Here is a 56,723-nt window from a genome sequence, read left to right on the forward strand (position 1 = left end):
CGGAGGGCGGTCGAGCGATACAGCGCCGCGCTCGTCGAGAAGTCGAACCAACTGTACGACGAACTGATGGCCGACCAGGTCATCCCCGAAATCGAACGGGAGAGCCCGGACGCGCTCTCGGTCCAAGAACTCGAACAGGTCGCCGCACGACTCGAAGAAAAGATCGAGGCCATCGACGAGGAAATCGCCTCGACGACCGACGTCGCCGAACGGAAACGATTGCGTGCGGAACGGAAAGTGCCCCGTCGTCTCCACAAACAGGCCGCCGACTTCGCCGCCCGGAAACGCCGATACGAGGAGCACATGGCCATCTTCGGCACACGGAACAGTTACTCGAAGACCGACAGGGACGCGACGTTCATGCGGATGAAAGAAGATCACATGAAGAACGGCCAACTGAAGCCCGGCTACAACGTCCAGATCGCAACCGAAGGTCAGTACACGCTCGCCTATGACGTCTATCCGAACCCGACCGACATGAAGACGTTGATCCCGTTCCTCGACGAGGTCGAAACGTTCCTCGACCTGCCCGCCCATATCGTCGCCGACGCGGGATACGGGAGCCAGCCGAACTACACAGACATCCTCGAGCGCCGGGGGCGCCTGCCCTTGATCCCGCACACGATGTACCGGAAGGAACAGAAGAAGAAATGGCGCGAGGACCCGTTCAACATCGCGAACTGGGCGTACGATGGCGAGACCGACACGTTCACGTGCCCGGACGTGAGACGGCTCCCGTTCAGCCATGAGTCCCAAAGGACCGACCGGGACGGCTTCACCCGCGACTTCCGTGTGTACGAGTGCGAGAGCTGCGACGGCTGCCCGTTCCGAGAGCTGTGCACGAAGGCCGAACCGGGGAGACACCGCCAGGTCAGCGTGAACGGGGCCTGGGAAGAACAAAAGCATATGATGAGAACGCTGCTTTCGGATGAGAAAACCGGTGCCCTCTACGCCCGACGCAAGACGGACGTGGAACCAGTTTTTGGATATCTGAAGGCCAATTTGGGTTTCACCCGCTTCTCCGTCAGGGGAAAACAGCGCGTGAAACGCGAGCTCGGCTTCGCCCTCATGGCGGTGAACCTACGGAAGTTCATCGCCAAAGGCATCGGGGGAAGTGCAAAGAAGGGGTCCGGCCACCGAAAATCGGTGACCGGACCCCTCTTTTTATTAAAAAGCTCTAAAGCCGGCTAGTTATGTCCCAGCCTCTTTGTTTTTGTGAATGTATGGCATCCTTGGACACATTCTTGTAAAATGTAAGGTACGAATCAGTAATAAGATAGGAGAAAGGATGGTCATCATGGACTTGACATCCATTCAAGACCCGTCATTCCTGAAGCGAATGTCGGTACCCGAGATGGAAGCGCTTGGCGCTGACATTCGACGGTTCTTGATTGAAAAATTGGCAGAAACGGGAGGGCATTTGGCGCCGAACTTAGGCGTCGTCGAATTGACGCTCGCCCTGCACCGTGTATTCGACAGTCCGAAAGACCAGCTCGTATGGGACGTAGGTCACCAAGCCTACGTGCATAAAATCTTGACGGGACGGACGAAACAGTTCGACACACTCCGTCAGTACAACGGTTTATGCGGGTTCCCGAAACGTTGTGAGAGCGACCATGACGTCTGGGAGACCGGTCACAGCTCGACTTCGCTTTCGGCGGCCATGGGGATTGCCATCGCCAACGAATTGAAGGGGCGATCGGAAGACCGTGCCATCGCCATCATCGGGGACGGGGCACTCACCGGCGGAATGGCGCTTGAGGCGCTCAACCACATCGGTGCCGAGAAACAAAACGTGATCGTCATCTTGAACGACAACGAGATGTCAATCGCCCCGAACGTCGGGGCGATGCATAACATGCTCGGTCGGATGCGCGCTTCGCGTAAACTTAAGCATGCGCGGGAAGAAGTCGAGGCGCTCATCAAGCACATCCCGATTGTCGGGGGACCGCTTGAACGGAGTGGTGAACGGGTCAAAGATATGTTGAAATCAGCGCTCATTCCAGGGACGTTCTTTGAAGAGCTCGGGTTCACCTACTTTGGACCGGCTGACGGACACGACTTGAAAGACTTGCTCGAGACGCTCGAGTATGCGAAAAAAATCGACGGTCCTGTCATCGTCCACGTCATCACGAAAAAAGGGAAGGGCTACCGTCCGGCAGAGCTTGACGGCGTCGGTACGTGGCACGGGCTCGGGCCGTATAAAATCGAGTCCGGCGAAGTGATTAAAGGCAAAGTGAAAGGACCGAGCTATTCGAAAGTCGTCGCGGAAACGGTGACGAAAGTCGCGGAGACGGACGAACGCGTGACGTTAATCACGCCGGCGATGAGTGTCGGGTCGAAGCTCGATTGCTTCTCGAAGAAGTTTCCTGAGCGTATGTTTGACGTCGGAATCGCCGAACAGCATGCGGTCACGCTCGCGGGTGGTCAGGCGACGCAAGGGTTGAAACCGGTCGTCTCGATTTATTCGACGTTCTTCCAACGTGCGTATGACCAACTCGTGCACGACATCTGTCGTCAAAACTTGAACGTCGTCTTCACGATCGACCGTTCAGGACTTGTCGGGGCCGATGGGGAGACGCATCAAGGCGTGTTTGACATCGCGTTCATGCGCCACGTGCCGAATATTCGCATCCTGATGGGGAAAGATGAAGAAGAATTGCAACAGCTCGTCTACTCGGCCTTGCGCTATGACGATGGCCCAATCGCGATTCGCTTCCCGCGTGGGGAAGGGATCGGCGTGCCGATGAGCGGCGCGCTGAACGAAATTCCACTCGACGTCTGGGAAGTCGAAGCGGAAGGGACGGACGTCGCCATCTTGACGTTCGGTCCGCAAGTGCAAGACGCCCTTGAAGTCCGTGAGCAGCTCGCTGGCACGCTCAGCGTCCGCGTCATCAACTGTCGGACGATCAAACCGCTCGATGATGTGATGCTCACCTCACTTTACGAGGAAGGCATCCCGCTCGTCACACTTGAAGAAGCGGCGCTCGCCGGAGGATTTGGTAGTAGCGTGCTTGAGCATGCGAGTGACGCGAGACAGTTCCCGCGTGTATTACGGCTTGGCATCCCGGACCGTTACATCGAGCATGGCGGCGTCAATCAACTTCTTGAAGAGATTGGCCTCAGACCGTCACAAATCGCTGAATCGGTTCAGCAATTCGTCCAAGCGACAAATCGACAGAATGTGTGAGGAACTATGGAAAAAAGAAAGAAAACAAGATTAGATGTACTGCTCGTCGACCGTGGTTTAGCGGAGACGCGCGAGAAGGCGAAGCGAGCCGTCATGGCTGGCCTCGTCTATAGTGGCACGGAACGGCTCGACAAGGCGGGCGATAAAGTATTCGATGACATCCCGCTCGACGTGAAGGGGCAAGTTCTCCCATACGTCGGCCGCGGCGGGTTGAAGCTCGAGAAAGCGCTCGACGTCTTCCCGCTCGACGTGTCTGGTAAAATCGGGCTCGATATCGGGTCGTCGACGGGCGGCTTTACCGACTGTGCCCTACAGAACGGGGCGCAGCAGATGTATGCCGTCGACGTCGGGTACAATCAATTGGCGTGGAAGCTCCGGAGCGATGACCGCGTCGTCGTCATGGAACGGATGAACTTCCGCCACGCGACGGCTGACCAGTTTAAAGACGCACCGGACTTTGCGACGATCGATGTCTCATTCATCTCGCTTCGATTGATGTTACCGCCGCTCAAACAGATTTTGAAACCGGACGGTGTTGTCATGGCGCTCGTCAAACCTCAGTTTGAAGCCGGAAAAGCGGACGTCGGTAAAAAAGGGATTGTCCGCGACCGCGCTGTCCACGAGCGTGTCGTCGACGACATGGTCCGGTATTTCGCGTCGGAAGGATTCCACGTCGAAGGGCTCGACTACTCACCAATCACCGGGGGGGACGGCAATATTGAATTTTTATTGTTTGCCCGCCTCACAGATGTCGGAGGAATCGACCCGACGATTGACGTGCCGGCCGTCATCGACGCCGCGCACGCACAACTGAAGAAAAACGTGTAACCTGCAGCTTGTCTGCAGGTTTTTCTAATGCGTGCCGAGCCGTTTGAAATCGTTCGCCGAAAGCTAGACCTTTTTTCGACAATACTTTAGAATGAACATGAGTATGTGAAACGAAAAATGAGGTGTCAGCGAGTATGAACAAAGGACAGCGCTTGATTAAAATTCGAGAGATCGTCACGAATCGTGAAGTCGAGACGCAAGACGAACTGGTTGACGAATTACACCGTGCCGGCTATCCGGTGACGCAGGCGACGGTATCACGAGACATCAAAGAGCTCCATCTCGTCAAAGTGCCGCTCAACGATGGACGGTATAAATATAGCCTCCCGGCCGACCAACGCTTCAATCCGTACGGGAAGATGAAACGGATCCTCGGGGACAGTTTCGTCTCGGTCGATTCGGCTCAAAACTTGGTCGTCATGAAAGTGTTACCGGGGAACGCAGATGCGATTGGCGTTTTGATTGACCACTTGTCATGGGATGAATTGATTGGGACGGTTTGCGGGGACGACACGATTTTGATGATTGCCCGCGATGAACGACAAGCGAAACAAATCATCGAGCGACTACTCGGAATGTTATGAGGTGAATGGACGTATGTTAGCAGAACTATCGATCAAACAATTTGCGATCATCGACGAGTTGAACATCGACTTCAATCGAGGGATGACGGTCCTTACCGGTGAGACCGGGGCGGGTAAATCAATCTTGCTCGACGCGATAGGACTGCTTGTTGGGGGGCGTGGCTCGAGCGAGTTCGTCCGATACGGTCAAGACAAGGCGGAAATCGAAGGGTTGTTCATCGTGGAAGCCGGACATCCGATTTTCGAGGCGGCATCGCAATACGGAATTGAGATTGAGGACGGGACGGTCATCTTGCGTCGTGATTTACATAGTAGCGGCAAAAGTGTTTGTCGCGTCAACGGTAAGATGATGCCACTCTCGACGCTTCGTGAGTTCGGACGACAACTCGTCGACATTCACGGGCAGCATGAACATCAACATTTGATGGACGCTGAGTATCATCTCGGCATTTTAGATAGCTTTGCGGAAGGAGACGTCGCGCCGCTGCTCGAACAGTATCGGGAAGCGTATAAGGCTTGGAACGATGTCGCGAGCGAACTGAAACGGCTCAGTCAAAGCGAGCAGGAGCTGGCGCAACGGATGGATTTGCTCGCCTTCCAGACGAATGAAATCGAGGCCGCCGCTCTGCAAGTCGGGGAAGAACAGGCGCTCACGGAAGAGCGGGACGAGCTCGCCAACTTCGAGCGGATCCATCAGCACGTTCGGTTGTCATATGAGGCGGTCGCGGATGAGTCGCGCGGCCTTGATCAAATTGGCGTCGCGATGCGGGAGATGGAAGAGGCGTCGACGCTCTCGACGTCACTTTCACCGATGGCCGAGACGATCTCAAACGCTTATTTCTTACTCGAGGATGCAAAGTTCCAACTTCGGGACCAGCTTGACTCGCTCGAGTTCGATCCAATCCGTCTCGATGAGATTGAGACGCGGCTCGCCTTGTTCCAACAATTGAAACGAAAATATGGCGCCACAATCGATGAAGTCATCGCATACGGAGAAAAAGTGGCCGAAGAGTTAAAATCGATGACGAATCGGGAAGAACATTTGCAAGAACTGACCGAAAAGCTCGAGCGACTCGAGGTCGATGTGCGTGAGAGCGGGCTTGCCTTGTCGGCAGCCCGGAAACGAGCTGCGACCGAGCTCGAGCAAGCGATTCATCGCGAACTGCAAGAGTTATACATGGAGAAGACCCGATTCGAAGTCCGGTTCAAAGAAGGTACGTTTAGACAAGACGGCCTCGACCAAGTCGAGTTTTACATGATGACAAACGTGGGAGAACCGTTCAAACCGCTCGCGAAGGTCGCTTCTGGTGGAGAACTGTCACGGGTCATGCTCGCGCTGAAATCGATTTTCTCTCGGACGGTCGGCGTCGCCTCGATCATCTTCGACGAAGTCGATACAGGTGTGTCGGGTCGCGTCGCGCAAGCGATGGGGGAGAAGATTTTCCGCCTCTCGGTCGGCTCGCAAGTGCTCTGCATCACGCATTTAGCACAAGTCGCTGCCATGGCAGACCAACACCTCTACATTACGAAGTCGGAGACTGACGAACGGACGAAAACGAACGTGAGCGTACTCGACCGTCAACAACGGATTGACGAGCTCGGACGCATGATTGCCGGACCGCAGATGACAGAGTTGACGAAACAACATGTAGAGGAACTGCTCGACATGTCGTTGCAATTAAAACGGAAGTTCATTGAAGGGGTGTCTTAATTGATTACATTATGCATCGCGGACGACAATCGAGAAATCGTCGATTTGTTGACCCGCCAACTTGAGACCGAGACCGATTTGAAGGTCGTCGGGACCGCCTTTGACGGCGAGGCGTGCTTAGACGTCGTCAAGACACACCAACCGGACGTGTTACTACTCGACATCATCATGCCGCACTTGGACGGGATTGGCGTATTAGAACGCCTGCAAGATGAATTGGCCGACGCAAAGCCTGAGGTGATCATGCTCAGTGCGTTCGGGAAAGACGAAGTGACAAAACAAGCCGTTCAACTTGGTGCTTCATACTTTTTAGTCAAACCGTTCAATATTCAGCAATTGATTGCTAAGATTCGAGAATTGGCCGCCGGGTCGAATCGTGAGTTCGAGGCGATGTCGCCGGAAGAACTCGATATCTCACTCTTACTGCAACAGCTCGGGATCTCACCGCGCATCAAAGGATTCAAATATATTCGTCAAGCTGTCATCTACGTGCGCGAGCGACAAGAGTTGCTCGGCCTCATCACGAAGGAACTTTATCCGATGGTGGCCAAAGAGCATGAGACGACGTCGTCACGCGTCGAGCGGGCGATGCGTCATGCCATCAAGACGGCATGGGAGAACGGGATGCGCGACCATGAGATGTTCAACGGGCGACCGGAACGGGAACGGAGTCCTAAAAACTCCGAGTTCATCTCTTATTTTGTGACGTACCAGTCATTGAAGCAACAATGAAAGGTCAGGGGCTCCTCTGACTTTTCTTTTAGTTTGTTAAGGAAAGCGCTTGCAATTCAGCGCGAGCTTGTTATAATAAAGGTGTACCAAGTTACTTGGACGAGCGTCAGATGAACGCTTTCTAATCTGTTCCGGAACAGGTTAGAGCAAGAAATCATCTCGGACCGCTATCCGTTAATAGCTCAGAGGTGGGAACGACATCTCAAATCGCCTATACGTCCCGACGAGAGGTCGCGACGTTCGCTCATTCGCGAGGTGGTTCTGAATTCGATTCGAAGCTAGGGATCGTTTCAGGGAAAACAAATCGTTCAGTTGACCAAAAGGAGTGTTGTCAACCGTTGAACAATTTATGGCAAGCGTTCGACTTCACGATGGATGGTTGGACATGACCCGATGAAAAACCGTTAGTAACTCGAATGGGTACGTTTCCGTTCACGCAAGACGGCAGTTACTAGTTTCTTTCAAACTTCTTCATTAAGAAGACCATTGGTGAATCATGTCACATGAAGTGCAGTAAGTTATGAGAGGAGATCATCCGTAGTGATCACAATTCAATATGAATAAAAAGGTTCCGCACTTGAAATGAAGTCAAGTTAGGGAACCTTTTTTTGTGCGTCCGGATGATTAAGAATCTATAGGGACTTTTCCAGTTTTTTTATCACGGTTGAAGATATAGCCTGCGACGAACCCGATCCCGCCCATGGCGATCAACAATCCGAACGTCCCTTGTAGCATCGAAGCGGCCGCGACCGATTCAATCCATGAGAACGGGGCGCTCGTTTTCAAGAAGAAACTGTCACGTAACAGCTTGATTCCATACACACCGAGCAGGCCAGGGACGATTAGGATTAGAAGCGCGATGACTCGCATAGTATCTCCTCCTTTTCCACTCATTATTTTAACAGAAAAGGGGCGGCCCGACACGGTCTTTTTACGGCAGTTGCGAAACGTGACGGGTTTCAGTAGCATGAATGCAGATAGAGAAATGGGGGAATGGTTCAATGAAGAAACGACTGCTCATTGTCGGGGCCGGAAAAGGCGGCACGGAAGTATTGAAGATGTTGCTCGATTCGCCGCTCGTGCGGATCGTCGCGGTCGTCGATTCGGCCGAATCGGCCGAGGGGCTGAAGCTTGCACGAAGTCGGGGAATTCGAGTCGAACGTGACTGGCGCGATTGTGCGGGAAAACAAGTGGACTTCGTCATCGAGACGACGGGGAAAAATGAGACGTTCCATGAATTGAAGGCACACTTCACGGAGGCGGTCGTCTTACCGGGTGAGTTCATCCGCGTCGTGGTCGAGCGGTTGCAACAGAATCAACAGATGCTCGAGGCGATCATCGATTGCACGAGCGAAGCGATCTCGGTGGCGGACCATCACGGCAATACGATTTTAATCAACCCGTCCTATACGCGTCTTACAGGATTTAAGAAAGAGGACGTCGTCGATAAGCCGGCGACGGCCGATATCGGGATGCAAGAGAGCGTGCATTTAAAAGTGTTGTCGACCGGTAAAGGCGTCCGCGACATTCGGATGCAAATCGGCGCGACGCGGCGTGACATCCTCGTCAACGCCGAACCGATTATCGTGGAAGGGAAGCTACGGGGTTCTGTCGGGGTCATCCGAGACGTCTCGCAACTTCGGGCGCTCCGTGACGAACTGCAAGAAGCGAAGACACGGATTCGAAACCTGGAAGCGAAGTATCGGTTTTCAGACATCATCGCCACGAGCGATGCGATGCGCTTCGTCATCGAACAGGCCCGTCTCGCAGCGCTCACACCGGTGACCGTGCTGATTCGGGGTGAGTCCGGTACGGGCAAAGAACTGTTCGCCCATGCCATCCACGGTGAGTCGCCGCGAAAGTATAAAAAATTCGTTCGCGTCAACTGTGCCGCCATCTCACCGACGTTGCTCGAGAGTGAGCTATTCGGTTATGAGGACGGGGCGTTCAGCGGGGCGAAGCGTGGCGGGAAGGTCGGATACTTCGAGGAAGCGGACGGAGGGTCGCTTTTCTTAGACGAGATCGGGGAGTTGCCGCTCGACGTGCAAGTCAAACTGCTCCGTGTCCTCCAAGAGCATGAAGTCGTCCGTGTCGGTGGGACGAATGCGATTCCGGTCGACGTCCGAATTATCGCGGCGACGAACGCGGACCTTGAACAAAAAGTGGCCGACGGCTCGTTCCGTGAAGACTTGTATTATCGGATCAATCGCATGCCAATCTATATTCCGCCGCTTCGGGACCGATTGGAGGAGATTCGACCACTCGCAGAACGAATCATCCGTAAATTGAATCAAGAATATGGACGGAGCGTGCACGGAATCGAGGCGGAGGCGATCGAGTTGCTAAAAAGCCAGTACTGGAAAGGGAACGTCAGGGAGCTCGAAAACGTGCTCGGTCGGGCGATGATCTACATGTCGAATAACGATCAAGAAATCGCGCCGCATCATCTTCAACTCGCCCCGCGCCGAACGGTGACAAAACAAACGGACACGGCGACACTCCAAGAATCGGTCGCCCGCTATGAGCGTGATTTGATTGAGCGGGCAATCGAAGAGGCCGACGGGAACAAGTCCGAAGCGGCACGACGTTTACACATTTCGATTCGGACATTGTATAATAAGCTTGACCTTATGCAATAAATTACCTGCAATAAAATGCATGGTATGAAATAAAATGCATGATGAACGACAGTTTAAAGCGCTTTCAATATTGGAACGTAAATTGCATAGATATAGATGAAGCATCGTTAGGGGGGACACGTATGAATTTTGAACGGATGCTCGCAAAGGCGAAGCAGTTGGACGGATGTACCGTCTCGATAGCCGGAGCTGCTGACGTGGAAGTGATTCGGGCGGTCAAGCTCGCAACCGATCACGGTCTATCGCGGTTCATCTTGATTGGGGATGCCCGTGAGATTAAGCGTTTATGTGATGACGAAGGCATCGACGAGGCGGCCATCGACATTTTGCATGTGAAAGGTGAGGCGGACGTTGCAAAGCGCGCGACACTCGCCGTCAAAAATGGTGAGGCCGACGTGCTCATGAAAGGGATGGTTGCGACGTCAACGTTCATGAAGGCGGTGCTCAGTCGGGAGACGGGTCTTCGGACGAGCAGAACGCTCAGTCATGTCGCCTTGTTCCAAATCCCGAACCGTGAGCAGTTGATCGGGGTGACCGATGCGGCCATCCATATCGCCCCCACGCTTGAGGAGAAAGTGGACATCATCCACAACGCCGTCGGGGCGATGCGAGACATCGGTTACGAGTCGCCGAAAGTCGCAGCTATCGGCGCTGTTGAAGTCGTCAACCCACAGATGACGGCGACGGTCGATGCGGCCTTGCTCACACAAATGAACAGGCGCGGCCAAATCAAAGGCTGTGTCGTCGACGGACCACTCGCCCTCGACAATGCCGTCGACATGGTCGCGGCCAAACAAAAAGGGATTGACAGCGATGTTGCCGGCCAAGCCGATTTATTGCTCGTACCCTACATAGAGGTCGGCAACGTCCTTTATAAGTCAATCATGTACTTCGCGGGGGCAAGCGTGGCAGCCATCGTCGTCGGCGCCACCGCCCCTGTTGTCTTGACGAGCCGGGCCGATACGGCCGAGGCCAAGCTATACTCGCTCGCTTTCGCATTGTTGCACGCAAAAAACTAACCACTTCCTAGGAGGAATCACCCATGATGGAAACTAATATCGAACCACGTTTTCGGATCTTTGACGTCTTGCAAGCGGAGGACTACGAACAAATCGTCTTTTGCCAAGATCAAGCGTCAGGCTTGAAGGCGATTATCGCGATTCACGATACGACACTCGGACCTGCTCTCGGTGGGCTGCGCATGTGGAACTATGACTCGGAAGAGGCGGCGCTAACAGACGTGCTCCGACTCGCTAAAGGGATGACGTATAAGAACGCGGCTGCCGGTTTGAACCTCGGCGGCGGTAAAGCGGTCATCATCGGCGATGCGAAGACGGACAAGTCCGAGGCGCTGTTCCGGGCGTTCGGGCGTTACGTCCAGTCGCTTAGTGGCCGTTATATCACGGCCGAGGACGTCAATACGTCCGTGGCCGACATGGACTTCATCCACATGGAGACGGATTATGTGACCGGCGTCAGCCCGGCGTTCGGCTCAAGCGGCAACCCGTCGCCGGTGACGGCGTATGGCGTATATCGTGGCATGAAAGCGGCAGCGAAGTGGAAGTTCGGTTCGGACTCACTCGCAGGTAAGACGATTGCCGTTCAAGGAGTCGGCAATGTCGCGTATAACTTGTGCCGCCACCTTCATGAAGAAGGCGCTCACTTGGTCGTCACGGATATCAACGAAGAGGCGCTCAAACGGGCCGAGACAGACTTCGGGGCAACGGTCGTCAAACCAGATGAGATTTACGCGGTCGAGTGCGACATCTTCGCACCTTGCGCGCTCGGGGCGGTCATCAACGACAAGACGATTCCAAAGCTGAAAGCCAAGATTGTCGCCGGCGCGGCGAACAACCAGCTCGCTGAGGACCGTCATGGGGACGTATTAGAAGAGCAAGGGATCCTCTACGCACCGGACTTCGTCATCAATGCGGGCGGGGTCATCAACGTCGCGGACGAACTCGAAGGGTACAACCGAGAACGGGCGATGAAGAAAGTCGAGCTCATCTACGACAACATGATGCGCGTCTTCGAAATCGCAGAGCGCGACGGTGTGCCGACCCACGTGGCGGCAGAGAAGATGGCGGAGGAGCGGATCGCGATGATGTCTCGTTCACGCAGTCAGTTCTTGAAAGTCGAGAAAAGCTTGCTTGGGGGACGCTGATATGGCACGTCAACTCATCCTCGCCATCAACCCTGGGTCGACGTCGACGAAAGTCGGCTTGTTCGACGGTTCAGACGAGATATTGACGAAAACGGTCCGACACGGAGAGGACGTCACCAGATTGTCACTTCCAGACCAACTGCCCTACCGGGAACGAGAAGTTCAGGCCGTCTTGACCGAGGCCGGCATCGCAGGCGAACAGTTGTCTGCGATCGTCGGCCGCGGCGGCTTGCTCGCGCCGATGCCGTCTGGTACGTACGAAGTCAACACCCTTATGCGGGAGGACTTGACGAGCGGGCGCTTCGGCATGCACGCCTCGAACCTAGGCGGCTTGATCGCCTATAAGCTTGGCAACGCCTCGAACGTACCGAGCTTTATCGTCGACCCGGTCGTCGTCGATGAGCTCCAGCCCGTGGCACGTCCGACCGGGATTCCGGAAATCGAACGTCGCAGCATCTTTCACGCCTTGAACCAAAAAGCGGTCGGGAAACGATTCGCCACAGAAAATGGAAGCGATTACAAATCGTTGAACTTGATTATCGCCCATCTCGGGGGAGGGATCACAGTCGGGGCCCACGCACGGGGACAGGTCATCGATGTGAATAACGGTCTCGACGGAGACGGACCGCTCGCGCCAGAGCGAGCCGGCTCGATTCCTGTTGGACAGGTGATAGAACTATGTTATAGTACCAGGTATAAAGAAACGGAGATGAAACAGAAAATCGTCGGTCGCGGTGGACTCTATGCGCACCTTGGCACGTATGACGCGATTGAAATCGAGGAACGCGTGACGACGGGAGACGAACAGGCATCCCGGCTTTACGAGACGATGGCATATCGGGTCGCCCAAGAGATTGCCAAGCATGGGGCGACGCTCTTCGGGGAAGTCGATGCGATCATCCTCACGGGAGGAATCGCTTATTCCGAGTGGTTGACCGACTATATTAAACAGCGGGTCAGTTACCTCGCACCCGTTTACGTCTATCCGGGCGAAGATGAGCTGAAAGCGCTCGCTGAAGGCGCGCTTCGAGCCATCCGCCAAGAAGAAGCAGTTCGACAATATGAGGGGGATACACATGGCACGAGAATTTGAAGTCGTCGTCATCGGCGGCGGGCCGGGCGGATATGTGGCTGCCATCAAGGCGGCCCAGGCCGGGAAAAAAGTGGCAATCGTGGAAGCGTCAAAACTCGGGGGGACATGCCTACATAGAGGATGCATCCCGACGAAAGCGTTGTTGAAAGCCGCCCACGTCTATCAGACCGCGAAACACGGGGCGGCGTATGGCGTCGAGACCGGGACGGTCACGTTCAACCTCGAGCGGGCTCAGGCGTTCAAGCGTGACTTGGTCGCAGGACTTGAAAAAGGAATTGAACACTTGATGAAGCAAGGGAAGATTGAAGTGTTCCGCGGGAAGGCGTCCATCCTTGGACCGAGCATCTTTTCGCCGCAACCGGGGACGGTCGCGGTCGAGGACGAGACGGGTGAGTCTGAACTTATCTTACCGAATCAACTGATTATCGCGACGGGATCGATTCCACGTGAACTTCCAGGTCTGCCGTTTGACCACGAACGCATTTTGAACTCGGACGACTTGCTTCGGTTTGAACAGCTCCCGAGCTCAATCGCAATCGTCGGTGGTGGCGTCATCGGGGTCGAATGGGCATCGATGCTTGTCGACCTCGATGTTGACGTGACGTTGATCGAAGTCGGAGAGCGTCTGCTCCCACTCGAAGATAAAGCCGTTTCGCGTGAAGTCGAACGGTTGCTCAAAAAACGCGGTGTCCGCGTGAAGAAGAACGTGACGGTCGACCCGGAACAGACGACGGTCAAAACGGACGGTGTCGAGTTGGTCGTCGGAGAAGAGACGCTCGCTGTCGACCGTGTGCTCGTCTCTGTCGGGCGCGTCGCGAACACGGAACACCTCGGATTACAGAACACGTCAATCGTCGTCGAGAACGGCGTCATCCAAGTCGATGCGCAATATCGGACGAAAGAACGACATATCTTTGCCATCGGTGACTGTATCGGTAAATTACAGCTCGCTCACGTCGCCTCGGCTGAAGGTGTCAAAGCCGTCGAGACCATCCTCGGTCACGAGCCGACGCCGCTCGACTATGACTTGATTCCACGTTGCGTCTACGGCGTTCCTGAAGTCGCATCGGTCGGTTTGACCGAAGAGGCGGCGAAAGCGTCAGGTCGCAACGTCAAGACGGGCACATATCGCTTCAACGGACTCGGTAAGGCGCGAATCGAAGGGCAGGCGGACGGCTTCGTAAAGCTCGTCTCGGATGAAGAGACGGATGATTTGCTCGGAGTCCATATCGTCGGACCGAAAGCGACCGAATTGATCACGGAAGGCGGTCTTGCCCTTGTCTTGAACGCGACGGCATGGGAGATGGGCCAGCTCGTCCATCCACACCCGGCATTGAGCGAGGCTTTCCAGGAAGCGGCACTTGCCGTAGACGGCTTACCGATTCACGCCTAAGGAGGAAACGAAAATGGAACAAATGACAGTGAATTCATATGAAGAACTCGGCCTCTCGAAACAAGATTTGGTTGCGATGTTCGAGACGATGGTCCGAGCACGTAAAATCGATGAGCGGATGTGGAAGTTGAATCGTGCCGGGAAAATCCCGTTCGTCGTCTCATGTCAAGGGCAAGAGGCGGCCCAAGTCGGTGCGGCGTTCGCACTCGAGAAAGGGACTGACTATATTTTGCCGTATTACCGCGATGTCGCGGTCGTCCTGCATTTTGGGCAAACGGCACGAGACCTGATGCTGTCGGCGTTCGCGAAAGCGGAAGACCCGAACTCGGGCGGGCGTCAAATGCCGGGTCACTTCGGCTCGAAACAACATCGGATCGTGACGGGATCGTCACCGGTCACGACGCAAGTCCCCCACGCGGTCGGCGTCGCGCTTGCAGCAAAACTGAAAAAAGAAGAACTCGTGACGTTCGTCTCGTTCGGGGAAGGCTCGTCGAACCAAGGCGACTTCCATGAAGGTGCGAACTTCGCCGGCGTCCATAAATTGCCGGTCATTCTGTTCTGTGAGAACAACAAGTATGCCATTTCGGTACCTTTGTCGAAACAGCTCGCCTGTGAGCGTGTCTCGGACCGGGCGAAAGGTTACGGGATGCCGGGCGTGACGGTTGACGGGACCGACCCGATCGCGGTGTACGCGGCGGTGAAGGAAGCACGTGCACGTGCCCTGCGCGGTGAAGGACCGACGCTCATCGAAGCTGAAGTCGAACGTCTCGTCCCGCACTCGTCCGATGACGATGACAAGGCGTATCGTTCGGTCGAAGAGTTGGCCGACCTGAAGCATCGGGACGGAAACCAGCTGTTCCGCGCCCGTTTGATTGAAGATGGTATCGCGACTGAAGAAGAGCTCGCGTCCATCGAATCGAACGTCGATACGGAAGTGAACGAGGCGACGGCGTATGCGGACAAAGCACCGTATGCATCACCGGAATCGACGATGGATCACGTGTACGAGGAGGATAACTGATGAAAACGTTTATTGAAGCGATCAATGAAGCGATTCATGAAGAGATGGAGCGTGACGAGAACGTCTTCGTTCTCGGCGAAGACGTCGGGGTCCGCGGCGGTGTGTTCCGGGCGACGCAAGGATTGATTGAAAAGTACGGTGAAGACCGCGTCATCGATGCTCCGCTTGCCGAGAGTGCGATTGCGGGCGTCGGCATCGGGGCGGCCATGTATGGGATGCGTCCGATCGCCGAGATGCAGTTCGCGGACTTCATCATGCCGGCTGTGAACCAAATCGTCTCGGAAGCGGCGAAAATCCGATACCGTTCAAACAACGATTGGACTTGCCCGATGGTCATCCGAGCTCCGTTCGGCGGCGGCATTCACGGTGCCCTCTATCACTCGCAGTCCGTCGAAGGCATATTCAACTCGACGCCAGGACTCAAAGTCGTCATCCCGTCTGACCCGGTTGATGCGAAAGGGTTGCTCAAAGCGGCGATTCGTTCGAATGACCCGGTCCTCTTCTTCGAGCACAAACGGGCGTACCGACTTTTAAAAGCTGATTTGCCGTCTGAAGACTATACGGTCGAAATCGGTAAAGCGGCCGTCAAACGTGAAGGTGACGACATCACCATCATCACGTATGGCCTCTGTGTCCACATGGCACAAGAAGCGGCGAAGACGCTCGAGTCTGAAGGGATTAGCGCACATATCCTCGACCTTCGGACCGTCTATCCGCTCGATCAGGCCGGGATTATCGAAGCCGTCAAGAAGACGGGGAAAGTGCTCCTCGTCACGGAAGACAACAAAGAAGGAAGCATCATCGGCGAAGTCGCAGCCATCATTGCCGAGAAGGCGCTGTTCGAGCTCGACGCACCGATTGAGCGGTTGGCTGGTCCGGACGTTCCGGCGATGCCATACGCCCCGCCGATGGAGAAATTCTTCATCGTCTCGCCTGAAAAAATTGCGGAGCGGGCACGTCAGCTCGCTGCGTTTTAAGGAGGGCTATTATGGAACAGACGATTAAAATGCCACAGCTCGGTGAAAGTGTGACCGAAGGAACGATTACGACGTTTCTCGTCAAACCAGGGGACCGTGTCGATGAATATGAACCGCTAGCAGAAGTCATGACGGATAAAGTAACGGCCGAGATTCCAGCGACGAGTGCCGGTGTCATCAAAGAAATCCTCATCGGCGAAGGGGATACTGTCGCAGTCGGCACGCCCGTCCTCGTCATGGAAGTCGAAGCTGCCGTGCAAGAAGAACCGGTTCAAGAAGCATCAACAAAAGAAGCGGTCGTGGAAACTTCGGTTACAGAGGGACGTGCCAAAGCCGTGACGGCCTCGTCGGCGCGCAAACCGAGCGGGAACGGCCGCTTCTCTCCGGCCGTCATCCGCTTGGCGAACGAGAACGACATCGATTTGAATGAGCTCGATGGATCAGGACTCGGAGGACGGATCACACGGAAAGACGTGCTCCGTTACTTATCGGAAGGACGTCCTGCGAAGTCAGGGGCCACCCAAGCGCCGCTACAAGAGACGATGGTTCAACAAAAGCTTGATGTGCCGACTGAAGCCGAAGCGGTCAAAGAAGCGCCGCCTGCGCCAGCACCTGCACCGGAAACGTCATCTGATCGGGTCGAGATGATTCCGACAGCGGGCGTTCGCCAAGCGATCGCCACCAACATGGTCCGCTCGAAACACGAGGCCCCGCATGCGTGGCTCATGATTGAAGTCGATGTGACAAATCTCGTGGAAGCACGCGCCAAATTGAAAGATGAATTCTTTAAACAAGAGGGCGTCAAGTTGACGTTCATGCCGTTCTTCATGAAGGCGGCTGTCGAAGCGCTCAAGAAGTATCCGATGATGAACTCGGAATGGGCAGGCGATCACATCAAAGTGCATAAAGACATCCATTTATCGGTCGCCGTGGCGGCAAATGATGCGTTATACGTCCCGGTGATCAAACACGCGGACGAAAAGAACATCAAAGGGCTCGCCGTCGCCTTACAAGCCGTCGCGTCGCGTGCTCGCACGAACCGCCTGAGTGCGAACGAGATGCGAGGCGGCACGTTCACGATCAACAACACGGGGGCGTTCGGTTCCATTCAATCGGCACCGATTTTGAACTACCCGCAAGCGGCCATCCTCTCGGTCGAGTCGATCGTGAAACGTCCGGTCTGGGTGAACGGTATGTTCGCGGCCCGCGACATCGTCAACTTATGTATGTCGGTCGACCACCGCGTGCTCGATGGCCTCGTCGCTGGTCAGTTCTTACAGGCGATGAAACAGTCACTCGAGTCGATTGACCCGAACACGTCTAGCGTTTATTAATGAAAAAAGAGATGGTCCTTTGTCAGCGTGACATCGGACACATCTCTTTTTTTTACAGCGAACGCTCAATCAACCGTTCCACATCTTGTTGAATCCGTCCACTTGTCAGGTCGCTGACGTCGTAGCTGAGGCGATGCGTTGACTCGTCCGTTCCTGTCAAGTCGGCGAACAGGCTTCCTAAATTGTGTACGCTCTTGTCGACTTGAATCAATACGTCGAGTGACGTCTCGTCTTGCAACAGGACGACTTCAAGTTCATCGAGCTTACGTCCAAAACGAGTCCCGTTTGGGGAATATTCGAGCTCTTGGGCGATCGGCAGGCGGCCGGAACGGTGACGGGCCGGCAACATCTCCGTGTCGGCCTTCTTCAAGCGGAAGCCGATGGCGTCGATGGCGTCGAGGACGGTTTGTTGCGCACGGTTCGGTTTGACGACGATGGCGTCCTCATCTTTCGGGTCGACGGCTTGCGCGATGTCGAGTCCGGTCTCGATCCATGATTTGGATTGGCTGACGGATAACGGCGTATTATACGGGACGTGTATCGTGAACGGAATCTCTTTCACTTCGTTCGGGCCGATTAAAAACGGCGCCTCGTTCAACGACACCTTCTCGATCGTGAACGTCGAGTACGTCGGTTTATCGTTCACCTCGTGCTTGTACAGCGTATTGAAGAAGATATAGATGCGGTCGACCGACTGTTCGACGTTCCCGCCTTTCACATGGACGACTCCGTTAAGCTGACCGCCTGGCTGACAGTTGCTGTCGGCGAGGCGCGTGTCGACGGTCGCGGCGCCGACCCCGATTGATGAAAGCAGTTTTTTGAACATGGTACTTCCTCCTTTGACGTTTGCACGGCTTCGTGTAATAGTATGTACGGATGAACGAATTGAAAAGTTCCGAAACTAATCAAAAAGGAATGATTGAAGTGGAATACGCACAATTAGTGGACCGCCTGAAGACGGCAATCGATCGCGAAGAGCTGGTCACGGCGACGATCAGTCAGCCTCGGTCGAAATCGAGCGACTTGCGACGCGTCAAACTGAAGCCGGTCTTGTTGAAAGAGACATATCATATACAGTTTGAGTACCAATATGAGCGGGTGATGAAACATAAAAATTTACAGCGGGATGAAGCGATGCAAGAACTCGTTGCGCTGCTCGATTCGTTCCGCCAAGGACAGTTCCAATTGAAGTCCTCTGATGTTCAATTCCAATTGTCTAAGAAGTTCAAAGTGACGTTCAAAGAGCGTCAGACGACGGCAAAACAAGTCCAGTTGACCCATAACCGCGAAAAACAGTACGTGTTGCCGTTACATGAGCCGGTACCTTTCCTCATCCGCCTCGGCGTGCAGTCAGAAGACGGGAACGTGAAACGACAAAAGTATGATAAGTTCAAGCAAATCAATCGTTTCCTCGAATTCATTGAGGACTCGATTAAACATTTGCCGACGGACCGGACGATTCGCATTCTCGATTTCGGCTCAGGCAAATCGTATTTGACGTTCGCCCTTTACCATTTCCTTCATGAAATGAAAGGGTATGACGTTCACATCACGGGCCTCGACTTGAAGAAAGAAGTCATCGAGGAGTGTGCCGGGATTGCCCGTGATTTAGGATACGAGCGGCTCGAGTTCCTTGTCGGGGACATCAACGAGTATGAGGGCGAATCCGCGGTCGACATGGTCGTGACGCTCCATGCTTGCGACGTCGCGACGGACATGGCGCTCGCACGGGCCGTCCGGTGGGGGGCGCAAGTCATCTTGAGCGTCCCGTGCTGCCAGAAAGAGTTGAACCGTCAGCTCGATGCAAAGCCGTTAGACGTGATGCTCCAGCACGGGCTGATCAAAGAACGGTTCGCCTCACTCGCGACCGACTCGATTCGCGCCGAGTTGCTCGGCTTTGTCGGATATGAGGCACAGCTGCTCGAATTCATCGATATGGAACATACACCGAAGAATATCCTGATTCGGGCATTTTTGACAAACCGGGAGGCGTCGGCAGAAGAGCGGGCCCGTTATATGGCGTTCAAATCGCTGCTCGGGGCTGACCCGTTCCTCGAACGGGAATTGAGCGATAGACTTGTTTTCCCGGCCAAAGAAGACGTAAAATGAGAAAGAACAGATGCCAGAAAGGGGAAACGATATGGATTTTCAATTATACTTCCAAGATGTAGTCGAACAGGCACGAAATGAGGTTCGCACCGCAGGATATACAGAATTAACGACACCAGAGGAAGTCGATGCCGCCCTCAAAAAAGAAGGGAAGACGCTCGTCCTCGTCAACTCGGTATGTGGTTGTGCCGGTGGGATTGCCCGTCCGGCGGCGGCTTATGTCAACAAGATGGAAGGGACGAAACCGGATCACTTCGTGACCGTCTTTGCTGGTCAAGACCGTGAAGCGACGGATCGGGCTCGCGAGTATTTTGAAGGATATGCTCCGTCATCACCTTCAATCGCGTTGCTTGAGGACGGCAACATCGTCACGATGGTCGAACGCAGCACGATCGAGTCGTCGACAGCGGAAGAACTCGTCGACCAACTTCAAACGTTGTTCGATATTTATTACGCATAACGGACAAGCGCAGAGGCACCGCCTTTGCGCTTTTCGCTAAGAAAGGAACCGATTCGATGGAACCAGTCGTTAAGATTATGAGCGAAGCCGAGTATACGATTGCGTTATCACGCGGTGAAATCAATGAACCGATGCTTCAATCGGAAGGATATGTCCGCTGTTGTACCCCGCAGCAGATCGGGCAATATGTGCGCCGTTATTACCCGAATGAGCGGGTCGTCCTCGTCTCGTTCCATGTCGGGCGTTTGGGGAGCTTGTTGCATTACGAGATGGATGAAGACGGCGAACGCTATCCGCACGTCTACAGTGCGATTCCAATCACCTCGGTCAAACGCGTCCAACCGTATGGCTCGCGAGACAACGGTACGGTCACTTATTTTGCTTACGAGCGAATGTGACCGTATTTTTTTGTCGTTTATGCATGAATATGCTTTACAAGTTATAATTATGTGTATATAGTGGTTGAAGGACAAGTCAGACATATGAAGAGTCAAAGAACGATTGAGGCATATTCACATATATGTCATAATTTTGTTAATGTTCTGATTATTTCATCTCAATGGAGAAGGGAACGATGATCATGAAAAAAGGTTTTCTAGCATTATGTATCGCAAGCCTCGCGGCTTTCTCGGTCGCCTGTGGCGCCGACGTCAACGAGGGAGGCTCTTCTTCTGGAGGCGACGAGGATAAAGTGCTCGTCATGGGTACGAGCGCAGACTACTTCCCGTACGAGTTCGTCGACACGGCGAACGGGGACGAGATTGTCGGATTCGATATCGACATCGCCAAACAAGTCGCTGAAAACATGGGGTATGAACTAAAGATTGAAGATATGGACTTCGGCAGCCTCCTCGGAGCGCTCAACGCCGGTCGTGTCGACTTTGTCATGGCGGGGATGACACCGACGGAAGAGCGGAAAGAGAACGCGGACTTCTCAGACATTTACTTCACAGCGAAGAACTTGATCTTGTCAAAAGGAGATGCCATTCAGTCGCTTGAAGACTTAGACGGCAAACAAGTCGGCGTCCAGCTCGGGTCGATTCAAGAAGGCATCGCCAAAGACCAAATCCCGGGGGCGGAAATCGTCTCGTTGAACAAGATTCCGGAAATCATTCAAGAAATCAAGACGGGCCGCATCGATGCGATGGTCATCGAGGACACGGTCGCGAAGAAATACTTAGATCAAGACAGCGAACTGTCGACGTTTGAAATCGTTGACGAAGAAGAAGCGGGATCGGCCGCGGCTTTCCGCAAAGACGATGAACTGCGCAATCAGTTCAATGAAGAGTTGAATAAGTTGATTGAGAGCGGAGAAATCGAGAAGTTGGCTCAAAAATGGTTTGAAGAAGAAGCCGCACCAGCGGAATAATTCATGTACGAGGCTGACTGGAATATCGGTCAGCCTTTTTTAGGAGGAACTCACAATGGATTTTAGTCGGATTTATGATTCAATCCCTTACATTTTAGAAGGGATTCCGGTCATGTTCCAAGTCGTGCTCGTCTCGGCATTGTTCGGAATCACACTCGGGATCGTGATCGCTACGTTTAAGATTATCCCGAACCGGTTCGTCAATTTCATCGGACATGCGTATACGGCCGTGTTCCGTGGGACGCCACTCATTTTACAACTGGCGATCATCCACTTCGGTCTCCCGCAGTTGACAGGCTTCATCACGACACCGTATCAATCGGCCGTCATCGCCTTCTCGCTCAACTCGGCGGCCTATATCTCGGAGATTATCCGAGCCGGGATTCAAGCCGTCGATAAAGGGCAATGGGAAGCGTCTGACGCACTCGGCGTACCTTATGTCAAACAGCTTCGGTCAATCATTTTGCCGCAGGCGTTCAAGAATATCCTACCGGCGCTCGTCAATGAGATGATTACACTCACAAAAGAATCGGCGCTCGTCTCGACAGTCGGAGTGCTCGACATCATGCGTCGCGCCCAAATCGTCGGTGGGCAAAAGGCGATCTACTTCGAACCGCTTCTGTTCGCTGGTGTGATATACTTTACGATAGTGATGGTGTTGACGTATCTCGGTCAGCGCCTTGAAAAACGGCTTAGAAAGAGTGATGGCAGATGATTCAAGTTAACGATTTATACAAACAGTTTGGTGAGTTAGAAGTATTGAAAGGCATCACGACGACGATTGAGCGTGGCGAGGTCGTCGCCGTCATCGGCCCTTCCGGTTCAGGGAAGTCGACGTTCCTTCGTTGCCTCAACATGTTAGAGGTCCCGACGTCCGGGACGGTCGTTGTCGATGGGTTCGAATTGACGAAAAAGGGTGCCAACGTCGCCAAGGCGCGCCAAAACATCGGGATGGTGTTCCAACAGTTCAACTTGTTCCCGCACATGAACGTGCTCGACAACTTGACGTATGCGCCAATCAACGTCTTGAAGGTGAGCAAGGCCGAGGCGGTCGAACGGGCGAAGAAGTTGCTCGAGCGGGTCGGTTTATCTGAAAAAATAAACGCTTATCCGAGCCAACTGTCCGGTGGTCAAAAACAACGGGTCGCCATCGCCCGTGCACTCGCGATGGAACCGAACGTCATGTTGTTCGATGAGCCGACGTCTGCGCTTGACCCAGAGATGGTCAACGAAGTACTCGACGTCATGAAAGGACTCGCCGAGACGGGAATGACGATGTTCGTCGTCACACACGAGATGGGCTTCGCACGTGAAGTCGCGGACCGTGTCCTCTTCCTCGATGAAGGGATTTTGATGGAGGAAGGTAAACCCGCGGACCTGCTCTTCAACCCGCAGACCGACCGGGCGAAGCGTTTCTTAGAGAAAGTCTTGTAAGTGAACCGTTCCAGCTGACACCAGTTAAGGGAGGAATCATGATGAAGATTACGTACTATGGCCATGCAACTGTGTTATTCGATATGGATGGGGTGAATGTCCTCATCGACCCGTTTTTGACGAGCAACCCGCACACGGACGTCGATCCAGCGACCGTACCGGCTGACTATATCTTGCTCACCCACGCCCATTTCGATCACATCGAGGACGTGGAATTGATCGCAAACAAGACCGGGGCGACAATCGTCGCGACCCACGAGCTCGCCACGTATTATGAGAAGAAAGGCTTCTCGGTCCACGGGATGAACATCGGCGGTGGCAACGCCTTTCCGTTCGGCCGTGTGACGATGACGCAAGCGTTTCACAGCTCCAGCCTCGACATGGGCGACACCCCGGTTTACATGGGCATGCCAGGGGGTTTCATCATCGAGACGAACAGCTTGACCGTCTATCATGCAGGTGACACGGCCCTGTTCTCCGACATGAAGCTGTACGGGGAGCGGTTTGAAATCGATGTCGCCTTCCTCCCGATCGGGGACAACTTCACGATGGGACCGACGGACGCGCTCGACGCGGCGCATTGGCTACAAGCCAAACGGGTCGTCCCGATTCATTTCGACACGTTCCCGCCAATCAAACAAGATGCCCGGGCATTCTGTGACCAGTTGCATCAACGCGGTCTCTTGATTGAACCAAACGCGACGATTGAGATTTGATGCAATCGAACGAGGTGATTGACGCGACGGAACGCTTCGTCGCGGAACTTCACGGAAACGATCATACCGGACACGACGTCGCCCACCTCGAACGGGTGAGGCGACTGGCCGAAGTGCTCTCTGACGGACTAGCGGTCAACCGACTCGTCGTGACGCTTGCGGCTCTCTTGCATGACGTCGAAGACCGTAAGCTCGGTCGGGAAGCGGGACTCGTGAAACGTCATCTGGATTCACTCGACGTGTCAGACGCGTTGCGCCAACACGTCTTGGATGTCATTTCGGAGACGTCATACTCAAAAGGTTCGGCGCCGTCCTCGCTGGAAGCGGCAATCATCCAAGACGCCGATCGGCTCGATGCGATGGGGGCGATCGGCATCGCCCGGACGTTTCAATACGCCGGTGCGAGCGGCACCGCGTTATATGGAGAATCGAGCGCAATCTCACATTTTCATGAGAAATTGCTTCGGCTTCTTGACGGCATGCATACGGAGGAAGCGAAACGAATCGCGCGTGCACGCCATACGTTCCTCCTGACATTTTTGGAACGGTTCGAGGCGGAATGGAACGGAAGCGACATATGAAATGGCCGAGGAGCTCCTCGGCCATTTATTGTTAGAATGGATGTTTATTGAGCCAGTGACCGCCATCGAGCGAGATGCATTCCCCGTTCAAATAACGCATCTCATCCGACGTCATCCAAAACGCCAAGTCGGCAATCTCTTCAGGTGTGCCGAAGCGGCCGAGCGGGACGTTCCGTCGGATGCGTTCCACTTCCTTTACGTGGACCGCGAGTTTACCGGCGCCGCCCGTCCGTTCAATCGGTCCCGGGCTAATCGCGTTAATGCGCGCGCCGAACTGATAGCCCCATTCCACCGCGAGCGTCCGCGTCAAATTGAGGACACCGGCTTTCGCGGCGGCGCTCGGTGCGACACCGGCCCCGGCCTGCCAGGCGTAGGAGGCGACCATGTTGATGATTGAGCCGTCGCGTATCTGTTCAGCTTCCCAATGTTTTCCGAGCGCATGCGTGCAGTTGAACGTGCCGTTTAAGACGATGTCGATGACGCTCGTCCAACCGTTCGGCGTCAAGTCGAGCGTCGGACAAACGAAGTTACCGGCGGCGTTGTTCACGAGCGCATGCACCGGTCCGTAGGAGTCGATGATGCGTTCAAGTGCCTGCTTGCATCCATCATAATCGCGGACGTCGTGCTGGACGGCCAACGCCTGTCCAGTGTCGATCGCGTTCAGCTCGGCCATCGCCTCATCGAGCCGTTCTGCGTTTCGGCCGCTGATGGCCACGTTCCAGCCTTCTTGTTTGAACTTAAGCGCCATCGCTTTCCCCATACCGGACGACCCACCTGTAATCCAAATCGTTTTCATACATATTCCCCCTTTAAAAATGAATGGTCATTCATTTCTGTATTCTTGATGTGACGGGGAAATTCCTGCAATGAAAAAAGTGATGGTGTGCACCATCACTTGATTCGTTCATAATATGCAGAGCCTAGGGCACGGTCGATCCGATACATCGTGCCGGCAACTTTCTCACCCCAGTACGGGTCTGAAGCGTAATAGATGTTGATGCCTGTTTGTTTGTTCCCTGGGTACGGGCCACGCGCATACGCCCCGGTCACATACTTCTCGGCGAACAATCGTGACGCCGCATCGATGCTCGCCTCGACGGTCTCGAACGCCGCCGCGTTCCCGCTCGGGTCGTCATCGGTCGCCTTGAAGCCGAACAAGTTGAACTTGTCTCGGGCGATGGCCGACGTGCCGTAACTCGACTCGTGCCCGGCAACGGCGAGGAGGAACACGGCGTTGATGCCATGTTTCGCTTCTGCGTCCTTGAAGGCGGCACCTTTTCCTTTGAGCGGAGAGTCAGCGAGCGTCTCGAGAAAACGGTCTAGTTCAGCCGCTCCGTATGGGGCAGGTGTCTCGATTGAGGCGAATTGATACGGCGAGGCAAACACGTCGCGAACGTTCTCCGTATAATAGCGATCCGGCGCCGCCCCGCCGGCCGGTCCGACGAGAAACGTGCCGGCCAAAAAGTCGTTCGCCTCGACGGTGTGATACACGTCGCCGTCACGGACTTCATAGAATCCGCGTCGCTCGACGAGTGCGTCCGGATAGAGCGTCATGTTCGCGAGCGGCACATACACGTCCGCGCCTGAGATGCGCACCTTCAAATGGTCGTTCCCACGCTCAAGCAATCGCAATCGAGTACCTCCGGCCACGTACGACTGCCGCTCGGACAAGGCGGCGTCTTTAAAGAGGTAAGTGACCTCGTCCGTCGGCGTCACGGCGATACCGGAGCCGGTGAAGTCGATGACGTCACCATTGGGTCCGACGAGGGCGCGCTGTTCGCCTTGTTCCATATAGGCTCTTGCCTCATCGAGCGACTCGAACTGACGCGTCTCGGTCGTGCCGTCGACGTACATCTTGACCGTATACGTGCCGACGGAGCGTCCCTCGAGCCAAAGAAACCCAATGACGGCGATACCGAGGATGACGAGGGAAGGGAGGATTTTCTTCTGTTTTGTCTTCATGTTCCATCACTTCCAAACATAAGGATTGCCAAACACGCGAAACTAGTGAACAATTTTGTATGAGAAAGGGGGGGTTCGATGAAAATCGGGTCACGTACGCTGAAGACGGCCGTCGCCGCCGGGATCGCGATGCTCATCGCTGAGACGATTCATTTGGATTACTATGTGTTCGCAGCCATCATCGCCATTCTCAGTATTCAAGAGACGAGGAAGAAATCCTTCCGTGCCTCGTATGAACGGGTCATGGCGAGTTTGATCGCCATCGGCATGGGTGCGCTCATGTTCACGCTCCTCGGCTACTCACCGGCCACGCTTACGTTATATTTTGTCATGTTTATCCCGCTCGTACAACAGCTCAAACTGCAGGACGGGATGATCACGAGTGTCGTCATCTTGACGCATCTGTATACAGAAGGTCGATTCACGATCGAGTTGTTCATGAACGAATTACTGTTGATTGCGATCGGTGTCGGTGTCGGGCTCATCGTCAACATGTACATGCCGGCACTCGACCGGGAGATTGAACGCATCAAAGACAATATCGACCGGGCGCTCGCCGTGTATTTTTATGACATCGCGGCTTGTGTCGAGACAGGTATCTATAACGACCACGCCATGATGCTCTTGAAGACGCGCGATTATTTGAAGCAAGGAAAAGACCTCGCGCTTCGCCGGATGGGGAATTCGATCGGGAAACGGAACGAGGATATGGATTACCTCTACTTCCGGATGCGCGAGCGCCAGTATGACATCTTGAAACGAATCGTCGACAACGCCCGTGAGATCACGCTCGTCGTCGATGAGGCAAAACCGGTCGCGACGTTCCTCCGCCTTGTCGGGGACAATGTGAATGAGCGGGCCGACGCGTCGGCGTTCCTCCGTGAGCTCGATGCGACGATCGACCACTACCGAAAAAACGTACCCCTCCCCACGTCACGTGAGGAATTCGAGGTACGTTCGTCGCTGCTCAATATCTTGTCGGATGTGAAGAGCTACTTGATTTTAAAAGAGCGCTACATTCTGCTGTTAAAAGAACATGGCCATGCTCGAGAGCACCGTGCTGAGCAAAAAGATTGATACGATGACGACAACGCCGATTTGAATGATGCGCTGTCGTTTCTTTTGTTTATTTTTCATGTCGTTCCTCCATTACACGTTTGACCCCATTGTACAGAATGGAAAACGTTCGTGCAATCGTCATGAGTTTGGTATAATGACCTAGAAATGTTTGGATGGAGGGATGGTTTTTATGGTAAACGAGACACGCGTGCTCGACACGTTTTTAGGACTTGTCGGCATCGATTCAGAAACGAAAGAAGAAGCGGTCATCTGTGAGCACTTGAAAGCGGTGTTCACTGAACTCGGCTGTGACGTCTATGAGGATGACGCATCGACGAAGACAGATCATGCGGGGAACAACTTGATCATAACCGTTCCGGCTACGAAAGAAGGTGTCGACCCGATTTATTTCACGGCGCATATGGATACGGTCACGCCTGGTAAAGGCATCAAGACGAGTATCAAAGACGGCTACGTCATCACGGACGGGACGACGATCCTCGGGGCGGACGATAAGACCGGCCTCACGGCGATGATTGAGCTCGTGCGCGTGTTGAAAGAGGAAGCGATTCCGCACGGTCAAATCCAGTTCGTCATCACGGTCGGCGAAGAGTCGGGCCTTGTCGGGGCGAAAGTGCTCGATTTGTCTAAAATCGAAGCCAAGTTCGGTTTCGCGCTCGACTCGGACGGCCCGGTCGGGGACATCATCGTCGCCGCGCCGACACAGGCGAAAGTGAACGCACGGATTTACGGGAAGACGGCTCATGCCGGCGTCGCACCTGAGAAAGGGGTGTCGGCCATCCAAATCGCAGCGAAGGCGATTGCGAAGATGCCGCTCGGGCGGATTGATGAAGAGACGACGGCAAACATCGGACGGTTCGAAGGCGGTCGAGCGACGAACATCGTCTGTGATTACGTCGAGGTGTTCGCGGAGGCGCGTTCGCTCATCCAGGAGAAGATGGAAGCACAAGCGGACGCGATGAAGCAAGCGTATCTTGAGACAGCGGCCACTCTAGGTGGACGTGCGGAAGTCGACATCGACATCATGTACCCTGGCTTCAAGTTCGAAGAAGGTGACGAGGTCGTCGAAATCGCGAAAGCGGCGGCTGCTTCAATCGGCCGTCCGACGCGCATCCTTCACTCGGGCGGTGGATCCGATGCGAACGTCATCGCGGGAGGCGGCATTCCGACGGTCAACCTTGGCGTCGGCTATGAAGAGATTCATACGACGAACGAGCGGATGCCGCTCACAGAACTGTATAAAATCGTCGAGTACGTCGTCGAAATCGTCAAGCACGTCGCCACACCGAACAAGTAACCAAAAAAGAGCCGACATGACGTCGGCTCTTCGTATGTGTTCGTGCAATTATGCGGCGAACTCCAGCGACTCGAGAATAAGTTCATCGGTACAGTGAAGTTCTAGTGCTATGTCGTGAATGCGGATTGAGGTGCCTTCTTCTTGTTGATGTTTGCGATTCAACAAAGTCGCTCGTTCCCGAATCACTTGATAGACAGTGTCGGAATGGTCAACTGTTTTCATCACGGATCACATCCTTTTCAACGATTACGTTAAGTATAGCATGGAACGGTGTACAAGAAAGGACAAAATTATTTATGAAGTTACATTTTTTAGGAACTGGGTCAGGGATGCCTTCGAAACAACGGAACGTGTCCGGGCTCGGTTTGACATTACCGAAACAGACGTGGTTGTTCGATTGCGGCGAAGCGACACAGCATCAAATCCTCCATACGTCATTGAAGCCAAGGAAAGTGTCTGCTGTCTTTATCACCCATCTCCATGGCGACCACGTCTTCGGCTTGCCGGGTTTTTTATCGACGCGCTCGGCGCTCGCGGGGACGGACCCGCTCACGCTTTATGGGCCGAAAGGGATTAAGAAATGGCTCGAGATGACGCTGAACGTGACGGGGTCATATCTAGGGTATCCGTTGACCATCGTCGAGTATAGGGATGGAGACGAATTTCTCCAGGACGGTCATCGCGTCACGGTGAAAAAGCTCGAACACCGTTTTCCGTCGTACGGGTTCCGGATTGAGGCGCCGATTCGCCCAGGGACGCTCCTCGTCGACAAAGTGAAGGCGCTCGGCATCCCGAACGGGCCGATTTACGGTCAAATCAAGCAGGTTGAGACGTTCGAGTTTGAAGGGAAAACATACGCGTCTAAAGAATACGTCACAGAGCCAGTCACCGGGCCCGTCATCGCGATTCTTGGGGACACGGTGCCTTGTGAGAATGCGGAGCGGCTCGCCCGGGACGCAGATGTGCTCGTCCATGAGGCGACGTTCATGGAGGCCGAGGCAAAACTCGCCCGACAATACGGTCATTCGACGACGGTCGAGGCGGCAGCGCTCGCGAAGACGTGTCGTGTCGGTCAATTGATCGTGACACATATCTCGGCACGCTATCAAGGACGGGAGTCGGAGTTTAAGGCGGAAGTCGTCACGGCGTTCGGCAATAGCCACGTCGCGTCCGACTTTGATGAAATCATAGTGGGGGATTGATGTGACTATTCAACTTTACGTGTGGCTAGGGTTTCTCGTCATCAGCGTGTTGCTCGGCTTGCGCTTGAACCAGCTGAAAGAACCGGAACCGCGCTTCTTCTTAAAGTTCTTGTTCTACTCATTGCTCGGAATCGTCTCGTTCCCAATCGGCGGATTCCATATTCCAATCGGTTTTTTGTTATCTTTCTTGTTTTTCCCGAAACGGAACAGCCGTTACAAATGGTACGGGGCACTCGTCGGCTTCTTTTTCTTTATCGTGCTGTTGTTCGTCCCGCTGTTCGACCAATCTGAGTTTCGGGCCGAGTCGCAACAAATCGGGGCCGTCTCGATTCAAGATGATTCGTTTGACCAGATGACGAACCACATCTTGCGTCGGGTCAACGCGGAAGGGATTAAGCTCGACCGCAGCAAAATGGTGTTCACCCGGGACGGCGACTTGCAGTCACTCGAGTACTTGCTCCTCGTCGAACGTAGCAATTCGTTCCAACAGATTCGCATCACCTACGACGAATCGGGCGAATTGTCTTACCGGCAAGTCGATGAGTTGAACAAAGATTCAGGGCGTGCTTTTTTCGAAAAACTCGTCGACTTTGATCGCGTGTTAAATGCGGTCGGGGATACGGAGTGGCAAGACTTCGTGGACCAAGTGAACGCGCCGCTCGTCCAGCTCGCTTTCGACGGGCTGTACGACATGTATACGTATGAAAACGAGGCGATGTTCATGATTAACCGGGAAGGCCGCGTCGTCAAGTTTTGGCTCCAACGTGACCCGGTGCTTGCCAACAGCATCCAACTGTCGGGGCTCACCCGAGAAGGAAGGAGCACCGGAGAGCGTTATATTATTTTATACAACTATTCCATTCACCAACGAGAGGATTTGACTGACCAATGAAACGATTACTCCTGTTAGGCTTACTCGTCCCAATGCTCACGGCTTGTGCCGGGACTGGGACCGAAGAGGCAAGCGACGGATGCGCCGTCGAACCGACCATCTCTGTATACAACGCGGCGACGGAAGAGACGCTCTTCCATGAGAAGAGCGTCTGTCTCGATGAAGGGGCGACGGTCATGGATGCGCTCAAAGCGACGGAACTAGAGATTGAATCGGTAGGCGACGGAGAGATGACATACGTCACCGGAATCGATGGCATCGAGGAAAAGTCAGAAGGGCAATCATCAGGTTGGGTGTATGCATTCAACGGTAGCCCGGGCGATGAAGGTGCCGGAGCGAAAGAAGTCGAGTCGACCGATATCATTCAATGGCGTTTTGAAGAAGATGCGATTTCTTTCTTCGAATGAGGCGGATTGGGAGCGAAGACATCCGGTCACGCTCCTTTTCTTTCTTTTGGCGCATCTGTACGTCATCGTCCATTTGAACGGATCGCTTTGGCTCTTATTCGGCTTGGTCGGTCTGCTCCTCATCGAGCGCCGGTTTCCGCTGGCGATGACCGGTGTGCTCATCGCGTTCACGCTCATCTCGTTTTCCCCCGTCTTGATTGGATGGGACGTTTCGACGGCGCGGGTTACGCGTCAACTCGTCCAATTGGCGACGTTCTTGTTCGGGATGGTCTGGGTCAGTCGTTTCCTAAAGCTTGATCGGCTGTTGCCTTTACTCGAGCGTTGGCCGCGGTCGACGAAACTTCTTTACGGCGGATGGGCGCTCATTCCTTCGATGGAACGGGCCGTGCGTCTGTCCTTGAAGAGTCATGCGCGTCAAGACTGGCAGGAGGCGGTGGTCGTAGGGATTGAGAGCCAACGCGATGAGCCCGTATACGCGAAGGCGCGGCTGCGACGCCTCGGCTTGCATGACGTCACCCATCTGATTGTCATGGGGATTTGTTTCATAGCGATTTATTTAGGGTGGCCAGTCATTTGGTTACTGTATCCGTATTTAACGAAAGGAGGGCTACGCGATGGAATGGTTATCTTCCGGACAGGGACGAGTCGATGAGTGGGTGACCACCAATGGCGCGACGCCTGTCAAACTCGATTCACCGCTCGCTGGCAGGGTCGCCTCCTTGCTCATCGAGGAGGACCCGTTATATGGGTCCGAGGTCGTCGCCATCTTGCAAATCGATCACTTGCTCTACAAGCGGTTCGATGAATGCTCGAGCGGCGAACGCCAACTCGTCCGAATCGCCCATGCGCTCATGAGACGGCCTCAGGCGCTCGTGTTGAATGAGCCGTTCCGCTATCTTGACCGCTATCGTCGCGAGCACTTGACGATGTTATTGGAACGTCTCACCCAACTCGGCGTCAAAGTGGCGTATACGGAGCGCGCGCGTGAGGCCGGTGCCGCATCCGCCTTCTCAGTAGCCCCTTCAATTGGGGAAGTCGAGATTTCGGCTCGTGACGTGTCTTACCGTCATCCGCTGCAACCTGCGTATGCCGTCGAACATGCGACGTTCACAGCGGACACGCCCGGCTTGACCGTTTTGATTGGAACGAACGGGAGTGGAAAGTCGACACTACTCGAGCTGCTAGCGAAAAGCATTCGCCCGCTTCAAGGGAAAATCAAGCGAGTGGGACGCCCGCTTTATTTACCGGCCGAGGAAGAATACGGTCCATTCCCAGAGGCGTCGAACCGTCGGGTCGCCCAGCTGGCGGCCGTTCTCGTCGCGGATCTCCCGGTCGTCTTGCTCGACGAACCGACTGTCGGTCTGACAGATGAAGAGCGGCGGCATTTTTGTCGGGCGCTCCTTGAAAAGCGACAGACCGCTCAGCTTGTCTGCGCGTCTCACGATCCCGTCCTTCTCGAGCATGCCGATCGAGTCGTGTCGCTATCGAATGGCACCATCGTCTTCGATGGAACAAAAGAAGCATTCATGGAACGGAGTCTCGTATGGTCACATTCCTCGTCGGCGCTGTGATGGCGTACGGGTTAATGTCCCGGTTCGAACGGACGACAACCCCATTGGCCGTGTTGACCCAGCTGCTCGCCGTGGCCGTCATCGGTCGTTGGCTGTTCGTCGCCATTCCGAACGTCCAGCCGACGACGGCAATCATCATGTTGACCGCACTGTATTTTGGGTGGACGAGTGCCGCGATGCTCGCCTTGTTCGTCCCGGTTTTATCCGGACTGTTGCTCGGACTCGGTCCGTTCGTCTTGTATCAGTTTCTAGGGTGGCTCGTCGTCGTGACGACGGTGGTCGCGCTTCGGCGAATACTTATGAAGTCGAGACTCTTGCTCGGTCTCACTGGTCTAGCGGCGGGCTTTCTGTTCGGATGGACGACGAACGTCGCTTACGCCGAGGTGATTGGCAGTGAATTCGTGAATTTGCTCATCTTGAGCGTACCGTTCGACTTGGCCCATGGCGTCGGTAACGTTTTCTTCTTGCTCGTCTTGCGAGATCTGTTTGTTCGCATATTTGTCCAGGACGAAGGGTAAATGTTATGGAAAGAGTGAGGTGATGCATCGTGAGTGATTATATCAACGTCTATGAATTTGGCATGTTCCTCTTCATCGGATTGTTCTTCATCGGACTTCATATCTTTTTCATTCTTCGCCGCTACGTCCGGACGCGTTATGCGATGGTCGGGGTGCTCGCCGCGAGTGTCTGGCCGGCACTCATGATCGTCTTGTCCATCCAGTCCATCGACTTGGTTCAAGCGATCATGTCACGGGAAGCATCGACCGCTTCCATCCTCGCTGTCACGAGCGTGGCTGTGACCGGGCTGATGCTCCTCATTCCTGCAGTCGTCCTCATCAAGCGCCTGTTCCACGTCGTCGATTGGCCGACACGTAAAAAACCGTAAAGCGCCGCAGCGCTTTACGGTTTTTCTATGCGTTCGGAACTTGTTCCACTGCCGCGTCGGTCGGTTTTTGGAAACGTCGTAAAATTTCGAGGCTGACGGCGCGTGGCATTAGTTTCGCCGCGCCGACGAGCAATTGGTTCGATAGCCCTGGCACGATGACACGTTTATTGTTCATGACCCCTTTGTATCCGATGAAAGCGACAAGGTGCGATGGCATTTTCGATACCATCATCTCGCTGCCGGCTCGATTGAAGAAGCCTGTGTCGGTCGGACCCGGACAGAGGACGCTGACGTGAACACCGGTGCCTTTCACTTCGGCATGGAGCGCTTCGGTGAGGGAGAGCACATACGCTTTCGTCGCATAATAGACCGCCATGTATGGACCAGGCTGGAACGCTGCGACGGAGGCGACATTTAACACATGACCGTGATTGCGGCGGACCATGTCTGGCAAATAGGCCTTCGTCAATTCCGTCAAGGCGTTGACGTTCAGGCGGACTTCTTCGGCTTCGGTCTCTGCATCCAAGTCGATGAACTCCCCGGCCGTGCCGAACCCGGCATTGTTGATGAGAAAGTCGACCGTCAACCCGGCTTCTTCGATGGCGTGGGTCAGTCGCTTCGCAGCCTGATGTTCCGACAAATCGAGTGCGAAGACGTGGACGTTCACCCGGTATCGCTTTTCGAGCACTTTCTTCAATTCATGTAGGCGGGGCTCGTTTCGTGACACGAGGATGCAATCATACCCATCGCGGGCAGCCAATACGGCGAGGTCGAGACCGATGCCGGTCGAGGCTCCAGTGATTAAAGCTGTTTTGGACAAAGTGGTTCACTCCTTTAGAAAAGTCATACATTGTTACTCATTTCTTCACGAGATGTTAAATTCCTGCCTCGCTCGCATATCGAAACGTATGCTAGAGTATAGCAAGAATATGTGATTAGACTCACAAAGTCAGGAGAAGAGAATGAGATGATGATTCAGTTAATCGCGACGGCGCAAAGCGTCGCGCAAGCAGAAGCACTTATGTTAGCGGGGGCAGACCGTCTCATCGTCGGAGAATCGACGTATGGATTGCGTCACAAAGGTGACTGGTCGCTCTCGGCTGTGAGAGAAGTCACAGCGCTTGCACATCGCTATGGAAAAGAAGTCACGGTCGCCGTGAACAACTTGATGCACAACGATCAAATCGTGTCATTACCGGACTATTTGAGCGCGTTAAAAACGATTGGGGTCGACAGTGTGACGGCCGGCGACCCTGGTGCGATTTCATTAATCCGTAAAGCCAATATCCCCTATTGGTACGACGCTCAAACGCTCGTCACGTCGGCCCGGCAGATTCAATTTTGGGCGAAGCGGGAAGCGATTGGTGCCGTCGTCGCCCGTGAAGTGACGTTGACCGAACTTAATCAGATTCAGCGTCAACTTGGTCTGCCGATTGAGGTACAAGTATACGGTCCGACATGTATCCACCATTCTAAACGTCCACTCGTAACGAACTACTTCAACGAGTTAGGACGAAACGAGTCGGGGGAGATGCGTGAATATTATATAAGCGAACCGAATGATGAAACGAGCCGTTATCCGATTTACGAAGATGCGAACGGCACCCACGTCTTTTCAGAAGATTTGACGTTAATGGCCCAACTGCCCGAACTGTTCCGAAACGAGCTTCATACGTGGAAACTCGACGGGTGGCATGCCGGGGAGCGGTTCGTAGAAATCGTCGCCTTGTTTAGTCAGGCCCGCTCGCATTTGTTGAACGCCAAGTTTGACCGAATCGAGATGGAGCGGCGGTTAGCCGAACTCCAACCTGAACCGTTCCGGCTCGGGACCGGATTACTGTTACGAAATCCAGAAGAGATCAAGTGAGGGAACGATGATGAGAAAACGACCAGAGTTATTGGCACCGGCAGGAAACTTGGAGAAATTGAAGATGGCGATTCGATACGGCGCGGATGCGGTCTATATCGGCGGGCAACAGTTCGGTTTACGCTCTCGCGCCGGCAACTTCAGCTATGAGGAAATGCAAGAAGGCATTGCGTTCGCCCATGCGCATGCGGCGAAAGTGTACGTGGCCGCCAACATGGTTACGCACGAAGGCGATATCGAAGGGGCGGGCACGTTCTTCACGACGTTACGTGACATCGGGATTGATGCCGTCATCGTCTCCGATCCAGCGATGATTGAGGTCTGTCTCTCGGAAGCACCTGGGCTTCCGGTCCACTTGTCGACACAAGCCTCGGCGACGAACTATGAGACGCTTCGATTCTGGAAAGAGGAAGGGTTGGAACGGATTGTGCTCGCACGTGAAGTGTCGATGGAAGAAATCAGGGAAATGAAGCGACACGTGGACGTCGAGATTGAGACGTTCGTTCACGGGGCGATGTGCATCTCGTATTCCGGTCGATGTACGCTCTCGAACCATATGGCGCTCCGAGACGCGAACCGAGGCGGCTGTGCGCAGTCTTGTCGGTGGAAATATGGGTTTTTTGAAGCCGATGGACTTTTGACCCCGGCCATGGAAGCCCGAGACGAGGAACCGTTCTCGATGAGCTCGGTTGATTTATCGATGGTTCGTCACATTCCGGACTTGGTCGAGGCGGGCGTTGATAGTTTAAAAGTGGAAGGACGGATGAAGTCGATTCATTACGTGGCAACCGTCTGTAACGTGTATCGACAAGTGATTGACGCGTACTGTGACAATCCGGATACGTTCGTGTTCGACCCGGCGTGGGAAGAAGAGATTTGGAAGGCGGCGCAACGTGAACTTGCGACCGGGTTTTACTATGGAATACCGACGGAGAAAGAGCAACTGTTCGGACAGCGTCGGGCCATCCCGCAGTATGCGTTCGCGGCGCGCGTCATCGCGTACGACGAAGCATCAAAGACGGCCACGCTCGAACAACGGAATCACTTCCGATGTGGCGAAGAGGTCGAGTTCTTCGGACCTGGTTTTACGCGCTTCACGCAGCGGATTGAAGACATGTGGGACGTAGAAGGTAACCGAATCGAGACGGCACATCAAGCGATGATGACCGTCCGTATCGTCGTCGATCATCCAGTCGATGTTGACTTTATCATGCGGAAGCGAAAAGTCATGGCGAAGGAAGCCGTCCCTCTCAAAACGTGACACATCGCACAAGACAACATAGTCGACCGTTCCGTTCAATCTTGCTACCCTATTACCATAAGAGATGGAGGGGATGGAAGGATGAATCAAAATACGGAGCAACTCCGGACAGAGCCGATTGCGCGACTATTGTTCAAACTGTCGCTCCCAGCGATGATTGGGATGCTCGTCACGGCGCTCTATAATATCATCGATACGATCTTTGTCGCGCGTGGCATCGGGGCGTCAGCGGTTGCGGCGATTGGGATTGCTTTTCCGATTCAAATGATTCTCATGGCCGTCTCGAGTGCGGTCGGATTAGGGGGCGCATCCATCAGTTCACGGAAACTCGGAGAAGGAGATGACGCCGGTGCGGCCGTGACGTTTTTGAACGTGCTCGTCCTCGTTGGGGTGTTCGCCGCCTTTGCCGTTAGTTCGGCCTTCTTTATGCTCGATTCGATTTTGACCGTCTTCGGGGCGACGACGGCCATTATGGAACTGAGTCAACAATACTTATCGGTCGTACTGATCAGTTCGCCGTTCTTCATGTTCACCCTCGCCGCAAGTGCGATGGTTCGAGCTGAAGGGCAAGCCCCGTACCAGATGAAAGTCATGCTCACGACGGTCGTCGTGAATTTGGTGACGACCCCGCTCTTCATCTTCACGTTCGGTTGGGGCATTTACGGGGCGGCCTGGTCGACCGCGCTTGCGCAAGTCGTCGGTTCGATTCTCATGCTACGCTTTTTCTTCTCAAAAAAACGCCGAACGGCGCTCGACTTCCAATGGCGGAAGTTTCGGCTTCGTTTCGGCGAGTTGAAAGAAATTATGGCGATTGGATCCTCGTCGTTCATCATGATGGTGTCCCAATCGATTTTATTCGTTTGTGTCAACGTCATGCTCGGGACGTACGGCGGGACAGAAGAGTTGGCCATTTTCGCCATCATCAACAAGTTCATGGCACTCGTCGGCATGCCGATCATGGGCATCGTGCAAGGGATGCAACCGATTGTCGGCTATAATTTTGGCGCGCGCCAGTTCGAACGAATGCGCGAGACGATTTGGACGGCGCTTCGGGCCGGCCTCGCGATCGCCGTGTTGATTTGGCTGACACTTCAGCTGTTCCCGAACCCGCTCATGCGCATGTTCACGAACGATACCGCACTCATCGCCGGAGGGGTCACGGCGATTCATGTCCTGTTCGCCGCGTCGTTTTTACCGAGCGTCCAAATGCTCATCAACGGCATCTATCAATCGCTCGGCAAGGCACGGGTGGCGATGTTTTTATCGCTCTCGCGTCAGACGCTTTACACAATCCCGCTCGTGTTTATCTTGCCGTCTTACCTTGGCGTGTTCGGCGTATGGCTCGCGTTTCCGATTGCCGACGCGCTGACGTTTTTGACAGCGGTCGGCATGGCCGTCTGGGATCGGAAGCTGTTATTCCGCCCGGCAGAAGAGGAAGTCAAACAAGCGACCAACTTATGAAGCGACGTCCGCTCTTACAGAGCGGGCGTCTTCTTTTAAGAACAAGTATATCCCGCCGAGTAAGACGGCTGCCCCAATCAGCTGGAACGGGCCGAGCCGTTCCTCGAAAAAGAAGAAGCCGAACAACATGCCCCAGAGCGCTTCTCCGAGAATGGTGATGCTGACGACAGTGGCACTCACACGGGCAAGCGCATAATTGAATAAGTTATGCCCGAGTAGCGTCGGGAAGAAGGCGAGGGCGATGAAATACCACCAGTTGACCGTCTCAAAGGCGGCGAACGTCGTATCGCGAACGAGCAGCATGAAGCCGAGCACGATTGTCGCGACGATATAGACGCTAAACGAATAGTCGTTCGTCTTCATCTCCGTCCGGACGTGTTGTCCGACGAGCCAATAGCCGGCAATCAAGATAGCGGCCGCTAAAGCGAGCGCGTCCCCGATGAGTGCGTCCCGACCGAGCTGGAAATCACCGGCCGCGACGAGCATGCCGCCGAGAACGGCGACGAGGGCGAACGTGAGTCCTTTCGGTGTCGGTCGTTTTTTGAAGAACACGGCGTTCCCGATTAACACAAAAATCGGACTCGACGTGACGAATAGTGTCGAGCTCGCGACGGTCGTATAGTCGAGCGATAAGAACCATAACCAGAAATGGAAGGCGAGCAAGACGCCGCTCAGCCCGATCGCATAGCGGGTGTTCGTCCGCAAGGAGACGAGCGACCGATAATCGAGAAACGGCAACAGCATCAGGCTCGAGAACAACATGCGATAAAATGCGGCCGTCTCGGCTGGTGCGGACGTCCATTTGACGAAGAGGACGCTCGTTGATAAGAAAAAGACGGCAGCAAAAAGAATCAGATAAGACAATCGATGGCCCTCCTTTTGTATGTATGTAATCCTCCTAATGATATAGTAAAATGACAGAGCGACCAACATAAACTCGAATCGTGACGCAAACAATTGTAGTCGCGTCACAGAGGAAAGGAACGATATGAGACTAATCATTGCCGAGAAACCATCGCAAGCACAAAAGCTTGCGGCCCCATATCCGTCAAAAAAACGGAAAGAAGAGATTGAAATCTCGCCGTGTGCCCGTTTCCCGGAAGGGGCGATAGTCGTTTGGGCGGTCGGGCACCTGTGCGAGTTGCAAGAGCCGGCCTATTACCGACCGGAATGGAAGTCATGGAAGTACGAGGCGCTCCCGATCGTGCCGGACCGGTTCGACTATCGCATTTCGAAAGGGAAGTCAAAGCCGTTCCAGACGATCAAACGATGGCTCCATGACAAGTCGATCACGGACATCATCATCGCCTCGGATGCCGAACGCGAAGGTGAGGCGATCGTCCGGCTCATCTTGCGGTTGGCCGGGAATAAGAAGCCGCTCACGCGCCTTTGGATTTCCAGTTTGACGGAACAGGCGGTCGACCGTGGCTTCGCGAACTTGCTACCAGGAGAAGAGACGGTCCCGTACTATCACGAGGCGATGAGCCGGGCCTGTGCCGATTGGCTTGTCGGGATGAACGCTTCGCGTGCATATACGACGTTACTGAAGACGATCGGGATTGAAGACGTCTTTTCGCTCGGCCGCGTGCAGACGCCAACCCTCGCACTCATCGTCGAGCGGGAACGTGAAATAAAACAGTTCGTCCCAGAACCGTATTTTGAGGTCGAGGCGACGCTTCAAAAATCACGGGCGACCTTCAAAGCAAAATATACGGTCGGGAAGACAACGAAATTGAAGACCCGGCAAGAAGCGGACGACGTCGTCAAACGCGCTTCCGGTCAAGCGGTCGTCCAATCGATTGATACGGAAGAGAAAATCGAACAACCGCCGTTTTGGTTCAGTTTGTCCGGCTTGCAAGCCGAGGCTGGGAAACGATTCGGGTTCGGTGCAAAAAAGACGCTCGATGTGGCCCAAAAGTTGTACACAAAAGGTTGGATCAGCTATCCGCGGACGGACTCCGGATTCGTGACGCCAGACGAGGCGACGCTCTTCCCGGTGACGAAGGCCCGTCTGTTGAAGTCTTCGGCTTATGCCGAGCTCGCGCCTTTCTTGACCGAGAATCCGGCGTCCAATAAACGTTACGTCAACGCGAAAAAAGTGAGTGACCACTATGCGATCATTCCGACGGAGGCGTGCGGGGACGTGATGCGGTTGAGCGGGGACGAGGCGAAGCTTTACGATTTAATCAACCGACGATTCCTCGCCGCGTTCGCCAAACCGGCAAAGCTCGAGAAGACGACGGTCGATTTAATGGACGGGAACGATTTGTACCGGGCAAAAGGGACGGTCGTCGTCAGTCCGGGGTATCGTCAAGTCGTCGAGATGAAATCAAAAGACGTCGAACTGCCTGCCCTTGAAAAAGGAGAGGTGCTCGCTGAACGAAAAGTCGAAGTACTGTCAAAGCAGACCGAACCACCGAAACGGTACACGGAAGGGGCACTCATCTTGGCGATGAAAGTCGCCGGCCGCCAGCTAGACGATGATGAGTTGATTCATATCATGAAAGAGGTCGAAGGGCTCGGGACGGAAGCGACTCGAGCGAACATCATCGACGGGTTGAAAAAGCGCGGGTACGTCATGCTTCAAAAGAAAGAGCTCGTCCCGACGGACAAAGGGCGACTGCTCATCGACGTCCTCGGAGACAGCATCCTTGCTTCCCCGGCGATGACAGCGAAATGGGAGAAGCGACTTCATGAAATCGGTCAAGGCGCGGCCTCTGCCGCCGAGTTCATCGATCAAGCGAAGAAGATGTCTATCCATCTCGTCGATGAGGCGAAAAATCGAGTCGGATCAGCCAACCCGGAAGGCTATACGATTGAACCGAGACGCGGTTCGCGTAAAGGCCCGGGCTCGAGTCGTCCAAAACCGTCGTTCGGCGTATGCCCGAGTTGCGGGAAAGCACTCGTCGAGCATCCGAAATTCATCGGGTGCAGCGGTTTTCGAGACGGCTGCAAATTCACGATGTCGAAGCAAGTGCTCGGAGTCGGTATCTCGAAAGACGAGTTGAAGCAGATGATCGGTGGGGGCCAGTCGAACGTTCATACGTTTACGAAAGGGGAAAAGACGTTCAATGCCGCCCTTTATCTCGAGGATGGGGCGCTTCGATTCGAGTTCAAATGAAAACAAGACCGTCCTCATGGGCGGTCTTGTTTCTCTTCTTGCTCTTTTTCTAAAATGCGGCGATTGATCTCGTCATAATCGAGGACGATGTCATCCTTGTTATCTTTATAAGCGTATCCTTTTTGGATGACAACGACAGAGGCGATTAAGACGAGCAAGATAATCAAGCCGCTCACGGCGAATATCCATCCCATCCGGCATCCCTCGCTTTCATAATTCTAGTATGCCAAACTCTGCATCATTTCTCCACGCTTGAACCCGACGAACTGTCACAAGTTTGAAATGGGCGGACCGCCGAATAAATATGATACAATAACTCTTAGATGAACATTGACTGAGAAGGTAGGGATGATGATGGCGATTATGATTGTGGATGATGAACCGGTCAACACGATGGTTCTCGAACAATTATTGCATCAACACAATTACGAGACAATCGCTGTCTCAAGCGGTGAAGCTGCGCTCGAGCTCCTCATGGATCCGCAGGCACCGTCACTGTATGACCTTGTCTTACTCGATGTCGAGATGCCCGGTATTTCAGGTATCGAGACGTGTAAGCGAATTCGTCAGATGGCCGGGTACGAAGAACTGCCGGTGATCATGGTGTCGGGGCGAACAGAAGAAAAACAAATTGCCGAAGGACTCGACGCCGAAGCGTCGGACTATACGACGAAGCCGATTAAAATTACGGAATTGCTTGCCCGGATTCGTTCGGCTTTGCGCTACAAGGCAGCCGTCGATGAACGAAAAAAATATGAGGCGCGACTGCAGTACGACCTCGACTTGGCGCAAAAGATTCAACAAAGCGCGTTGACGCCGCCAATCAGCAATGGTGAGATTGATGTGCGCGCGCTCTATTTACCGTCTAAAAAATTGGCGGGCGATATGTACGCTTGGTTCCAAGTCGCCCCGGACCGCTATGGCGTCATCATCTTCGACGTCATGGGGCACGGCGTCTCCTCGGCGCTCATCACGATGGGCATCCGTTCGATTTTGCCAGGGCTCGTCGGGAACGTCCAGTACCCGGTTGACGTCATGAGCGAATTGAACCGACAGATGACTTTCTTGTTCTCTGGGGACGACATGCAAAGTTACTTCACAGCCGTCTACTGTTACATCGATACGACGAACCGCCGAATCGAATACGTCAACGCGGGCCATCCGCCGGTCATCGTCACGTCAGATGAAGGCGTCTGTCACCTGGAGACGACCGGGGTGCCGGTCGGCATGTTCGTAGAACCGAACTATGAGGCGAAAGAGATTGAGATGCAGTCGGGGATGGTCTTGCATATGTACACAGACGGATTGATGGAGTGCTACAGTAAAGACATCGACGATGGCATCCGTTGGCTCGAGAAAGACATCGCCACATACGGTGTCGGCTATGCCGACCACGTCGCCGAACGTCTCGTTCCGAAAATCGAGATTGAAGATGACCTTTGTCTCGTCACGGTCAAACTCATGTAAGGTGATCGAAAAGGAGCGTCATTCCGGAAGGGATGACGCTCCTTTGTTTTCCTTGCTTCAGCCGCCCTGTCCGGCACGCCGCTTTCGTGTCGGCGGGCGTCGAGCCGTATCGCGAAACGCTGCTCGGTCTCGCTGATTCGCTAGTCGGTGTGCCCTAGGGTGGCGCGTCATTCCGGACGATGCTGGCTGTAACCAGCCAACATGGAGACGATCTCGCTGCTGTCCAACCTACCGAACATGAAACTGAGCCTGTATGTGGTCCTCTATGACCTGTTGATTCCGGCCGATGTCATGTAGCAAGTCGGGCCAGTCACCTTTATCACATTCTCAGACTCGAATAGATTGAGGCTTTATCTTCGGCATTCGAAGCCGAAGATAAAGACAAACGGCCACCGAATGGCAACCGTTTGCGTCGCTCGTCCGAGGCGCCCCGAATCCTGCAGGAAAGCAATCCAACGGAGACCCAGCAGCGACGCGAGTCGCGATGCGGCTCCGGGATTGCCTGCGGAAAGCGTGGGCGCCGGAAGGACGAGCGATGTTAGTCATGTTAGTCAACAAATTAAGCAACCACACGTAGTGATTGCTTTCTGTCTAAAAATACCGTTTCCGCCATAAGATGTAGAATGCGAGGCTCGAGAATCCGAGCATGAGCGTGATGGCGATGACGAAGCCGATCTCTTGTCCTTCGAACGGCACTTCGACGTTCATCCCGAAAATCCCAGAGATCATCGTCGGGATGCTCAAGACGATCGTGATGGACGCCAAGAACTTCATGACGAAGTTGACGTTGTTCGAAATGATTGAGCCGAACGCTTCCATCTTGATGCTGATGATGTCGTTATAAATCGACGCCATCTCCATCGCCTGACGGTGCTCGACGAACACATCGTCGAGTAGCTCCTCGTCCTCTTCATGCTTCTCGAGACTCGGCGTCTTGACGATTCGGTCGAGGACACTGTCATTCGCCTTCAAGGACGTCATGAAGTAGACGAGAGATTTCTGTAAGTTCATCAATTGAAAAATTTCTTGGTTTCGCATCGATCGTTGCAACTCTTGCTCGAGTTCATCCATCCGCCGGTCGATTTGACGCAAAAAGCGCAAATACGTCATGCTGACGCGGTGCAGAATTTGAAAGACGAATCGGCTGCGATAGTTCGTCCGGAACAAGCGGGCTTTTCCGGTCGAAAACAAGTTCAATACGTCAAGTTCTCGTGAACAGACGGTAATGAAATGTCTCCCGGTCACGATGATACCGAGCGGGATCGTGTTGTAGGCTCTTCCCGTATCGTCTTCTTCAACGTACGGTACGTCGATGATCATGAGGAGGCCTTCATCATCTTTTTCAAACCGTGGTTTTTCTTCAATATCGAGCGGGTCATAGACGAAGTCTTCCGGGATGCCGGAGGCGGCGATGACTTGATCGGCCTCGTCTTTCGTCGGATTGACGAGCTGAATCCAACTGCCTTTTTCAAAGTCTGCAATCTCGTCGACATGTCCTGACGCGTCGGTCCGGTAAATCGTTAGCATAGTTCTCCTCCTACCTTAGCTCAACTTCATTATAGGTAGGCGTTTAGGGGAGCGCAATCGGAAAGAAGGAGATTTTTTCTTTTCTGGCGAAAACGTGCTACAGTGAGGAAGAATGGATTGACATTTAGACAAAGGAGGGATGGAGTTGTCACAAACGCCCAAGCATGCTCTGTTTAACGAAGAAAAGTTGGCGGAGCTCCATCAAATTGCCGGCGGGAATAAAGATTTTCTAACGAAAATCGCTCGAACGTACTTGAAACAGTTTGAGGACAAGTTTCCTGAATTGAAGCAAGCGGTCCAACGTGAGGACCACGAACAAGTCGAACAACTTGCCCACCTGTTAAAAGGTGCATCGTATTCGGTCGGTCTCGAACAGACGGCCGAACAGTTCCACACGCTCGAACGAGCGGGGGAAGAGGAGGTTTCGGACGATTTAGATCCGGTGCTCGATACGATCGAACAACAAATGGAACGATTTTCGGTGGAATGGGATGACCATTTCGACCGATTCAATTAAATCATAAGGGTCCCGCCATTCCTGGCGGGACCCTTTGTCTTAAGCGAGAAACTCGTCGAGCGTCGCAATCAAAATCCCGATTTCGGGTTTCGTGATTTGGGCGTTCGCACCGACAGCCTCTCCTTTATGTTTCAAATCGTCCGAGATGAGCGAGGAGAAGATGATGATCGGAAGGTCGCTGTACTGCTCCATCTCCCGGAGACGTTTCGTCAAATGCAAGCCGTCCATCTGTGGCATCTCGATGTCCGTGATGAGCAGGTCACAACTCGCCCCGTCCACCTCGAACGCCTCGAGTGCTTCCTTCCCGTTATTAAAGATCGTCGTGTTGAAATAGCCTGCATCGTCGAGCGTATCGATGATGAGCGTACGGAGCATCTCCGAGTCTTCGGCGAGCCAAATCTGTTTATGCGATCGTTCACGGGCACCGAGGCGTTTCACCGACTCCCGAGCCATGATATCTTTTCGTGACAATTCGAGGGCGATTCGTTCGTAGTCAAGTAAGATGATCATTTGGTCGCCCGTCTTGACGACGCCGTTCGTGATGCCTTGCATGCCGCGCGCCAAGTCAGACGGCGTATCGATTTGTTCCCAAGAGATTCGTTTAATCTCGGTCACTTGATCGACCCGAAGCACCGACTTCTCCCCGTTGAACTCACAGACGATTAAACGGTCGCCTTCGCCGACTTCACGCGGATGACCGATGACCATCGGCAAATCGATGACAGTCATCACTTCTCCACGTAGTTCGATGAGCCCCATGATGGCCTCCGGCGTCCCCGGCAGCGGGGTGAGCGGAAGCATTGTGATGATTTCTCTGACTTTCATGACGTTGATCCCGAAAATGAACGGGCCCGATTGGAAAATGACGATCTCGAGCTCATTCGTGCCTGCTTCAAGTAAAATGTTATGGTCCATGCTCATTCGTAGTCCCTCCTAGTTCACGTACTCTCTTCTTCTCTATCGGTCGAACGGGCCGGACTCTTCAGTTGAAAAGTGTCAATCTGGAGACGGATTTCACAAAAAGTTGCCACGTAACCGTTTACATTACATAAACTGAATCTTTATAGTTGTTCATCCGAATTAATTTTGCATACAATGGGGATGGCAACGAGATATCAAAGCTTACTCAGGAGGCAGATAGAGATTATGAGTATGAACACGTATCCATATTTAATCAATGGACAATGGCAGGAATCAACAACCAACGAGACGATTGAACTCGTTTCCCCTTATACAGAAGAAGTTGTCGGCAGCGTACAGGCAATGTCACGTGATGAAGTCGACGAAGCCATTCATGGCGCCAAACGTGCACAACAAGAGTGGGCAGCGCTTCCGGTCAACAAGCGTGCTGAACTCCTTTACGCATGGGCAGATAAGTTAGAAGAGCGTGTCGATGAGATTGGTCAAATCATCATGCGCGAAGTCGGGAAAAACTTGAGCGACGCGAAGAAAGAAGTCGTCCGGACAGCGGAAATCATCCGTTACACGGCTGAAGAAGGTCTTCGCTTCACGGGCGGGTTCATGCAAGGCGATTCGTTCCCGGGTGGTTCGAAAAACAAGATGGCAATCATTAAAAAAGAGGCGCTCGGTGTCGTCCTCGCCATCTCGCCGTTCAACTATCCGGTCAACTTGGCGGCAGCCAAGATTGCACCGGCACTCATCACAGGAAACGCCGTCGTCTTCAAACCGGCGACACAAGGCGCGATCAGTGGGGTGAAAATGGTCGAGGCGCTTCAAGACGCGGGTCTTCCGAGCGGTCTTTTGAACCTCGTCACGGGACGGGGCTCGGTCATCGGTGACTATTTGACGTCGCATCCGGGCATCGACATGATCACGTTCACGGGCGGCACGGGGACAGGGCAACACTTGTCTCAACAAGCTTCGATGGTACCGGTCGTCTTAGAGCTCGGAGGGAAAGATCCGGCGCTCGTCTTAGAAGACGCCGACTTCACGCTTGCTGCCGATCAAATCGTCAGCGGTGCGTTCTCGTACTCTGGACAGCGCTGTACGGCGATCAAGCGTGTCTTTGTGCTCGAACACCAAGCGGACGAGCTCGTCGGTATGTTGAAAGAGCGCGTCGAGAAGCTCTCGGTCGGTTCGCCGGTCGACAATAGCTTCATCGTGCCGCTCATCGACAAGAAGTCGGCGGATTACGTGCAAGGCTTGATTGACGATGCCGTCAACAAGCAGGCGACGGTCGTACACGGCAACGAACGCGACGGCAACTTGCTTCACCCGACGCTCCTTGACCACGTCACACGTGAGATGCGTGTCGCATGGGAAGAGCCGTTCGGACCGGTCTTGCCGATCATCCGTGTCTCGTCACTTGACGAGATGATTGAGCTTACGAACGAATCAGAGTTCGGCCTTCAAGCGAGTGTGTTCACGCAAAACGTGAACAACGCCTTCACTGTGGCCGACAAGCTCGACGTCGGGACGGTTCAAGTGAACGGACGCACAGAGCGCGGCCCTGACCACTTCCCGTTCATCGGCGTGAAGCAGTCAGGTCTCGGCGTTCAAGGGATTGGACGCAGTCTCGAGACGATGACGCGCGATAAAGTGACGGTCATCAACTTATAATTTGTCAGGAGAGGAGACATCCTCTCCTTTTTTTGTGTCATTGAAATCCAATCTTTCAGACGGGTATAATGGGTGGAGATAGGTGGAAGGGGTTGGGGGCACGTGGCGAACTGGATTTCGAGCCAATTGGCTAGATTGGACATACCGACGCCGTTTGAAGTCGGGAACGTGAACGTATACATCGTCGAACATATGAACCGGTTCTTTATGGTCGATTGCGGACCGGATACGGAAGAGGCGTGGACGTCGTTGAATGCACAGCTCGCAGAGTTGGAGCTGTCGCTCGAGTCGATCGACTTCTTGTTTTTGACGCACCACCATGCCGATCATGCCGGACAAGCGTGGCGCCTTCGAGACGCCGCGATTCCGGTGTATGGTCATGAAAAACTCGTCCGTTACTTGGAGCAGACACCGAACTTCATCAAGCGGGGTAATCAATTTCTGCACGATTTGGCCCATTCGTTCGGCACCCCCGAGTCGATTGTCGCCAAACTGCCCGACTACCGGGAAGCGCTACGTTGGATCGGCCCGACGACCGTGACGATGACGTTCGAGGACGGTCAGGCCGTCACACCGGACGGGGCGTGGCGGACGATTCACTTGCCGGGTCATGCGAGCGACCAGCTTGGACTCATCGGACCTGGCGGCGTCTTGATTGCCGGTGACCATCTGATTGACGCGGTCGAACCGAACCCGCTCATCGAACAACCGTATGAAGGGGAAGGGTTTGCGTCGCCGGTGCTCTTGTATCTCGATTCGCTCCGTAAGCTGCGGACGTATGAGTTGAAGCTCGTCGTGAGCGGGCACGGCGACCCGATTCTGCACCCGATGCCGTTGATCGAGAATCGAATTTCACAGCGATACGACCGGAGCGAGCAACTATTAGGCGATTGGGTCGACGGATTGAGCGTCTTCGATTGGTCGATGCGCCTTTATGGGCGTAAGATGCGCCGGGCGATGCCGCTCGTCTTCAGCGAAGTGTTCGCCCGTCTGACGTTGCTCGAAGAACGTGGCCACGTCGAACGAATTCTCGTCGACCGGAAATGGACATATGAACGGACAAAGGAAGTGGAATGATGAAACATATCGTGATCACAGGTGCGTCTAGCGGCTTTGGTGCCGCATTGGCGCACTGTTTTTATGAACGAGGTTACAAGTTGACGTTAGTGGCGCGAAGCGAGGAAAAGTTACGAGAACTCGGCACAACCTTATCGGCGAATTGGCACGTCGCCGACATCATTACGAGCTATGACACGCTCGTGTCTGATATCGAACAGGCTTACGGGCAGATTGACGGTTGGGTGAACAATGCTGGAATCGGTGAGTTCGATGCGGTCGTCGATCAAACAAAAGCCGTCATCGAAGAGACGATGATGTTGAACGCGACGGCGCCGATGGTCCTGTCACGCGACTGTGCGAAGCGGATGCGTGCTGGTGGGACGATCGTCAACGTCTGTTCCCAGGCAGCGAAAGTGCCAACGCCGAAGTCGGCGGTCTATGCCGGTTCGAAAGCGGCCCTTCTCCAATTTTCAAATGCACTCCGGCTCGAGCTCAGACCGCGAGATATTCACGTGCTGACCGTCAACCCGGGACCGATCGCGACTCCGTTCTTTGAACGGGCCGACAAGAGTGGGCGGTACGAACAGAGCGTCAAACGAATCATGCTATCTCCTGACCGCCTGGCCCGGCGCGTCGTCAAGGCGTTTGAACGGTCCGAACGAGAAGTGAACGCCCCGTGGTGGATGAATGTAGGCGCAAAAGCGTATGCGATGTGCCCGGTCTGGTTCGAACGGCTCGCAAAACGGGGATTTGATAAAAAATAAAGAATTAGGGGGAACATGAATGAACCGATTACGTATAGCCGGGCTCTTGCTCGTTTTGTTTTTAAGTGCGTGTGGCGAGGAACGTGCGGAGGTCGCGGGGACATACGATGAGGCGACCGAAACCGCGAAAGGGACGACCGTCAACTTTTACTTATGGGGCGGTGACGAAGGCATCAACCGCTACTTGGATGAATACGTCGCACCTCGACTCGCGTCGTCCCACGACATCGAGTTGAAACGTGTGCCGATGGATACGGCCGAGTTCGTGCGACAGCTGTCGCTCGACAAACAGGCTGACCGTGAACGCGGGACCATCGATTTGATGTGGATCAACGGGGACAACTTCCGGAACGCCGCCGAAGCGGACTTGCTGACAGGCGGCCTGTTAGAGCGGATTCCGAACGCGTCACTGTTGAACGAGACGGCGCAAGCGACCGATGCGGGTACGCCGACCGATGGCCTCGAAGTCGCCTGGGGCAACGTACAATTCGTCCTTCATTACGATGCGGATTACGTCAAAAATCCGCCCGAAACGTTCGAACAACTCATTCGATGGACCGAGGAAAATCCTGGCCGTTTCACGTATCCTGAAGTGACGGACTTCACAGGTAACGCCTTTATCCGTCATCTGCTATATGCGGAATATGGAGAGTCTTTACGTGACATGGAGACGATTCCTGAAGCGTTTTGGGACGAACTCGTCGCCTGGTCACCGAACTTGTGGAAACAAGGCGAGACGTATCCGAAGTCGCTCGCCCAGCTGGACCAACTGTACGCAAACGGTGATGTTTGGATGACGATGGGCTTCAATGAACGTCGAGCTGAGGCGGAAGTGAACGCCGACGTCTTCCCGGACAGCACACGCGCGCTCGTGCTTGATCATTCCATCGCCTCGACGCACTTCCTTGCCGTACCGTTCAACGCACCGAACCCGAACGGCGCCATCGTCGTCATCAACGAATTGCTCGCCCCGGAAGTCCAGCTCATGAAGCAACAGGACACATACTGGGGTGATGGGACGTCACTCGACCTCGAGAAGCTCGACGAGGGTGACCGGGAAGCCTTTTTATCGCTAGATGCAGGCCGCACGTATCCGGACCCGGAACGGTTGAGCGAGCGTCAAGTCCCGGACTATGGACCGAACGTGATCGACCTCGTCCGAGAGGGTTGGACACGTGTCGCGCGTTAACGTCTTCGTCAGCCTTATCGTCACATCGTTGCCGCTCACGGCGATTTTGTTCTTACTCCGTGGGGCAGTCGGTACCGACATCGTGGCACTCGCACAAGATGAGGCGTGGTGCGCGAGTCTAGGCGTCACGTTATATGTGACGCTCGTCTCGACGTTCTTCTCGCTCGTGCTCGGGACGTTAGCGGCCCGAGCCGTCTACGTGACGGGGCAGACGTGGCTCTTGACTTGGTTGAAGTGGCCGTTGTTCGTCCCGCACATCGCGGGGGCGTATTTGTTTTATTTATTGTTTGCCGGGGGCTTCCCGTTTTACGGACTGATTGAATCGAATGAGCGGCATCATCTCGTCGTCATCTTGACGTATATATGGAAAGAAGTCCCGTTCGTCTTTCTCATGGTGCTCGGCACGTATGCCCAGCTGAACGCCGGCTATCGCGACATGGCGAAGACGCTCCAACTGAGTCGTTGGCGCCAGTTCGCCGTCGCGGAATGGCCATTTCTGATGAAGCCGCTCCTCGACTCGTTTTGGATTTTGGTGGCGTTCGTCTCGTTCGCGTACGAAGTGCCGGCGCTCCTCGGTGTCACGTTTCCGAAACTCTTCGGCGTGCTTGCCTATGACCGGTTGACGACCGGCTTGTTCTTGGACGAGAGCGAGGCGTATGCCGTCGCCCTCATCTGGACGCTCTTCCTCTTCGTCGGCGTATTGATTTCATACGCATTGACGGCGAGGCACCGGCGTCGAATTGAGAGAGGGGTGAGACGATGAGACGTTTCTTTGTGCTCGTGCTCATCTTGTCGCCGTTCCTTGGATTGCTCACGACCGTGCCGACCTTGGTTTGGGACGATGCGATCGTCAACACGGTCGTCCACGTCGTCGTCATCGCGAGTTTGAACGTATGGCTCGCCCTCGGGACGGCGTGGTGGATCCTGTTCACACAATCTAAGTGGCGCACGTTCGTCGAATGGTTCGTCTTTTTACCTTTGTTCATCCCGGCGCTCGCGGGTACGTTCGGCATGTATATCGCGCTCGCACGGTTCGGACTCATCGGTACAGACATCGGCGTGCTCATCGTGCTGCTCGTCGTGACGTTGCCGTACTCGATTCGGCTCGCCTATAACGCGATGTATGTGATCGGGCGACCGATGTTCGAACAGGCGCTATTTTTACCGCCGCTCAGACGGTATCGTGTCGTCTTGTTCCCGCTTTTAAGCGGGACGATACAGACGATTGTCCTCATGTCGACGGTGATCGTGCTCGGTCAGTTCGTCCTCGTCCAACTGATCGGGGCAGGACTCGTGCCGACCGTGACGACGAGGCTGTATCAAGTTTATGCGGGGAATGATATCGCGCTCGCGTTACAACATACGTGGCTCTTGATTCTCATTCCGGCGGCTTTATATATCGCTATCGGCTTTGGGGTGCGCATGGGGGTGAAGTTCGTGAAAGGAAGGTTATGATGGGCTTACAATTGACGAACATACAAAAGCGATTTAAACGACGTGACGTGTTGGCAGGCGTCGACTTTTTTGTGCGGCAAGGGGAGATACACGCCCTTGTCGGCACGAGCGGGTCCGGGAAATCCACACTGTTGCGCATCATCGCCGGTCTCGAGACGCCGGATGTAGGGAACGTCACATGGAACGGGGCGGCTCTGCTCGGTGTCCCGGCCCACGAGCGGAAAATCACGTTGCTGTCGCAGACCCCGCTCTTGTTCCCGCATTTGACGGTCGGCGAGAACGTGTTGCTCGCAATCCCTGACCGCTCACGCGAGCAGGCAGAGCGCTGGCTCGCACGCGTCCGACTCGCCGGCCGTTACGACGATGAAGTGCACACGTTGTCAGGTGGGGAGGGACAACGGGCCAGCTTTGCCCGGGCGCTCGCCGCCGACCCGCGTCTGATTTTACTCGATGAACCGTTCACGAACCTCGATCCCGATTTGAAGTATGAGCTGCAACAGTTGATTCGTGAGGTGGTAGGCGAGCTTGGTCTGACGGCGCTACTCGTGACGCATGACCGGGAAGAGGCGATGCTCGTCGCGGACCGGGTCACGTTACTCGACGGCGGAACGGTTCATGCGACCGGGACACCACGAGAATTGAGTGAGACAGAACCGACGTTCGGTGATTTCATCGAATTTGAAGGCGAGATGTATCCACTGACGCAATTCGGCGTGTTTGACGACGAGGACGGGGAACGGGTCGAATTGACCCGTCATCTCGTCAAGTTCGGTGTCCGGCTCGGTGAATATCGACGTTCGAACGGGGAGTATGTGATCTTGCCGTCGGACGTGTCGTACACGACTGGCCGAGCGTATTCGTTACGGAAAAAATAAGGAGTGGTTTTATGTTAGATACGTATGGAAGCCGAATCGTCCGTCCCGTCGTCGAACGCGGGGCCGATCGGTTGTTGAAATGGAAGTTTACGCCGAACGAGGTGACCTTACTCGGCGGCATCGTCGGGGTGTCGGTCGGCTTCTTCATCTATAACGATATGCACTGGACGGCCGTCATCTTGTTATGGCTGTCAGGACTGTTCGACGTATTGGATGGGACGATGGCCCGGCGTTCCTCGAAGACAGGATTCGGGACGGTGTTAGACCTTGTCGTGGACCGTCTCGTCGAAATCGCGGTCGTCATCGCGCTCGCTTTGCGGTACCCGGAGCATATGACCGTGTTTCTGTTGCTCCTTGCCTCGTTCATCGTGGCAATGACGGTGTTTTTGGCCGTCGGCGCGAGCAGTTCTCGTCGGTCGGAAAAGACGTTTTATTATCAGCCGGGGATACTCGAACGGACCGAATGCTTTATCTTGTTCAGTCTCATGATTTTGTTCCCGAGCTTTGTCGGGGTCATCGCCACGATTTTCTTGATTCTCGAAGTGGTGACGATCTCTCAACGGATGCTCGAAGCCCGGCGGATTTTACGATGAAGCCGCGTCTCGTTCTCGTCGGTCTCGGGCACGGCCAACTTGAGATTCTGGACCGATTCGACGAGTTGCAAAAGTCGTATGACGTCAAATATATCGGCGGGGAAGAAGCGATCTATACCGGTGCCTTCCCCCAAGTCATCGCCGGAGAACTGACGGACGCGACCGTTCACTTGAGACAAGACGTCAAACCGATCGCTTCGCGACTCGTGTCACTTGACCCGATCAGCCGCATCGTGAAAACAGAAACGGGCGAGGTCCCGTATGACGTGCTCGTCCTTGCGACGGGAGCGGTCAGCCGTGGTGTCGGGCTGGACATTAAGCCGATGACGAAGGAAGGATTGGCAAAGATCGCTTCGAGCGATGCTGTCACGATTGTCGGGGGCGGCAAGGCGGGCGTCGAACTCGCTTTCGCATGCATCCGGACGAAACGTCACGTCACGCTATACGCCTCTGACGTCTTGTCGGATTTGCCGGCCCGTGTGCAACGGACGATAAAGCGACACCTCGTGAGGAGCGGTGTCACCCTCGTATTGCGTAAATACGAGAGGAATGTGCTCCAAGACGGTCTCGTCCTTGATGCGTCAGGCGTCGTACCCGATGGTTGGTGGCGAGAAGCTCGACTCGCAAAGGCGGGTGCGTTCATAGAGACGGACCGTTATTTGAGACACGCTGACTATAAACAAATCTTCATCACCGGCGACATGGCCTCAAGGTTGAACGGCGGCGTCGATGCGGTCCGTTCCGGGCGACACGTCGCCGCCTATTTGCTCGGAGACCGCCGACCGTTCCGGGAGCGGACGTCACTCAATATTTTATTGACGCTACCCGGACAGGCGTTGTTGACGTACGGGAAGTGGACGTGGCACGGACGTCTTCCAAATCATGTGAAACGGCTGATTGATTCACGCTACTTGAAACGGTTCCATTCATGAAAAAAGACGGCCGTAGCCGTCTTGTCGTTTATACGTTCAACGTGTCGAGGAACGATCGGATTTGCATCTCCGTCTTGGCGTGCGCCGAGTGAAGATGTTCTTGTTTCGTGCCGTCTTGATAGAAGAGTAGTGACGGGATGCCACGTACTTCTTGTTCGTCGGAAAGCTCGGGTAACTCGTCGCGGTCGACGACGTACCAATTGAACTGTGGATAGTCTTTGACGAGTTCGTCGACATACATATCGAGACGACGGCAATCCGGGCACCAAGATGTCGTGAAGATGACCATGCCGTTCTCTTTCGTCGCTTCTTGGAATTGTGCTGCTGTTTGAATCGGTTTCATCGTTGAATCTCCCCTTTCCATCTTATTGTCTGTGTCTTTCGAGCGTCCGTCAACCGATTGGCGTTCTCGGTCTGTTCACTAGATGTGATACACTAAAAAAAATAGAACCGCAAGGGATAGGTGATGGTTATGGCGTTACGTCATGCACTACTCGGGTTGTTGACCCATCAGCCTGCGACCGGCTACGCCTTGAACGCGACGTTCAAAGCACAAATGATTCATTTTTGGCACGCTCATCATACACAGATTTATCGCGAGTTACTGAAGATGGAAGACGAGGCGCTCGTCTCATCTGAACACGTCGCCCAACACGATTTGCCGGATAAGAAAATCTATTCAATCACCGATCGTGGACGGGAGGAATTGATCGATTGGCTCCGGCAGCCGACGTCGTTCCAACCGAAGATGAAAGATGAGAACTTGCTTCGGATGAGCCTGCTCCAACTCCTTCCGCTCGATGAGGCGATTCGATACGTCGAGGAGACGAAAGCCCATCACGAGCAGGTCGCCCAGCAAATCCGGACTTTCCAAGCCGCCCATCAATCCGAAGACGACACGCTCGGTTATTTATTGACGAGCGAATATGCGATTCGGATGATGGAAAACTATGCAGGTTGGGCCGATTGGGCCATTGAAGAAATGAAACGACGCGCTCCGAATGCGACCTGACGATCAGGTCGCATGTTTTGTGTACAGATGAATCGGGAGACGGGACAAGACGTCGTCGAGCTTGTCCTCGTCGATTGATTGATGAAACGCGTCAATCGTCTCTTGAAGCTGCTCGACCGACGAAGCACCCGGCAAGACGACGGCGCACGTTCGTCTCGCCGCGGCAAGCGCGTACGCTTGGATCGGTTTTGGCAACGTCGGCAACAGGTCGCGCAACTCGTCCTCGTTCCAAGACTCAAATCCTTTCTCACCCAAGCGTTCGGACCATTCGTCGGTCAACAGCCCTTTTGCGAGCGGACCACGGCCAACGATTGGGACGTCGAGCTCGAGCGTCTCGATGCGTCGGTCGAGCAAGGAATATGGCGTCATCAACACGTCGAGCTCGCCGTGCTCGAGCCAATAACGGATGACGTTCGGACGGATGGACGACAAACCGATTTGACGGATGACGCCTCGCTGTTTCTGTTCACGCATGAACGCGATCGTCTCGTCGAGATCATCTTCAATCGTACCGCCGTGGACGTAGTATAGATCTAAATAGTCGGTCTGCAATCGCTCGAGCGAGCCGGCGAGCGCCGTCTCTAAATAGCTCGCCCGCGGATTCCACCGCATCCCGTCTGCCGTCAGTTCATTGCCGCCTTTACTCGTCAAAAACAGTTCTTCGCGACGAGAGGCGAACGTCGAACCGACGATCTCCTCGACTTTGTACCGGTCATAGACGTCAGCGGTGTCGAAGTGCCGAATCCCCGCACGATAGGCTGCTTCTAAAATCGCTTTCGCTTCCGTTTCACCATGCTTCAAGATGGACATCGTGCCAAGACCTAGTTCTGCCATTCATAATTCCTCCTTGTTCCGTCTACTTGTTTCACTCATAATCAAAGTATAAAGCAAAAAGTGAGGCGGATATACATATGGTCGAGAAAACGATTGAACGTGAAGTCATCTATGAAGGAAAAATCTTTGACGTCGAGAGGCACGTCGTCGAACTGCCAAACGGTGGAACGTCGGTCCGTGAGCTCGTCTACCATAACGGTGCCGTCGCCGTACTCGTCATCGATGAAGACGATCGCATCGTGCTTGTCGAGCAGTATCGGAAGGCGTTCGAGTCGATGTCACTCGAGATTCCAGCCGGGAAACTCGAAAAAGGAGAAGAAGTGCTCGCGAGCGCTCGACGTGAACTCGAGGAGGAAACGGGCTATACAGCCGAGACGCTTGAAAAGATTTTCTCTTTCTACGGGGCCCCGGGCTTTTGTAGCGAGCGGGTGGATGTGTTCGTCGCACACGGGCTGACGGCAGGGGCGATGAATTTAGACGAGGACGAATTTTTGAACGTGGAACGTTTCACGTTCGACGAGGCGAGTGCGCTGTTAGCGAGCGGGCGCATCACTGACGCCAAGACGATTATGGCGAT

The 56,723-nt window shown here is 54.3% G+C and carries 59 protein-coding genes and 1 pseudogene (1 of these 60 running past the window's edge); 48 read left to right on the forward strand and 12 right to left on the reverse strand.

Going from position 1 to position 56,723, the window contains the following annotated elements; all coding sequences use genetic code 11:
- The 6 genes from KNP76_RS04195 to spo0A form a co-directional block, all read left to right on the forward strand.
- A partial coding sequence (locus tag KNP76_RS04195) for a transposase (RefSeq protein ID WP_214842923.1) occupies positions 1-1,191 on the forward strand: 1,191 nt, incomplete at its 5' end.
- Between the two features lie 106 nt (positions 1,192-1,297).
- A complete protein-coding gene (gene dxs, locus KNP76_RS04200) occupies positions 1,298-3,190 on the forward strand; it encodes a 1-deoxy-D-xylulose-5-phosphate synthase (protein WP_214842925.1) in 1,893 nt (630 codons plus the stop codon).
- A 6-nt stretch (positions 3,191-3,196) separates the two neighbouring features.
- Positions 3,197-4,018, forward strand: a complete 822-nt coding sequence (locus KNP76_RS04205; protein ID WP_034805945.1) for a TlyA family RNA methyltransferase — start codon at positions 3,197-3,199, stop codon at positions 4,016-4,018.
- Positions 4,019-4,152: 134 nt separating this feature from the next.
- The gene (gene ahrC, locus KNP76_RS04210) at positions 4,153-4,602 is read left to right on the forward strand and encodes a transcriptional regulator AhrC/ArgR (RefSeq protein WP_024371524.1); all 450 of its coding nucleotides are present in this window, start codon (positions 4,153-4,155) and stop codon (positions 4,600-4,602) included.
- A 13-nt stretch (positions 4,603-4,615) separates the two neighbouring features.
- Positions 4,616-6,313 (forward strand): DNA repair protein RecN, encoded by a 1,698-nt coding sequence (recN, locus tag KNP76_RS04215; RefSeq protein WP_214842927.1) that lies wholly within the window; start codon positions 4,616-4,618, stop codon positions 6,311-6,313.
- On the forward strand, positions 6,314-7,045 hold the full coding sequence (spo0A, locus tag KNP76_RS04220) for a sporulation transcription factor Spo0A (protein ID WP_081825817.1): 732 nt from the start codon (positions 6,314-6,316) through the stop codon (positions 7,043-7,045).
- A gap of 624 nt (positions 7,046-7,669) precedes the next feature.
- Here spo0A and KNP76_RS04225 read toward each other — a convergent pair.
- Positions 7,670-7,915: a DUF2627 family protein gene (locus KNP76_RS04225; RefSeq protein ID WP_034805950.1), complete on the reverse strand. Its 246-nt coding sequence runs from the start codon at positions 7,913-7,915 to the stop codon at positions 7,670-7,672.
- Between the two features lie 131 nt (positions 7,916-8,046).
- Here KNP76_RS04225 and KNP76_RS04230 point away from each other — a divergent pair, with 131 nt between their 5' ends.
- The 8 genes from KNP76_RS04230 to KNP76_RS04265 are packed head-to-tail and all read left to right on the forward strand — an operon-like array spanning position 8,047 to position 17,666.
- Positions 8,047-9,684, forward strand: coding sequence for a sigma 54-interacting transcriptional regulator (locus KNP76_RS04230; RefSeq protein ID WP_214842935.1), 1,638 nt, complete (start codon positions 8,047-8,049; stop codon positions 9,682-9,684).
- Positions 9,685-9,725: 41 nt separating this feature from the next.
- Positions 9,726-10,703 carry a phosphate butyryltransferase gene (gene yqiS, locus KNP76_RS04235; protein ID WP_256440931.1) on the forward strand — a complete coding sequence of 326 codons (978 nt, stop codon included), beginning with the start codon at positions 9,726-9,728 and terminating at the stop codon, positions 10,701-10,703.
- Positions 10,704-10,726: 23 nt separating this feature from the next.
- Positions 10,727-11,848, forward strand: coding sequence for a Glu/Leu/Phe/Val family dehydrogenase (locus KNP76_RS04240; protein ID WP_214842939.1), 1,122 nt, complete (start codon positions 10,727-10,729; stop codon positions 11,846-11,848).
- Between the two features lies 1 nt (position 11,849).
- The gene (gene buk, locus KNP76_RS04245) at positions 11,850-12,941 is read left to right on the forward strand and encodes a butyrate kinase (protein WP_214842941.1); all 1,092 of its coding nucleotides are present in this window, start codon (positions 11,850-11,852) and stop codon (positions 12,939-12,941) included.
- A complete protein-coding gene (gene lpdA, locus KNP76_RS04250; RefSeq protein ID WP_214842943.1) occupies positions 12,925-14,334 on the forward strand; it encodes a dihydrolipoyl dehydrogenase in 1,410 nt (469 codons plus the stop codon). Before buk ends, lpdA begins: the two co-directional genes overlap by 17 nt.
- A 22-nt stretch (positions 14,335-14,356) precedes the next feature.
- The gene (locus KNP76_RS04255; RefSeq protein ID WP_214843094.1) at positions 14,357-15,355 is read left to right on the forward strand and encodes a thiamine pyrophosphate-dependent dehydrogenase E1 component subunit alpha; all 999 of its coding nucleotides are present in this window, start codon (positions 14,357-14,359) and stop codon (positions 15,353-15,355) included.
- Entirely contained in the window at positions 15,355-16,332 is a 978-nt protein-coding gene (locus tag KNP76_RS04260; RefSeq protein WP_214842944.1) for an alpha-ketoacid dehydrogenase subunit beta, read from the forward strand. Before KNP76_RS04255 ends, KNP76_RS04260 begins: the two co-directional genes overlap by 1 nt.
- An 11-nt stretch (positions 16,333-16,343) precedes the next feature.
- Positions 16,344-17,666, forward strand: a complete 1,323-nt coding sequence (locus KNP76_RS04265) for a dihydrolipoamide acetyltransferase family protein (protein WP_214842946.1) — start codon at positions 16,344-16,346, stop codon at positions 17,664-17,666.
- A gap of 52 nt (positions 17,667-17,718) precedes the next feature.
- On the opposite strand, the gene KNP76_RS04270 is transcribed toward KNP76_RS04265, so the two are convergent.
- Complete coding sequence (locus tag KNP76_RS04270) at positions 17,719-18,492, reverse strand: sporulation protein (RefSeq protein ID WP_034818128.1); 774 nt, start codon at positions 18,490-18,492, stop codon at positions 17,719-17,721.
- 98 nt (positions 18,493-18,590) lie between these two features.
- On the opposite strand from KNP76_RS04270, the gene KNP76_RS04275 reads away from it, so the two are divergent.
- The 8 genes from KNP76_RS04275 to KNP76_RS04310 all read left to right on the forward strand — a co-directional run bounded on the left by KNP76_RS04275 (position 18,591) and on the right by KNP76_RS04310 (position 24,335).
- Complete coding sequence (locus KNP76_RS04275; protein ID WP_371816156.1) at positions 18,591-19,775, forward strand: class I SAM-dependent methyltransferase; 1,185 nt, start codon at positions 18,591-18,593, stop codon at positions 19,773-19,775.
- A gap of 31 nt (positions 19,776-19,806) precedes the next feature.
- Positions 19,807-20,235: a BrxA/BrxB family bacilliredoxin gene (locus tag KNP76_RS04280; RefSeq protein WP_034818132.1), complete on the forward strand. Its 429-nt coding sequence runs from the start codon at positions 19,807-19,809 to the stop codon at positions 20,233-20,235.
- A gap of 56 nt (positions 20,236-20,291) precedes the next feature.
- Positions 20,292-20,633 carry a DUF952 domain-containing protein gene (locus KNP76_RS04285; RefSeq protein WP_034805977.1) on the forward strand — a complete coding sequence of 114 codons (342 nt, stop codon included), beginning with the start codon at positions 20,292-20,294 and terminating at the stop codon, positions 20,631-20,633.
- 182 nt (positions 20,634-20,815) lie between these two features.
- Positions 20,816-21,604, forward strand: a complete 789-nt coding sequence (locus tag KNP76_RS04290; RefSeq protein ID WP_051622579.1) for a transporter substrate-binding domain-containing protein — start codon at positions 20,816-20,818, stop codon at positions 21,602-21,604.
- Between the two features lie 55 nt (positions 21,605-21,659).
- On the forward strand, positions 21,660-22,319 hold the full coding sequence (locus KNP76_RS04295; protein ID WP_034805980.1) for an amino acid ABC transporter permease: 660 nt from the start codon (positions 21,660-21,662) through the stop codon (positions 22,317-22,319).
- Complete coding sequence (locus KNP76_RS04300) at positions 22,316-23,038, forward strand: amino acid ABC transporter ATP-binding protein (protein ID WP_214842954.1); 723 nt, start codon at positions 22,316-22,318, stop codon at positions 23,036-23,038. The genes KNP76_RS04295 and KNP76_RS04300 overlap by 4 nt, the downstream gene beginning before the upstream one ends.
- Positions 23,039-23,079: 41 nt before the next feature.
- On the forward strand, positions 23,080-23,754 hold the full coding sequence (locus KNP76_RS04305) for a metal-dependent hydrolase (RefSeq protein ID WP_034805984.1): 675 nt from the start codon (positions 23,080-23,082) through the stop codon (positions 23,752-23,754).
- Positions 23,754-24,335, forward strand: a complete 582-nt coding sequence (locus tag KNP76_RS04310) for an HD domain-containing protein (RefSeq protein ID WP_214842955.1) — start codon at positions 23,754-23,756, stop codon at positions 24,333-24,335. Before KNP76_RS04305 ends, KNP76_RS04310 begins: the two co-directional genes overlap by 1 nt.
- Before the next feature lie 31 nt (positions 24,336-24,366).
- Here the strand turns inward: KNP76_RS04310 and fadH are convergent, their stop codons facing one another.
- Together fadH and KNP76_RS04320 are read right to left on the reverse strand one after the other, a co-directional pair.
- The gene (gene fadH / locus KNP76_RS04315) at positions 24,367-25,131 is read right to left on the reverse strand and encodes a 2,4-dienoyl-CoA reductase (protein WP_251137335.1); all 765 of its coding nucleotides are present in this window, start codon (positions 25,129-25,131) and stop codon (positions 24,367-24,369) included.
- A gap of 95 nt (positions 25,132-25,226) precedes the next feature.
- Complete coding sequence (locus KNP76_RS04320) at positions 25,227-26,297, reverse strand: N-acetylglucosaminidase (protein WP_214842957.1); 1,071 nt, start codon at positions 26,295-26,297, stop codon at positions 25,227-25,229.
- A 78-nt stretch (positions 26,298-26,375) separates the two neighbouring features.
- Here KNP76_RS04320 and KNP76_RS04325 point away from each other — a divergent pair, with 78 nt between their 5' ends.
- Together KNP76_RS04325 and KNP76_RS04330 are read left to right on the forward strand one after the other, a co-directional pair.
- Positions 26,376-27,374, forward strand: a complete 999-nt coding sequence (locus tag KNP76_RS04325) for an aromatic acid exporter family protein (protein WP_034805996.1) — start codon at positions 26,376-26,378, stop codon at positions 27,372-27,374.
- A gap of 172 nt (positions 27,375-27,546) precedes the next feature.
- A complete protein-coding gene (locus KNP76_RS04330; RefSeq protein WP_034805998.1) occupies positions 27,547-28,674 on the forward strand; it encodes a M20/M25/M40 family metallo-hydrolase in 1,128 nt (375 codons plus the stop codon).
- 48 nt (positions 28,675-28,722) lie between these two features.
- Here the strand turns inward: KNP76_RS04330 and KNP76_RS04335 are convergent, their stop codons facing one another.
- Positions 28,723-28,896, reverse strand: coding sequence for a hypothetical protein (locus KNP76_RS04335; protein WP_167331260.1), 174 nt, complete (start codon positions 28,894-28,896; stop codon positions 28,723-28,725).
- 74 nt (positions 28,897-28,970) lie between these two features.
- On the opposite strand from KNP76_RS04335, the gene rnz reads away from it, so the two are divergent.
- Genes rnz through KNP76_RS04370 form a run of 7 tightly spaced genes read left to right on the forward strand, consistent with a single transcriptional unit; the run spans position 28,971 to position 33,632 of the window.
- Positions 28,971-29,876 carry a ribonuclease Z gene (gene rnz / locus KNP76_RS04340; protein ID WP_034818138.1) on the forward strand — a complete coding sequence of 302 codons (906 nt, stop codon included), beginning with the start codon at positions 28,971-28,973 and terminating at the stop codon, positions 29,874-29,876.
- A 1-nt stretch (position 29,877) separates the two neighbouring features.
- On the forward strand, positions 29,878-30,768 hold the full coding sequence (locus KNP76_RS04345) for a hypothetical protein (RefSeq protein ID WP_214842959.1): 891 nt from the start codon (positions 29,878-29,880) through the stop codon (positions 30,766-30,768).
- The gene (locus tag KNP76_RS04350; protein WP_034806005.1) at positions 30,765-31,175 is read left to right on the forward strand and encodes a DUF4430 domain-containing protein; all 411 of its coding nucleotides are present in this window, start codon (positions 30,765-30,767) and stop codon (positions 31,173-31,175) included. Before KNP76_RS04345 ends, KNP76_RS04350 begins: the two co-directional genes overlap by 4 nt.
- The gene (locus KNP76_RS04355; protein WP_034806006.1) at positions 31,153-31,827 is read left to right on the forward strand and encodes a hypothetical protein; all 675 of its coding nucleotides are present in this window, start codon (positions 31,153-31,155) and stop codon (positions 31,825-31,827) included. The genes KNP76_RS04350 and KNP76_RS04355 overlap by 23 nt, the downstream gene beginning before the upstream one ends.
- Positions 31,790-32,746 (forward strand): ATP-binding cassette domain-containing protein, encoded by a 957-nt coding sequence (locus tag KNP76_RS04360; RefSeq protein WP_214842966.1) that lies wholly within the window; start codon positions 31,790-31,792, stop codon positions 32,744-32,746. Before KNP76_RS04355 ends, KNP76_RS04360 begins: the two co-directional genes overlap by 38 nt.
- Positions 32,719-33,264: a hypothetical protein gene (locus KNP76_RS04365; RefSeq protein ID WP_214842968.1), complete on the forward strand. Its 546-nt coding sequence runs from the start codon at positions 32,719-32,721 to the stop codon at positions 33,262-33,264. Before KNP76_RS04360 ends, KNP76_RS04365 begins: the two co-directional genes overlap by 28 nt.
- Positions 33,265-33,293: 29 nt before the next feature.
- Positions 33,294-33,632 carry a hypothetical protein gene (locus KNP76_RS04370; protein ID WP_156028832.1) on the forward strand — a complete coding sequence of 113 codons (339 nt, stop codon included), beginning with the start codon at positions 33,294-33,296 and terminating at the stop codon, positions 33,630-33,632.
- Positions 33,633-33,657: 25 nt separating this feature from the next.
- Here KNP76_RS04370 and KNP76_RS04375 read toward each other — a convergent pair whose 3' ends face one another.
- Positions 33,658-34,452, reverse strand: a complete 795-nt coding sequence (locus KNP76_RS04375) for an SDR family NAD(P)-dependent oxidoreductase (protein WP_214842970.1) — start codon at positions 34,450-34,452, stop codon at positions 33,658-33,660.
- Positions 34,453-34,563: 111 nt separating this feature from the next.
- Between KNP76_RS04375 and KNP76_RS04380 the strand changes: the two genes are divergently transcribed.
- From KNP76_RS04380 to KNP76_RS04390, 3 genes are all read left to right on the forward strand, one after another.
- Complete coding sequence (locus tag KNP76_RS04380; protein WP_371816155.1) at positions 34,564-35,499, forward strand: peptidase U32 family protein; 936 nt, start codon at positions 34,564-34,566, stop codon at positions 35,497-35,499.
- 10 nt (positions 35,500-35,509) lie between these two features.
- Positions 35,510-36,760 (forward strand): peptidase U32 family protein, encoded by a 1,251-nt coding sequence (locus tag KNP76_RS04385; protein ID WP_214842972.1) that lies wholly within the window; start codon positions 35,510-35,512, stop codon positions 36,758-36,760.
- An 81-nt stretch (positions 36,761-36,841) separates the two neighbouring features.
- Positions 36,842-38,221, forward strand: coding sequence for an MATE family efflux transporter (locus tag KNP76_RS04390; RefSeq protein ID WP_214842974.1), 1,380 nt, complete (start codon positions 36,842-36,844; stop codon positions 38,219-38,221).
- On the opposite strand, the gene KNP76_RS04395 is transcribed toward KNP76_RS04390, so the two are convergent.
- Complete coding sequence (locus KNP76_RS04395; protein WP_214842976.1) at positions 38,216-39,085, reverse strand: DMT family transporter; 870 nt, start codon at positions 39,083-39,085, stop codon at positions 38,216-38,218. The two genes, KNP76_RS04390 and KNP76_RS04395, sit on opposite strands and share 6 nt — an antisense overlap.
- Before the next feature lie 124 nt (positions 39,086-39,209).
- On the opposite strand from KNP76_RS04395, the gene KNP76_RS04400 reads away from it, so the two are divergent.
- A complete protein-coding gene (locus tag KNP76_RS04400; RefSeq protein WP_214842978.1) occupies positions 39,210-41,342 on the forward strand; it encodes a DNA topoisomerase III in 2,133 nt (710 codons plus the stop codon).
- A gap of 14 nt (positions 41,343-41,356) precedes the next feature.
- On the opposite strand, the gene ytzI is transcribed toward KNP76_RS04400, so the two are convergent.
- On the reverse strand, positions 41,357-41,536 hold the full coding sequence (gene ytzI / locus KNP76_RS04405; RefSeq protein ID WP_034806018.1) for a YtzI protein: 180 nt from the start codon (positions 41,534-41,536) through the stop codon (positions 41,357-41,359).
- A gap of 160 nt (positions 41,537-41,696) precedes the next feature.
- On the opposite strand from ytzI, the gene KNP76_RS04410 reads away from it, so the two are divergent.
- Entirely contained in the window at positions 41,697-42,809 is a 1,113-nt protein-coding gene (locus KNP76_RS04410; protein WP_214842980.1) for a PP2C family protein-serine/threonine phosphatase, read from the forward strand.
- 591 nt (positions 42,810-43,400) lie between these two features.
- Here the strand turns inward: KNP76_RS04410 and KNP76_RS04415 are convergent.
- Positions 43,401-44,336, reverse strand: a complete 936-nt coding sequence (locus tag KNP76_RS04415) for a magnesium transporter CorA family protein (RefSeq protein ID WP_034806021.1) — start codon at positions 44,334-44,336, stop codon at positions 43,401-43,403.
- Positions 44,337-44,475: 139 nt separating this feature from the next.
- On the opposite strand from KNP76_RS04415, the gene KNP76_RS04420 reads away from it, so the two are divergent.
- Positions 44,476-44,853, forward strand: a complete 378-nt coding sequence (locus tag KNP76_RS04420; protein WP_214842982.1) for an Hpt domain-containing protein — start codon at positions 44,476-44,478, stop codon at positions 44,851-44,853.
- A gap of 39 nt (positions 44,854-44,892) precedes the next feature.
- Here KNP76_RS04420 and KNP76_RS15985 read toward each other — a convergent pair whose 3' ends face one another.
- The gene (locus KNP76_RS15985) at positions 44,893-45,774 is read right to left on the reverse strand and encodes a chemotaxis protein CheV (protein WP_034805146.1); all 882 of its coding nucleotides are present in this window, start codon (positions 45,772-45,774) and stop codon (positions 44,893-44,895) included.
- A gap of 222 nt (positions 45,775-45,996) precedes the next feature.
- Here KNP76_RS15985 and KNP76_RS04430 point away from each other — a divergent pair, with 222 nt between their 5' ends.
- The 9 genes from KNP76_RS04430 (at position 45,997) to KNP76_RS04470 (ending at position 54,300) form a co-directional block, all read left to right on the forward strand.
- Entirely contained in the window at positions 45,997-47,433 is a 1,437-nt protein-coding gene (locus KNP76_RS04430) for an NADP-dependent glyceraldehyde-3-phosphate dehydrogenase (RefSeq protein ID WP_214843116.1), read from the forward strand.
- Positions 47,434-47,535: 102 nt separating this feature from the next.
- Positions 47,536-48,510, forward strand: a complete 975-nt coding sequence (locus KNP76_RS04435) for an MBL fold metallo-hydrolase (RefSeq protein ID WP_214842983.1) — start codon at positions 47,536-47,538, stop codon at positions 48,508-48,510.
- On the forward strand, positions 48,510-49,256 hold the full coding sequence (locus KNP76_RS04440) for an SDR family NAD(P)-dependent oxidoreductase (RefSeq protein WP_214842985.1): 747 nt from the start codon (positions 48,510-48,512) through the stop codon (positions 49,254-49,256). The genes KNP76_RS04435 and KNP76_RS04440 overlap by 1 nt, the downstream gene beginning before the upstream one ends.
- Positions 49,257-49,275: 19 nt before the next feature.
- Complete coding sequence (locus KNP76_RS04445) at positions 49,276-50,445, forward strand: ABC transporter substrate-binding protein (RefSeq protein ID WP_214842987.1); 1,170 nt, start codon at positions 49,276-49,278, stop codon at positions 50,443-50,445.
- Positions 50,432-51,208: an ABC transporter permease subunit gene (locus KNP76_RS04450; protein ID WP_214842989.1), complete on the forward strand. Its 777-nt coding sequence runs from the start codon at positions 50,432-50,434 to the stop codon at positions 51,206-51,208. Before KNP76_RS04445 ends, KNP76_RS04450 begins: the two co-directional genes overlap by 14 nt.
- Positions 51,205-51,900 carry an ABC transporter permease subunit gene (locus KNP76_RS04455; protein WP_211779338.1) on the forward strand — a complete coding sequence of 232 codons (696 nt, stop codon included), beginning with the start codon at positions 51,205-51,207 and terminating at the stop codon, positions 51,898-51,900. The genes KNP76_RS04450 and KNP76_RS04455 overlap by 4 nt, the downstream gene beginning before the upstream one ends.
- A complete protein-coding gene (locus KNP76_RS04460; RefSeq protein ID WP_214842991.1) occupies positions 51,900-52,775 on the forward strand; it encodes an ABC transporter ATP-binding protein in 876 nt (291 codons plus the stop codon). Before KNP76_RS04455 ends, KNP76_RS04460 begins: the two co-directional genes overlap by 1 nt.
- Before the next feature lie 11 nt (positions 52,776-52,786).
- Positions 52,787-53,368: a CDP-alcohol phosphatidyltransferase family protein gene (locus KNP76_RS04465; protein ID WP_034818163.1), complete on the forward strand. Its 582-nt coding sequence runs from the start codon at positions 52,787-52,789 to the stop codon at positions 53,366-53,368.
- Positions 53,365-54,300: an FAD-dependent oxidoreductase gene (locus KNP76_RS04470; protein WP_214842998.1), complete on the forward strand. Its 936-nt coding sequence runs from the start codon at positions 53,365-53,367 to the stop codon at positions 54,298-54,300. The genes KNP76_RS04465 and KNP76_RS04470 overlap by 4 nt, the downstream gene beginning before the upstream one ends.
- Positions 54,301-54,328: 28 nt before the next feature.
- Here the strand turns inward: KNP76_RS04470 and KNP76_RS04475 are convergent.
- A pseudogene (locus KNP76_RS04475) lies at positions 54,329-54,673 on the reverse strand (thioredoxin family protein); the annotation flags it as partial.
- 99 nt (positions 54,674-54,772) lie between these two features.
- Here KNP76_RS04475 and KNP76_RS04480 point away from each other — a divergent pair.
- Complete coding sequence (locus KNP76_RS04480) at positions 54,773-55,312, forward strand: PadR family transcriptional regulator (RefSeq protein ID WP_211779342.1); 540 nt, start codon at positions 54,773-54,775, stop codon at positions 55,310-55,312.
- 3 nt (positions 55,313-55,315) lie between these two features.
- On the opposite strand, the gene KNP76_RS04485 is transcribed toward KNP76_RS04480, so the two are convergent.
- A complete protein-coding gene (locus KNP76_RS04485) occupies positions 55,316-56,146 on the reverse strand; it encodes an aldo/keto reductase (RefSeq protein WP_214843000.1) in 831 nt (276 codons plus the stop codon).
- Positions 56,147-56,223: 77 nt separating this feature from the next.
- Between KNP76_RS04485 and KNP76_RS04490 the strand changes: the two genes are divergently transcribed.
- Positions 56,224-56,723: the 5' portion of an NUDIX domain-containing protein gene (locus KNP76_RS04490; protein WP_214843002.1), read on the forward strand. The gene runs 31 nt beyond the window's last position; 500 of the gene's 531 nt are visible here — the first part of the coding sequence; it begins with the start codon at positions 56,224-56,226; its stop codon lies beyond the right edge, outside the window.

Origin of the sequence: Exiguobacterium sp. s150 (genome assembly GCF_018618435.1) — a bacterium.
Taxonomy (GTDB): Bacteria; Bacillota; Bacilli; order Exiguobacteriales; family Exiguobacteriaceae; genus Exiguobacterium; species Exiguobacterium alkaliphilum.

Excerpts from the sequence above, each read along its gene's own strand:
- dxs (WP_214842925.1), top strand. The coding sequence starts at position 1,298 with ATGGACTTGACATCCATTCAAGACCCGTCATTCCTGAAGCGAATGTCG.
- KNP76_RS04205 (WP_034805945.1), top strand. The coding sequence starts at position 3,197 with ATGGAAAAAAGAAAGAAAACAAGATTAGATGTACTGCTCGTCGACCGT.
- ahrC (WP_024371524.1), top strand. The coding sequence starts at position 4,153 with ATGAACAAAGGACAGCGCTTGATTAAAATTCGAGAGATCGTCACGAAT.
- recN (WP_214842927.1), top strand. The coding sequence starts at position 4,616 with ATGTTAGCAGAACTATCGATCAAACAATTTGCGATCATCGACGAGTTG.
- KNP76_RS04225 (WP_034805950.1), bottom strand. The coding sequence starts at position 7,915 with ATGCGAGTCATCGCGCTTCTAATCCTAATCGTCCCTGGCCTGCTCGGT.
- KNP76_RS04230 (WP_214842935.1), top strand. The coding sequence starts at position 8,047 with ATGAAGAAACGACTGCTCATTGTCGGGGCCGGAAAAGGCGGCACGGAA.
- yqiS (WP_256440931.1), top strand. The coding sequence starts at position 9,726 with ATGAACGACAGTTTAAAGCGCTTTCAATATTGGAACGTAAATTGCATA.
- KNP76_RS04240 (WP_214842939.1), top strand. The coding sequence starts at position 10,727 with ATGATGGAAACTAATATCGAACCACGTTTTCGGATCTTTGACGTCTTG.
- buk (WP_214842941.1), top strand. The coding sequence starts at position 11,850 with ATGGCACGTCAACTCATCCTCGCCATCAACCCTGGGTCGACGTCGACG.
- lpdA (WP_214842943.1), top strand. The coding sequence starts at position 12,925 with ATGGCACGAGAATTTGAAGTCGTCGTCATCGGCGGCGGGCCGGGCGGA.
- KNP76_RS04255 (WP_214843094.1), top strand. The coding sequence starts at position 14,357 with ATGACAGTGAATTCATATGAAGAACTCGGCCTCTCGAAACAAGATTTG.
- KNP76_RS04260 (WP_214842944.1), top strand. The coding sequence starts at position 15,355 with ATGAAAACGTTTATTGAAGCGATCAATGAAGCGATTCATGAAGAGATG.
- KNP76_RS04265 (WP_214842946.1), top strand. The coding sequence starts at position 16,344 with ATGGAACAGACGATTAAAATGCCACAGCTCGGTGAAAGTGTGACCGAA.
- KNP76_RS04270 (WP_034818128.1), bottom strand. The coding sequence starts at position 18,492 with ATGTTCAAAAAACTGCTTTCATCAATCGGGGTCGGCGCCGCGACCGTC.
- KNP76_RS04280 (WP_034818132.1), top strand. The coding sequence starts at position 19,807 with ATGGATTTTCAATTATACTTCCAAGATGTAGTCGAACAGGCACGAAAT.
- KNP76_RS04285 (WP_034805977.1), top strand. The coding sequence starts at position 20,292 with ATGGAACCAGTCGTTAAGATTATGAGCGAAGCCGAGTATACGATTGCG.
- KNP76_RS04290 (WP_051622579.1), top strand. The coding sequence starts at position 20,816 with ATGAAAAAAGGTTTTCTAGCATTATGTATCGCAAGCCTCGCGGCTTTC.
- KNP76_RS04295 (WP_034805980.1), top strand. The coding sequence starts at position 21,660 with ATGGATTTTAGTCGGATTTATGATTCAATCCCTTACATTTTAGAAGGG.
- KNP76_RS04300 (WP_214842954.1), top strand. The coding sequence starts at position 22,316 with ATGATTCAAGTTAACGATTTATACAAACAGTTTGGTGAGTTAGAAGTA.
- KNP76_RS04305 (WP_034805984.1), top strand. The coding sequence starts at position 23,080 with ATGAAGATTACGTACTATGGCCATGCAACTGTGTTATTCGATATGGAT.
- KNP76_RS04310 (WP_214842955.1), top strand. The coding sequence starts at position 23,754 with ATGCAATCGAACGAGGTGATTGACGCGACGGAACGCTTCGTCGCGGAA.
- fadH (WP_251137335.1), bottom strand. The coding sequence starts at position 25,131 with ATGAAAACGATTTGGATTACAGGTGGGTCGTCCGGTATGGGGAAAGCG.
- KNP76_RS04320 (WP_214842957.1), bottom strand. The coding sequence starts at position 26,297 with ATGAAGACAAAACAGAAGAAAATCCTCCCTTCCCTCGTCATCCTCGGT.
- KNP76_RS04325 (WP_034805996.1), top strand. The coding sequence starts at position 26,376 with ATGAAAATCGGGTCACGTACGCTGAAGACGGCCGTCGCCGCCGGGATC.
- KNP76_RS04330 (WP_034805998.1), top strand. The coding sequence starts at position 27,547 with ATGGTAAACGAGACACGCGTGCTCGACACGTTTTTAGGACTTGTCGGC.
- KNP76_RS04335 (WP_167331260.1), bottom strand. The coding sequence starts at position 28,896 with ATGAAAACAGTTGACCATTCCGACACTGTCTATCAAGTGATTCGGGAA.
- rnz (WP_034818138.1), top strand. The coding sequence starts at position 28,971 with ATGAAGTTACATTTTTTAGGAACTGGGTCAGGGATGCCTTCGAAACAA.
- KNP76_RS04350 (WP_034806005.1), top strand. The coding sequence starts at position 30,765 with ATGAAACGATTACTCCTGTTAGGCTTACTCGTCCCAATGCTCACGGCT.
- KNP76_RS04355 (WP_034806006.1), top strand. The coding sequence starts at position 31,153 with ATGCGATTTCTTTCTTCGAATGAGGCGGATTGGGAGCGAAGACATCCG.
- KNP76_RS04360 (WP_214842966.1), top strand. The coding sequence starts at position 31,790 with ATGGAATGGTTATCTTCCGGACAGGGACGAGTCGATGAGTGGGTGACC.
- KNP76_RS04365 (WP_214842968.1), top strand. The coding sequence starts at position 32,719 with ATGGTCACATTCCTCGTCGGCGCTGTGATGGCGTACGGGTTAATGTCC.
- KNP76_RS04385 (WP_214842972.1), top strand. The coding sequence starts at position 35,510 with ATGAGAAAACGACCAGAGTTATTGGCACCGGCAGGAAACTTGGAGAAA.
- KNP76_RS04390 (WP_214842974.1), top strand. The coding sequence starts at position 36,842 with ATGAATCAAAATACGGAGCAACTCCGGACAGAGCCGATTGCGCGACTA.
- KNP76_RS04400 (WP_214842978.1), top strand. The coding sequence starts at position 39,210 with ATGAGACTAATCATTGCCGAGAAACCATCGCAAGCACAAAAGCTTGCG.
- ytzI (WP_034806018.1), bottom strand. The coding sequence starts at position 41,536 with ATGGGATGGATATTCGCCGTGAGCGGCTTGATTATCTTGCTCGTCTTA.
- KNP76_RS04410 (WP_214842980.1), top strand. The coding sequence starts at position 41,697 with ATGGCGATTATGATTGTGGATGATGAACCGGTCAACACGATGGTTCTC.
- KNP76_RS04415 (WP_034806021.1), bottom strand. The coding sequence starts at position 44,336 with ATGCTAACGATTTACCGGACCGACGCGTCAGGACATGTCGACGAGATT.
- KNP76_RS04420 (WP_214842982.1), top strand. The coding sequence starts at position 44,476 with ATGGAGTTGTCACAAACGCCCAAGCATGCTCTGTTTAACGAAGAAAAG.
- KNP76_RS15985 (WP_034805146.1), bottom strand. The coding sequence starts at position 45,774 with ATGAGCATGGACCATAACATTTTACTTGAAGCAGGCACGAATGAGCTC.
- KNP76_RS04440 (WP_214842985.1), top strand. The coding sequence starts at position 48,510 with ATGAAACATATCGTGATCACAGGTGCGTCTAGCGGCTTTGGTGCCGCA.
- KNP76_RS04445 (WP_214842987.1), top strand. The coding sequence starts at position 49,276 with ATGAACCGATTACGTATAGCCGGGCTCTTGCTCGTTTTGTTTTTAAGT.
- KNP76_RS04455 (WP_211779338.1), top strand. The coding sequence starts at position 51,205 with ATGAGACGTTTCTTTGTGCTCGTGCTCATCTTGTCGCCGTTCCTTGGA.
- KNP76_RS04460 (WP_214842991.1), top strand. The coding sequence starts at position 51,900 with ATGGGCTTACAATTGACGAACATACAAAAGCGATTTAAACGACGTGAC.
- KNP76_RS04465 (WP_034818163.1), top strand. The coding sequence starts at position 52,787 with ATGTTAGATACGTATGGAAGCCGAATCGTCCGTCCCGTCGTCGAACGC.
- KNP76_RS04470 (WP_214842998.1), top strand. The coding sequence starts at position 53,365 with ATGAAGCCGCGTCTCGTTCTCGTCGGTCTCGGGCACGGCCAACTTGAG.
- KNP76_RS04480 (WP_211779342.1), top strand. The coding sequence starts at position 54,773 with ATGGCGTTACGTCATGCACTACTCGGGTTGTTGACCCATCAGCCTGCG.
- KNP76_RS04485 (WP_214843000.1), bottom strand. The coding sequence starts at position 56,146 with ATGGCAGAACTAGGTCTTGGCACGATGTCCATCTTGAAGCATGGTGAA.